The organism is Desulfosarcina cetonica JCM 12296 (assembly GCF_001311845.1).
Taxonomy (GTDB): domain Bacteria; phylum Desulfobacterota; class Desulfobacteria; order Desulfobacterales; family Desulfosarcinaceae; genus Desulfosarcina; species Desulfosarcina cetonica.
In genome coordinates this window covers 1-43,054 of the sequence record NZ_BBCC01000035.1, presented here as the reverse complement: position 1 = coordinate 43,054, position 43,054 = coordinate 1, and the positions used below count along the sequence as shown (strand labels likewise).

At 54.1% G+C, this 43,054-nt stretch carries 39 protein-coding genes, 3 pseudogenes and 1 riboswitch; of the genes and pseudogenes, 17 read left to right on the top strand and 25 right to left on the bottom strand.

The annotated features are described in order from the left end of the window. Nucleotides 1–98: 98 nt before the first annotated feature. Entirely contained in the window at nucleotides 99–1,043 is a 945-nt protein-coding gene (nrfD, locus tag JCM12296_RS10605; protein WP_246804140.1) for an NrfD/PsrC family molybdoenzyme membrane anchor subunit, read from the bottom strand. Between the two features lie 255 nt (nucleotides 1,044–1,298). Further along, entirely contained in the window at nucleotides 1,299–2,222 is a 924-nt protein-coding gene (gene hybA, locus JCM12296_RS10600; protein WP_054692440.1) for a hydrogenase 2 operon protein HybA, read from the bottom strand. 313 nt (nucleotides 2,223–2,535) lie between these two features. On the opposite strand from hybA, the gene JCM12296_RS10595 reads away from it, so the two are divergent. From JCM12296_RS10595 to JCM12296_RS10580, 5 genes are all read left to right on the top strand, one after another. After that, nucleotides 2,536–3,798: a sigma-54 interaction domain-containing protein gene (locus tag JCM12296_RS10595; protein WP_246804139.1), complete on the top strand. Its 1,263-nt coding sequence runs from the start codon at nucleotides 2,536–2,538 to the stop codon at nucleotides 3,796–3,798. Beyond that, on the top strand, nucleotides 3,795–3,926 hold the full coding sequence (locus tag JCM12296_RS47320; protein ID WP_281491971.1) for a helix-turn-helix domain-containing protein: 132 nt from the start codon (nucleotides 3,795–3,797) through the stop codon (nucleotides 3,924–3,926). Before JCM12296_RS10595 ends, JCM12296_RS47320 begins: the two co-directional genes overlap by 4 nt. A gap of 249 nt (nucleotides 3,927–4,175) precedes the next feature. Beyond that, nucleotides 4,176–5,339, top strand: a complete 1,164-nt coding sequence (locus JCM12296_RS10590; RefSeq protein WP_054692437.1) for an adenylate/guanylate cyclase domain-containing protein — start codon at nucleotides 4,176–4,178, stop codon at nucleotides 5,337–5,339. After that, nucleotides 5,336–6,631, top strand: coding sequence for an ATP-binding protein (locus JCM12296_RS10585; RefSeq protein ID WP_054692436.1), 1,296 nt, complete (start codon nucleotides 5,336–5,338; stop codon nucleotides 6,629–6,631). The genes JCM12296_RS10590 and JCM12296_RS10585 overlap by 4 nt, the downstream gene beginning before the upstream one ends. A 79-nt stretch (nucleotides 6,632–6,710) precedes the next feature. Beyond that, nucleotides 6,711–7,529: a hypothetical protein gene (locus JCM12296_RS10580; protein ID WP_054692433.1), complete on the top strand. Its 819-nt coding sequence runs from the start codon at nucleotides 6,711–6,713 to the stop codon at nucleotides 7,527–7,529. A gap of 67 nt (nucleotides 7,530–7,596) precedes the next feature. On the opposite strand, the gene JCM12296_RS10575 is transcribed toward JCM12296_RS10580, so the two are convergent. The 7 genes and pseudogenes from JCM12296_RS10575 to JCM12296_RS10540 form a co-directional block, all read right to left on the bottom strand. Beyond that, a complete protein-coding gene (locus JCM12296_RS10575) occupies nucleotides 7,597–8,454 on the bottom strand; it encodes a shikimate dehydrogenase family protein (protein WP_054692430.1) in 858 nt (285 codons plus the stop codon). 587 nt (nucleotides 8,455–9,041) lie between these two features. Further along, nucleotides 9,042–9,431, bottom strand: a complete 390-nt coding sequence (locus tag JCM12296_RS10565; protein WP_054692424.1) for a response regulator transcription factor — start codon at nucleotides 9,429–9,431, stop codon at nucleotides 9,042–9,044. A gap of 372 nt (nucleotides 9,432–9,803) precedes the next feature. Then, nucleotides 9,804–10,745, bottom strand: coding sequence for a methylenetetrahydrofolate reductase (locus JCM12296_RS10560; protein WP_054692421.1), 942 nt, complete (start codon nucleotides 10,743–10,745; stop codon nucleotides 9,804–9,806). Continuing rightward, nucleotides 10,742–11,368, bottom strand: a complete 627-nt coding sequence (locus tag JCM12296_RS10555) for a methylenetetrahydrofolate reductase C-terminal domain-containing protein (RefSeq protein ID WP_246804138.1) — start codon at nucleotides 11,366–11,368, stop codon at nucleotides 10,742–10,744. Before JCM12296_RS10555 ends, JCM12296_RS10560 begins: the two co-directional genes overlap by 4 nt. 252 nt (nucleotides 11,369–11,620) lie before the next feature. Further along, nucleotides 11,621–12,034, bottom strand: coding sequence for a hydrogenase iron-sulfur subunit (locus tag JCM12296_RS10550; RefSeq protein WP_246804137.1), 414 nt, complete (start codon nucleotides 12,032–12,034; stop codon nucleotides 11,621–11,623). A gap of 89 nt (nucleotides 12,035–12,123) precedes the next feature. After that, a pseudogene (locus tag JCM12296_RS49000) lies at nucleotides 12,124–16,595 on the bottom strand (FAD-dependent oxidoreductase). Nucleotides 16,596–16,640: 45 nt separating this feature from the next. After that, nucleotides 16,641–17,507 (bottom strand): methylenetetrahydrofolate reductase, encoded by an 867-nt coding sequence (locus JCM12296_RS10540; protein ID WP_054692416.1) that lies wholly within the window; start codon nucleotides 17,505–17,507, stop codon nucleotides 16,641–16,643. 422 nt (nucleotides 17,508–17,929) lie between these two features. Here JCM12296_RS10540 and JCM12296_RS10535 point away from each other — a divergent pair, with 422 nt between their 5' ends. After that, entirely contained in the window at nucleotides 17,930–19,303 is a 1,374-nt protein-coding gene (locus tag JCM12296_RS10535; RefSeq protein WP_054692414.1) for a sigma-54-dependent transcriptional regulator, read from the top strand. 28 nt (nucleotides 19,304–19,331) lie between these two features. Here JCM12296_RS10535 and JCM12296_RS10530 read toward each other — a convergent pair whose 3' ends face one another. Beyond that, nucleotides 19,332–19,547, bottom strand: coding sequence for a helix-turn-helix transcriptional regulator (locus JCM12296_RS10530; protein WP_054692411.1), 216 nt, complete (start codon nucleotides 19,545–19,547; stop codon nucleotides 19,332–19,334). A gap of 621 nt (nucleotides 19,548–20,168) precedes the next feature. Then, nucleotides 20,169–20,268: riboswitch (cyclic di-GMP riboswitch) on the top strand. Between the two features lie 258 nt (nucleotides 20,269–20,526). Between JCM12296_RS10530 and JCM12296_RS36235 the strand changes: the two genes are divergently transcribed. Genes JCM12296_RS36235 through JCM12296_RS10510 form a run of 4 tightly spaced genes read left to right on the top strand, consistent with a single transcriptional unit; the run spans nucleotide 20,527 to nucleotide 24,379 of the window. Beyond that, nucleotides 20,527–21,003, top strand: coding sequence for a PEP-CTERM sorting domain-containing protein (locus JCM12296_RS36235; protein ID WP_083456038.1), 477 nt, complete (start codon nucleotides 20,527–20,529; stop codon nucleotides 21,001–21,003). Between the two features lie 29 nt (nucleotides 21,004–21,032). After that, a complete protein-coding gene (locus JCM12296_RS38125) occupies nucleotides 21,033–21,671 on the top strand; it encodes a hypothetical protein (RefSeq protein ID WP_157067523.1) in 639 nt (212 codons plus the stop codon). After that, the gene (locus JCM12296_RS10515; RefSeq protein ID WP_172683842.1) at nucleotides 21,571–24,063 is read left to right on the top strand and encodes a S8 family serine peptidase; all 2,493 of its coding nucleotides are present in this window, start codon (nucleotides 21,571–21,573) and stop codon (nucleotides 24,061–24,063) included. Before JCM12296_RS38125 ends, JCM12296_RS10515 begins: the two co-directional genes overlap by 101 nt. A gap of 31 nt (nucleotides 24,064–24,094) precedes the next feature. Beyond that, on the top strand, nucleotides 24,095–24,379 hold the full coding sequence (locus JCM12296_RS10510) for a hypothetical protein (RefSeq protein WP_054692401.1): 285 nt from the start codon (nucleotides 24,095–24,097) through the stop codon (nucleotides 24,377–24,379). A gap of 87 nt (nucleotides 24,380–24,466) precedes the next feature. Here JCM12296_RS10510 and JCM12296_RS38120 read toward each other — a convergent pair whose 3' ends face one another. Next, complete coding sequence (locus JCM12296_RS38120) at nucleotides 24,467–24,748, bottom strand: hypothetical protein (protein ID WP_157067522.1); 282 nt, start codon at nucleotides 24,746–24,748, stop codon at nucleotides 24,467–24,469. Nucleotides 24,749–24,928: 180 nt separating this feature from the next. Between JCM12296_RS38120 and JCM12296_RS41660 the strand changes: the two genes are divergently transcribed. From JCM12296_RS41660 to JCM12296_RS44095, 5 genes are all read left to right on the top strand, one after another. Continuing rightward, nucleotides 24,929–25,627 carry a transposase gene (locus tag JCM12296_RS41660; protein WP_246804134.1) on the top strand — a complete coding sequence of 233 codons (699 nt, stop codon included), beginning with the start codon at nucleotides 24,929–24,931 and terminating at the stop codon, nucleotides 25,625–25,627. Next, nucleotides 25,624–25,896 (top strand): hypothetical protein, encoded by a 273-nt coding sequence (locus JCM12296_RS41655; protein WP_218188040.1) that lies wholly within the window; start codon nucleotides 25,624–25,626, stop codon nucleotides 25,894–25,896. The genes JCM12296_RS41660 and JCM12296_RS41655 overlap by 4 nt, the downstream gene beginning before the upstream one ends. Nucleotides 25,897–25,951: 55 nt before the next feature. Further along, nucleotides 25,952–26,206, top strand: a complete 255-nt coding sequence (locus JCM12296_RS10500; RefSeq protein WP_054692397.1) for a hypothetical protein — start codon at nucleotides 25,952–25,954, stop codon at nucleotides 26,204–26,206. Between the two features lie 26 nt (nucleotides 26,207–26,232). Beyond that, a complete protein-coding gene (locus JCM12296_RS10495) occupies nucleotides 26,233–26,547 on the top strand; it encodes a hypothetical protein (RefSeq protein WP_054692394.1) in 315 nt (104 codons plus the stop codon). 175 nt (nucleotides 26,548–26,722) lie between these two features. After that, a complete protein-coding gene (locus tag JCM12296_RS44095; RefSeq protein ID WP_054692392.1) occupies nucleotides 26,723–27,526 on the top strand; it encodes an HD domain-containing protein in 804 nt (267 codons plus the stop codon). A 181-nt stretch (nucleotides 27,527–27,707) separates the two neighbouring features. Here JCM12296_RS44095 and JCM12296_RS50380 read toward each other — a convergent pair. Further along, a pseudogene (locus JCM12296_RS50380) lies at nucleotides 27,708–28,349 on the bottom strand (C40 family peptidase); the annotation flags it as partial. Continuing rightward, the gene (locus JCM12296_RS38115; protein WP_054692386.1) at nucleotides 28,313–28,567 is read right to left on the bottom strand and encodes a hypothetical protein; all 255 of its coding nucleotides are present in this window, start codon (nucleotides 28,565–28,567) and stop codon (nucleotides 28,313–28,315) included. The pseudogene JCM12296_RS50380 and the gene JCM12296_RS38115, both read right to left, overlap by 37 nt. A gap of 371 nt (nucleotides 28,568–28,938) precedes the next feature. On the opposite strand from JCM12296_RS38115, the gene JCM12296_RS10475 reads away from it, so the two are divergent. Next, nucleotides 28,939–29,340 carry a pentapeptide repeat-containing protein gene (locus tag JCM12296_RS10475; RefSeq protein WP_054692383.1) on the top strand — a complete coding sequence of 134 codons (402 nt, stop codon included), beginning with the start codon at nucleotides 28,939–28,941 and terminating at the stop codon, nucleotides 29,338–29,340. Then, a complete protein-coding gene (locus JCM12296_RS50375) occupies nucleotides 29,337–29,585 on the top strand; it encodes a pentapeptide repeat-containing protein (protein WP_083456041.1) in 249 nt (82 codons plus the stop codon). Before JCM12296_RS10475 ends, JCM12296_RS50375 begins: the two co-directional genes overlap by 4 nt. Nucleotides 29,586–29,638: 53 nt before the next feature. Here the strand turns inward: JCM12296_RS50375 and JCM12296_RS10470 are convergent, their stop codons facing one another. The 12 genes and pseudogenes from JCM12296_RS10470 to JCM12296_RS10425 all read right to left on the bottom strand — a co-directional run. Next, nucleotides 29,639–29,926: a hypothetical protein gene (locus tag JCM12296_RS10470; protein WP_054692382.1), complete on the bottom strand. Its 288-nt coding sequence runs from the start codon at nucleotides 29,924–29,926 to the stop codon at nucleotides 29,639–29,641. Nucleotides 29,927–29,935: 9 nt separating this feature from the next. Beyond that, nucleotides 29,936–30,580: a LexA family transcriptional regulator gene (locus JCM12296_RS10465; protein WP_246804133.1), complete on the bottom strand. Its 645-nt coding sequence runs from the start codon at nucleotides 30,578–30,580 to the stop codon at nucleotides 29,936–29,938. A 282-nt stretch (nucleotides 30,581–30,862) separates the two neighbouring features. Further along, complete coding sequence (locus JCM12296_RS44085) at nucleotides 30,863–31,129, bottom strand: hypothetical protein (protein WP_246804132.1); 267 nt, start codon at nucleotides 31,127–31,129, stop codon at nucleotides 30,863–30,865. Next, nucleotides 31,126–31,788: an ABC transporter permease gene (locus tag JCM12296_RS10460; protein WP_246804131.1), complete on the bottom strand. Its 663-nt coding sequence runs from the start codon at nucleotides 31,786–31,788 to the stop codon at nucleotides 31,126–31,128. Before JCM12296_RS10460 ends, JCM12296_RS44085 begins: the two co-directional genes overlap by 4 nt. A 3-nt stretch (nucleotides 31,789–31,791) precedes the next feature. After that, nucleotides 31,792–32,877 (bottom strand): ABC transporter permease, encoded by a 1,086-nt coding sequence (locus JCM12296_RS10455; RefSeq protein ID WP_054692379.1) that lies wholly within the window; start codon nucleotides 32,875–32,877, stop codon nucleotides 31,792–31,794. Further along, on the bottom strand, nucleotides 32,870–33,256 hold the full coding sequence (locus JCM12296_RS44080; protein WP_246804141.1) for an ATP-binding cassette domain-containing protein: 387 nt from the start codon (nucleotides 33,254–33,256) through the stop codon (nucleotides 32,870–32,872). The genes JCM12296_RS10455 and JCM12296_RS44080 overlap by 8 nt, the downstream gene beginning before the upstream one ends. A 124-nt stretch (nucleotides 33,257–33,380) precedes the next feature. Then, nucleotides 33,381–34,382, bottom strand: a pseudogene (locus tag JCM12296_RS44075) (ABC transporter ATP-binding protein); the annotation flags it as partial. A 122-nt stretch (nucleotides 34,383–34,504) separates the two neighbouring features. Beyond that, nucleotides 34,505–35,800 carry a BMP family ABC transporter substrate-binding protein gene (locus JCM12296_RS10445; RefSeq protein ID WP_054692376.1) on the bottom strand — a complete coding sequence of 432 codons (1,296 nt, stop codon included), beginning with the start codon at nucleotides 35,798–35,800 and terminating at the stop codon, nucleotides 34,505–34,507. 179 nt (nucleotides 35,801–35,979) lie between these two features. After that, complete coding sequence (locus JCM12296_RS10440; RefSeq protein ID WP_054692373.1) at nucleotides 35,980–40,194, bottom strand: DEAD/DEAH box helicase; 4,215 nt, start codon at nucleotides 40,192–40,194, stop codon at nucleotides 35,980–35,982. Nucleotides 40,195–40,256: 62 nt separating this feature from the next. After that, nucleotides 40,257–40,760: a GNAT family N-acetyltransferase gene (locus JCM12296_RS10435; RefSeq protein ID WP_054692371.1), complete on the bottom strand. Its 504-nt coding sequence runs from the start codon at nucleotides 40,758–40,760 to the stop codon at nucleotides 40,257–40,259. Nucleotides 40,761–40,844: 84 nt separating this feature from the next. Next, nucleotides 40,845–42,008: an aspartate aminotransferase family protein gene (locus JCM12296_RS10430; RefSeq protein ID WP_213183468.1), complete on the bottom strand. Its 1,164-nt coding sequence runs from the start codon at nucleotides 42,006–42,008 to the stop codon at nucleotides 40,845–40,847. 171 nt (nucleotides 42,009–42,179) lie between these two features. Then, the coding region (locus JCM12296_RS10425) for a ketopantoate reductase family protein (RefSeq protein WP_054692365.1) at nucleotides 42,180–43,054 on the bottom strand (875 nt) is incomplete at its 5' end.

Genomic DNA, 43,054 nt, shown 5'->3' with positions numbered 1-43,054 from the left:
CGGATCCGTTGCCGGACCGGCGGCCCGGGCGGGTACGGCCAACAGGATGCCGGCCAAAACCGCCGCGGCGGCAATGAATGTTGACGGTCCTGTTCGGGTCATGCGGACACCTCCTGTTTCGGTTGATTGAGCACGGGTAAAACGGTGACGAGAAAACGGTAGATGAACATCAGGGTCGCAATCAACCCGACGGTGACGAGAATTTCACCGATGGCCGGAAAATAGTTGGCTTCGCTGATCGGCGGGCGGTATCCCACGACAAACACATTGATGCGGTTGACCAGCACCCCGCCGACGATCAGGCAGCAGGCGATGAACAGCGCCCGTCGGGATTGCCGGACGGTTGGGGAAAGCAACATCAGCCACGGAACGATAACCCCGAGCAAAACCTCGACGATGAAGGCGTTGGTCTGGGCCGTGCCATCCAGCAGATACACGTAGGTGCCACGCACCACCATGTCGCCGATTTTAAGGGCCAGATAGGTTCCCAGAAGAAAAATGGTGATCCGCGTGAGCGGCGTGAGCACTTCCATTTCCGAATCCAGCCCCAGGGAGGTCGTGGCCAGGGTGGCCTCGAAAACCACCATGGGATACCCCACGGCGATGGCCGAGGTGAGGAACAACAGCGGCAGGAGGGGCGTGTACCATAGGGGATGCAGTTTGGTGGGCGCGATGAGCATCAACGATCCGAGGCTGGACTGGTGCATGCAGGAAAGCACCACGCCGGCAATGATGAAAATCCACATGATTTTCGGCAAAACCGCGTCGGCCAGACGCAGCAGCCCGTCCACCGGCGCATTTAAAACCGCCAGGGGACCCGGCAAGGCCACCCGACCCTTGAACCGCGCAACGACAATGGGCAAAAATTCGAGATACAAAACGTTGAGGTAGAACATCACGCACATGGCCACCTCGAACAGCACCGAGGTGGGATTCCAGTAGAGCATGGGTTTCCAGATGGCCCAGGAGCGGCCGATGTCCACCAAGAGGCCGAGCACCACGAAGGTGTATCCCAGCATGGCGGTGAGCAGGGCCGGCCGCACCACGCTTCGTAATAATGACGCCCGATGATGTGGGCCAAGAACGCCGTGGTAAAGCCGCCGGCGGCCAGGGCCACCCCGGAGGCCACGTCGACCCCGATCCAGAGCCCCCAGGGCCTGGCGGTGGAGAGGTTGGACACATAACCGATGCCGCCGGTAAAGCGCGCCACGATGGCCAGCGCGCCGGCGGCCATGAGCACGGCCAGGACGACGACCCCGGGCGCCAGAATTTCGTATTAACAGGCGCTGCCGCGTGACTCATCGCTCACCTCCTGGTTTGCCGTTGCCGCCACGGTCCCCCTTGTCTTTGGATGCCCACATGACGCCGCCAAGCATGCCGAAAAGCACGATGGGCGACCACAGATAGCTGAACAGGGAGTGCTGGATGGTTTCCGCCAGCCGCGGCATGGGTGTTTCCGGCAAGGTGTTGAAACCGAGTTTTTCAAAGGGAACCCCGGAGATGTACATCCAGCTCGTGCCGCCGACCTCTTTTTCGCCATACACATGATCGATGTAGCGCCCCGGATTGCCTTGGATGCGCCGGTGGGCCTCCTTCAACAGGTCGTCGCGGCGCCCGAAGGTCAGCGCCTCCACCGGACAGATCTCGGCACATCCGGGGAGTTTTCCCTCGGACTGGACCCGTTCATAGCAGAAGGTGCACTTCATCACCCTGGGTGTGATCGGATCGTGATATTCATAGGCCGGAATTTCGAAGGGACAGGCCACCATGCAGTACCGGCAGCCGATGCATTTGCTCACATCGTAGAAGACGGCGCCGTTCTCTTTTTTGGAGAGCGCGCCGACAATGCAGGCCGAGGCGCAGGCCGGATCCTGGCAGTGCATGCACTGCAGCTTGACAAAAGTGGGCACCAGTTGATCGCGTTCATCGATAAGGCCCGAGGTGTAGCGATTAACCACCGTGTAGGCGCGTTCATCGGGCCGACGCTTGCGATCCAGCACCGTCAAATCCTCGAAGCGTTGATCCGGTGCCGGCAAATGGTTGACCCGGTTGCAGGCCTCTTCGCATTTGCGGCAGCCGATGCAGCGGGTCAGGTCCACCAGGCAGCCCAGTGGATCGGCCGGTGCCCGGGATTGCCAGGCATGGGCGCTGCGCCCGGATCCGGCCACGGCCGAACCGGCGACGGTCAGCCATTTGAAAAAATCGCGTCTGTTGAGCCCCATGAAACCTCCTTTACAAACAGCCTTTTGGAAATCAGATCGATCGTCGTATGGCGGTCCATGTTCACCCCCCGGTTCCCGGCGGGGTTCTGTTCTGGCGCCATTGAAAATGCCATCCAACCCCTTATCAAAAAGCGCACCAGTTCTGATTAAAAGACAACCCATTGATTTGGTACACAATGCTAATCTGGTGAGGTCATTCACGGCCCATTTTGACAAATTGTGCTTAAACAAGGTTTAAACATGTGTTAAACAGCCAACGTTTGTTTAAACACCTCCCCAAATCGTTGAACCGGGTTGTTGAAAAGGAGCGCCGATGCGGATTACGGATATCAACCTGCACTGGGAGCGGGTCATCAACACGATGAGCGAAGCCTTGCTGATCATCAGCCAAGAAGGACGAATCCTGTCGGTCAACCGCTCCTTCGAGGAGATGACCGGGTATCTCTCCAACGAGGTTTGCGGCCAGCCGTGTACCCTCTTGGAATGCCAGGCTTGCGAAATGGCCCTCAACAACACCGGCGACGGCTGGTGCAAGCTCTTCGCCCCCGACCAGCCGGAAATGCGTCGTTGCCGTTGTGCGATCCGCAAGAAGGACGGGACCTATCTGCCCGCCCTGAAAAACGCCTCGGTACTGAAGGACGAGGACGGGACGATGTTGGGGGCGGTTGAAACCCTGACGGACCTCAGTGAAATCGACCGCCTCGACCGCAAGGTCGCAACCCTGTCCCGCCAATTGGACGAAAACAGCGGGTATGGGGGCATCATCGGCGGAAGCGACGAGATGAAATCGGTTTTCGCCCTGATCGAAAAAGCGGCCCAAAGCGATGCGCCGATCATTATTTTCGGCGAAAGCGGAACGGGAAAGGAACTGGTCGCCCGGGCGATTCACGAGCAGGGCAACCGGCGGCGGGAGCCCTACGTGCAGCTCAACTGTGCGGCGCTGAACGAGGCGCTTTTGGAAAGCGAGTTGTTTGGCCATGTGAAAGGCTCGTTCACCGGCGCCTTCCGGGACCGGACCGGCCGTTTCGAAGCCGCCCACAAGGGAGATTTGTTCCTGGATGAAATCGGTGACATCCCCCTGTCCATCCAGATCAAACTGCTGCGGGTGCTGGAGACCCGGCAGTTCGAGCGGGTGGGTGAAAACCGACCCGTTGCGGTGGATGTGCGAATCATTACCGCCACCAACCGGAACCTCTTGGAGCTGATCGACCAGAAGCGGTTCCGCGAAGACCTTTACTTTCGGATCAACGTGATTCCCATCCATCTGCCGCCATTGCGCAAACGCCGGACGGACATCCCCGTTCTGGCCAACAACTTCATCCATCTCCTGAAGCTGCGCACGGACAAACCGATCCGCGGGCTGACCCGGGAGGCGCTCAACCGGTTCATGGACTATCGCTGGCCGGGAAACGTCCGCGAAATGAAAAGTGCGCTGGAGTATGCGTTTACGGTGAGCGACAAGGAGACCATCGACGTCGATCACCTGCCCCCCAGATGCTGGCCGAACCCCGCGTCACCGCCGGTGCGCCGGAAGGCATTCGCCGTTTCGATGCAACGGCCCAGCGCGACGCGTTGATCGACGCTCTGAAAGCCACGGGCGGCAACCAGACCCAGGCGGCACGGCTCTTGGGCGTCAATCGGGTTACGGTATGGAACCGCATGCGCAAGTATGGCATCGACCTGAAACGGGAAGTCCGGCCCTAAACCGGCTGGCTGCAGCTTTTAACGGATTCGTAAAAACCCGAGATCAAGGCTTGCGAATCCTTGAAGGAAGGAGGCGTACTTTTGCGTACGCCGCAGTGACGAAGGATTCGCGTAACGCCGATATCGGGTTTTTTACGAATCCGCCAATTTTAATTGACAAGATGGACACGATTTAGGCACCAATAAAAATGAACCCCGGATAAGCAGATCCCGATACACGCGCCACCCACGAACAAACGAGGTCTACCGATGCATTGCCCCCATTGCCAGGCAATCCTTCCGTCCAATGCCAAATTCTGCGGTCAATGCGGTCAGCGTGTGGGGAAAGACTGCCCCACCTGCGGTATGGCGAACCCGCCGGAAAGCAAATTCTGCGTTGAATGCGGCGCCGCCCTTTCCACCGTGTCAGCCGGCAGCACGAGCCCGGATCCGCTCTTGGAAGCCGACAAGGCCAATATCATCTCCCAGGGCGAACGGCGTCATCTGACGATCCTGTTTGCCGATCTCACCGGTTATACACGCATGATGGAAACCTTCGATCCGGAAGATGTCCAGGCCCTCATGGCGTCGATCATCCGCAGCAGCATTCAAATCATCGGAACCTACAACGGACACATCGAGCGCATCATCGGTGACGAAATGCTCGTCATCTTCGGCCTTCCGGTCGCCCATGAAGACGACGCCATCCGCGCCATCAAGGCCGCCCGTGAAATTCATGCCACCATCATGCGCCTTCAGCCGAAAAGCATTCCCCTTGCCCAACCGCTCACCATGCACACCGGCATCAATACCGGGCTGGTGGTAACGGCCCACTCGATCCCGGTCGATGGCACCTACGGTCTTTCCGGCGATGCGGTGAATATCGCCTCCCGCCTGTCGGACATGGCCCGGCCCGACGAAATCCTGGTGGGTCCGGAAACCTATCGACAAGCCTTCGGATTCTTCGATTTCGAATCCAAGGCGGCCATGGAAATCCAGGGAAAAGCAAAGCCCATTTCGGTTTATGCGGTGAAAGACGAGCGAACACGTCCCCTCACCGGCCAGCGCAACCTGAATCTGGCGGCGGCATTGATCGGACGCCAGACCGAGCTGGAAGTCCTGCGCAGCGCCATGCAGGCCTTGAAAAACGGCGAGGGATCCATCATTTCGATCATTGGCGAAGCAGGCACCGGGAAAAGCCGCCTGCTCTATGAATTCGAGAAGGAGCAGGCCGGCAAGCACATCAACTGGATCACCGGCTACGCCTTTGCCCACACCCAACCCGTCCCCTTCTTTCCCCTGGTCGGCATCGTGCGCCGCTGGCTGGATCTCGACGGCTCGGCCACGGCTGAGGAGATGAGCGCCGGGATTGCCAAGCGGGTGGGCGCCCTCTTGGATCCCAGGCCGAGGAAATTCCCATCATTCAGGGGTTGATCGGCCAGGAGGTCAAGGCAACCGCCGAGATGAGTCCCGAGGAGTGGCGCACGCGACTCAAGTCGGCCATGCTCAACCTGCTCTCGGCCATTGCCCGTCAGGCGCCCACGGTCTTCTGCATGGAAGATATTCACTGGGGTGACGCGGCATCGTTCAAACTGCTCAAGGACATTATCTTCAACTTCGAGCATCCGGCCATGGTCATCTGCACCACGCGCCCCCACGCCAGTCTGTTCACCAGCCACGAGCAGGATCTTCTCGCCCCCATGTACCGTGAAGTCCGCCTCAAGGAACTCTCGCCTTCGGAGGCCGAGGGCATGCTGGTCTCCATGCTGGAAACGGAATCCCTGCCGGAGGACCTGTGCCGGCTGATCCGCCATCGGGCCGAGGGAAATCCCTTCTACCTGGAAGAAATTCTCAACGCGTTGGTGGATTCCAAGGCCCTGATTTTCGAAAACGGCCACTGGCAAATGAGCCGTGCCTTCAAGGAAACCGACATCCCTTCCACGATCCACGGCATCATCGCCTCGCGCATGGACCAGCTGGAAACCAAGGACAAACGTATCCTGCAAGAGGCAGCCGTCATCGGCCGGGCTTTTCTTTACGATATCTTGAAGCGCGTTTCGGTATACAGCGATGCGGTGGACGCCGGCCTTTACAAACTCGAGCGCGCCGGCTTGATCAAACCGCGCGCCCTGCATCCCGAGATGGAATTCATTTTTAAACATGCGCTGATCCAGGAGGTCAGCTATGGCAGCCTGCTGCGTCGGGAGCGCCAGCGCGTGCACGAACGGGTCGGCCGAACCATCGAAGACATCTATCGGGATCGGCTGTCGGAATTCGAGGAGACCCTGGCCATCCATTTCCAGAAAAGCATCGCCACCGATAAAGCCACCGATTATCTGATCCGTTCGGGAACCAAGGCGCTGCGGCGCTACGCCCTCGACGAGTCGGATCAGTACTTCAAGACGGCCAAGGCCATGCTGGAGCAGCAGCACCTCGCCCGACCGCAGACCAAAAAGCGCCTGCTGGACGTGGTCAATCAATGGGCCTTTGTGTTTTATTACAAGGGCCTGAACCGTAAACTGCTTGAACTGGTCGAACACCAGCAATCGCTTTTGGGCGACCTGGATGACCCGGTGCGGGAAGGCTTTCATTGGGCCTGGCACGGGTGTGTGCTATGGCACCGCCACCGCTTTGGCGAGGCGTGTGAAAGCCTCGACAAGGCCAAGCGCCTGGGCCAGAAAACCCAGCATGCCGCGCTGAAAGCTACGCCAGCACATGGATGGTGATCCCCTTGACCGAGCTGGGCCGGTTCGACGACGCCATCGAAAACAGCGAGCAGGCCGAAGCCTGTATGTCGACGGGTTGGTGCAAGACGCCTACATCTATTTCAACGCCCTTTTGGGCAAGGGCTATGCCGCCTGGCATCGGGGAGACGCCTCGCAGGCCGAAAAAATGGGCGAGCGCTTGATTCAATTTGGCAAGCGGCATGCCAACGTGCGCAGCCTTGTGGCCGGTCACTGCTGCATGGGATGGAAAGACCTGGTGCAAGGCGATATCGAGAGCGCCATGGCGCGTTTCAAGAGAGCCATGGCGATTTCCGCCGACCCTTGGTATTCGCAATTTCCCAAACTGGCCCTATGCTACGGAAGCATCAGCAGCGGAAAAATCGAGGATGCCCTGCCCCTCTTGGATCAGTTGATTGCCTTTGACGAGGCCAATGGCGCCGAATTCGTCGGCCACCCGGCGCGTTTTTTCAAGGGCCTGACGACGATTATCAACGGCCAGGTCAGTGAGGGCCTCACGCGCATGGAGTCCCTTTTGGCCGACTGGCAGGCGTCCGGTTGCCGGCTGCGGTATCTGACCTGCGGTTATGTGATGGCCGGCGTTTATCTGCGCCTTCTCCAGGCGGCCCGGCAAACCGCCGACAGCGGGGATGGCTTACGGGCAACGACGGTCGCCGACCCATGTCTCGGCTGGTATCGGACCTGCGTTAACGAGGCGCGGGCGATGGGTGCGCCCACCATGGAAGGCTTGGCGCTGGTGGGCTGGGGAAAGGCCTTGATGGCATTGGACCGCAAAACGCAAGCCGAGGAGAGAATCCATGCCGGCATCGACTGCCTCGAACGCATCGGCGCCAAACGCCACGCGAGGGAAGCCCGCGCCGTTCTGGAGACGTTTATGTAAGGCTTTTCAACCTCTCTGAAAGGCGATTTGAAACGTCTGGATCAGACAGGCGTTTCAAACTAGCCTCTCAGAGGGATAGCGCCCTGATGAACTCCTCCTGGGGAACCTCCTGGCCCGTCCAGAGCAAAAACGTTCGTCGAGCCTGGAAGGCCAACGTGGACAGACCGTCCATGAAGGCGGTGGCGTTGATCGCCGCCATTTCCTGCCAGATGTTGTTCGGATGGCCATAATTGAGATCAAATACCAGCTCACAGCCCGTCAGCCGCATGCCCTTGACGATGGCGGCCAAGGGGTCGTCTTCATCATGACTGGACACGGGCGTTGCATTGACGACAATGTCGGTGGCCATGGGATCGTCCGCCAGATCGGGCAGCAAGCGTGATGTGCATTGGAAGTGGTCGGCCAGGCGGCGGGTCTTTTCGTTATCTCTTCCGGCAACGATAATCTTTTCCGCCCGCAACCAGTTGAGAATAAAAACCACGGCACGCGCCGCGCCGCCGGTACCGATGACCAGCGCCTTTTTACCGGCAATGTCAAACTGGGCCGTATTGAGGGCATCCATGATGCCGATGGCGTTGGTGTTGTACCCCTTGAGCTGCCCGCCCTTGCAAACGATGGTGTTCACGGCGCCGATGATGTTGGCACCTTCGGAAAGAATATCCAGGTGGGGCAGCACGGCCTCCTTGAAGGGTGCGGTAATGTTGGCGCCGGCGATATTGAGCACCCGCAGGCTCTCCAGGGCCTTGCCGATGCTGTCCCCTTGGATCATGAACGGTACATAGGCCCCCTTGATGCCCGTTCGATGGAAAACGGCACCGAACATTTCCGGGGATCTCGAGCGAAAGACCCGCTGATCACTGATGATGCAGAATACCTTGGTCTGGTATTCAACCGTGGAATCCAAAATGCCTGAAGCTGGGTTCATCGGATTGGCTCCCGCTTATCGACGGTCAAACACCCGTCGATATCGGTTGATGAGGCATGGGTCTGAATTTCCGAATCGTTGCCAATGAAGCATGGAACCGTTTCCGCGTTTCAGGCCGGAAAAGCGCTACGCGGGGGTATGCGGGTGGGGACGAGTGGTGGGTGAAGGTGTGATTGACGGATTCGTAAAAAGCCCGATATCGGCGTTACGCTTCATCCTTCGTCATTGCGGAGTACGCCAAGTACACCTCATTCCTCAGGATTCGCAAGCCTTGACCTCGGGCTTTTTACGAATCCGTCGGGAATGCGACTTTTTACGCGTCTATCGTGGTTGGTTGAGCTTCCGAATCCGAAATCCCTGCCCCTTTGACATTCAGTTCGGGCCTGTTGCGGAAGGCACCGATGAATCATTTTTTCCGGATGTCCGGATTCGGAAGCATCCGGCATGTGCGACAGATCCGGCCCCTTTCGGATCTGGATGGCAGTCATGCCGGCTGGCGCCCGCCGCCAAGGCGAAACGGCACCGAAGGTCATTCCGGTCCGCCTGCCTTGACGGCGGGCCCCGTTTACGAAAAACCGCTTAGCCGCTTAAAGATTCAGCAAGCCTTTCAGACTCTCCGTAATCTCCTCGGCCGAAGCCGGTTTTGGCAGGTAATCATCGGCTTCCATGCTCATGCCGTCGTAATGCGAGTAGCGCGTGGAGGAAACGTGCGAGGCCACCGCAGTCAGCATGACAATCGGAATGCCGGCATAGTTCTCGTCGCTCTTGAGCTCCTTGCAGACCGCGTAGCCATCCATCTCGGGCATCATGACGTCCAGCACGATGGCATCCGGCGGGTTGGCCTTGACCTTCTCCAGGCCCTGCGCGCCGTCATAGGCGACCTCCACTTCGAAGCCTTCCTTTTCCAGGTTCCCCTGCACGATGGAACAGAAATCAGGTTCGTCATCTACCACCAGGATTCGTTTTTTTTCACTCATGGTCATTCTCCTTTTTTCCAAGCTGATTGTTATTTCATCAGCAGCCTGAGCAGGTTGGGGGTTGCCGGACCGGACCGGAGGGATGTCCGTGGTGGGCATCCAAAAGCGTCGGCCCGCGGGCCAGGCAAAATCGGTTATTCGGTTCTCCAGAAAGCTCCAGTGATTTTTGATTAAGCAAATATCGCATAAACCAAATCGTCGGAGGGTTAGTGTTAAGTGTAAAGTCTAAAGTGTTAAGAAAAGGAATGCTGCCAATTTGTTAACCAAACGGATCCGATCCACCGCTTAACACTTAATACTTAATACTATCTTGAAATGTTTTTGGACGCGTTCACCCCCCATAACTTGAGCTTTGTAAATAACCGCAATCGGTTATTGGATCGTCGGCCGGGGAAGAACGCCCGCCCGTTCGGCGATCTCGGGGACCTTATGTTCCCATTCGATAGCCATCAAATGAACGCCGGCAACGCCTTCCATCTCCTTGAACTCTTCGATCTGCTCGATGGCGAATTTGATGCCTTCTTCGGATTGCTTGCCTTTTTCCGCCCCTTGCAGACGCTTGATCAGTTCCTCGGGAACATCCATGCCCGGCACCATCTTGGCCATGTACTGGGCCATGCGGGCACTCTTCATGGGGGTGACGCCGGCGAGGATATAGGCTCTTTCGGTCAGGCCCATGTCCACGGCCTGCTTCATGAAATCGCGGAAGCGCGGCATGTTGTAGATGCACTGGGTCTGGATGAAATCCGCGCCGGCATCGATCTTGTTGGCCAGGCGGTAGATCCGGTATTCATACGGATCGGCAAAGGGGTTGGCCGCCGCGCCGATGAACATTCGCGGCGGCTCGTCGATATCCTCGTCGTTGAGAAATTTGCCTTCATCGCGCATCTTCTTGACCATGGCGATCAGTTGCATGGAATCGATGTCGTAGACATTTTTGGACTGCGGATGGTTGCCGAACTTCTGGTGGTCGCCGGAAAGGCAGAGCATGTTGCGGATGCCCAGGGAATAGACCCCCAGAATATCCCCCATCATGGCCAGCCGGTTGCGGTCGCGGCACACCATCTGAAAATTGGGCTCGATGCCGTTGGCCACCATGATGGCCGAGGCGGCGGCGCTGGACATGCGCACCACGGCGGTCTGGTTGTCGGTGACGTTGACCGCGTCCACCTTGCCGCGCAGGTGCTCGAATTTCTCCTTGAGGTGTTCCACGTTGGCGCCCTTGGGCGGCCCGCACTCACCGGTAAAGGCAAAGTGACCGGCCTTGAGCACCTTCTCCAGATTGCTTCCCGATTTATATCCGTTATCGCTCATTGCACCAGCTCCTCCCTTATGCTTTTACGGGGCCCGCCGTCCCTTGCCGTCTGCCAATCCTTGGCCGCCCGGATATGGCGCAGATCCGCCAGTCGTCCTTGCTCCATCTTTTTCTTGACAATGGTGTCCCAGATGCACTCGACGTCCTTGGAGATTTCGCACTTGCCGTCGGCGCTGCCGCCGCAGGGCCCGTGCTGGAGGCTCTTGGAGCAGCGCGCTATCGGGCAGAGACCGTCATAGTGATGGATGATGCAGGTGCCGCAGCCGGCGCAGCGCTCCTCCCAGATGCCGTGTTGGACCGCGCCGCCGAAGAACTTGGTGTTGACCGCCGGATAGAAGGTCTGCCCCGGATAGGCCTCGGAGAGAAATTGGGGACCCACGCCGCAGGCCATGGAGAGCACCGCATCGTACTGGTCATGGATATCCCGGATCTGCTCCACATATTCGGGATCGCATTGGCGCTCCAGGGTCTTCTCATCAATTTCGATGGGGTTGCCGTCCTTTTTGCGGGCAATCTTCAGGCTTGCCGCCAGTATGCCCACTTCTTTGGCGCCACCCACGTTGCATACCGTCACACAGCCCTTGCATCCCACGAGAAGAATTTTATTGTGGGTTTTAAGCATGTCCAAAATCTCTTCAAGCGATTTTCGATCCGCAACTATCATAGCGTCACCTCTTGAGGGTCCCGATGCGGCGCGTCCAGCCGCCTGACCTTGGTTAAAGTTGATGAACTCGTAAAAAGTCGCTGTTCCGACGGATTCGTAAGAAGCCCGAGATCAAGGCTTGCGAATCCTGAGGAATGAGGCGTACTTTTGCGTACGCCGCAGTGACGAAGGATGAAGCGTAACGCCGATATCGGGCTTCTTACGAATCCGTCAGGATTTGACCGGAGAGGGTCCCAGCCCCTTGATCTTCTCCGTCATCTCATTGGCGATTTCAGCAAAACGCGGTCCCTGGGCCGAAGAGAGATTGAACATTTGCACCCGTTCCGGCTCGATGCCCAGTTCCTTGAGCGTCCGCTGCGTGTACTCGACTTTCCTTCTGGTTTTGAGATTTCCTTCCAGGAAATGACATTCGCCCTCCAGTCACCCCGCCACGTAGACGCCGTCGGCACCCCGCTCGAAGGCGGTCAGCAGGTGAATAATATCCACCCGGCCGCTGCACGGTACCTGAATCACCTTGACATTGCTGGGATAGCTCAACCGCATGGATCCGGCCAGGTCAGCAGCCGCATATGCACAGTACTTGCAGCAGTATGCCAGAATCTGAGGTTCAAAGGTTTCATTCATGGTTTTTCTCCAATGACGTTTAAGGTATTGATGGGGCTGGGCGCCCGGAGTTCTCAGGCTGCCAGGATGGCGCCCAGGTCCCTTTTCAATCACGCGGCTTCTTCTTTGGTCTTCTCAAAAAGCGCTGCGGTCTTGGCCACGAGTTGCTGATCGGTAAAGTGTTTGAGCTGAATCGCCTTTCCCGGACATTCGGCCACGCAGCATCCACACCCGTGGCATTCGGCGGCTTCGATCACCGCATGTCCTTCCTCGCCGATATAGGGAATGTGGTAGGGGCAGGTCCGGACGCAGGTCACGCAAACCGCACACTTGTCCGGATCGACCTCGGCCACCACGCCACCCACCATGATGGCGTCCTGGGAAAGAATCGTCATGGCCCGTGAAACCGACGCCCTGGCCTGAGCAATGCTCTCATCGAGGGGTTTGGGATAATGGGCCAGGCCCGCCATGAAGATGCCTTCGGAACCGAAATCCACCGGCCGCAGCTTGGCGTGGGCCTCCACCAGGAAGCCGTCGGCGTTGATGGGAACCTTGAACAGCTCGAACAGGTCCTTGTTCTCATTGGGCAGCACCGCGGTTGCCAGCACCAGAAGATCGGGGTTGAGTTCCACCGGCATCTGCAGGACGTGATCGCGGATCTTGACGCTAAGCGTTCCATCGTCGGCCGCGCTCACATCGGGAAGGTTGTCCTCGAGGTTATAGCGCATGAAGATCACGCCATTTTCGCGGGCCTCCTTGTACAGCTCTTCCCGGAACCCATAGGTGCGCATATCCCGGTAGAGCACATAGATGTCCATCTCCGGATTGCGCTTTTTCAAGCTCAGCGCGCTTTTCACCGTATGGGTACAGCACAGCCGGCTGCAGTAAGGTCTTTCCGGGGTTCGCGAGCCGACACATTGGATGAAGGCCACGCTATCGGCCGTGGCAAGGCGCGGGTCATCGGCTGCCAGGGCCGCATCCAGATCAAAGTGGGTCATGACATTCTGATGCTGACCATACAGGTATTCGCTGGGCGTGTACTCCTTGCCGCCGGTGGCGATAATGGTGGCGCCATGCTCGATCACCGTCTCGGTCAGGGTCTCCCCGGAAGTCATCAGGGTGGTGGTGAAGTTGCCCATGATACCGGTGGTCTCCACCGGCTCGGTCTGCATGTAGACGTGAATCTGGGGATGGTTGCGCACCTTGTCGATCAATTGATCCAGGTAGGGTTTCACCGGCTCGCCCTGCCAGGTGGCGAGCAGCTTGTGGGCCACGCCGCCCAGCTGGTTGCCACGCTCGACGAGAAACACCGGCAATCCCTGATCGGCCACGCCCAGCGCCGCTTCCATGCCGGCCACGCCGCCGCCGACCACGAGGACCTTCTGGATCACATCCAGGCGGACCTGGTGCAAGGGTTCGATATAGGCCGCCTTGGCCACGGCCATGCGCACCAGATCCTTGGCCTTGGCCGTGGCCCGGTCCGGGTTGTTCATGTGCACCCAGGTGTTCTGATCGCGGATGTTGGCCATTTCGAAGAGATACTTGTTCAGGCCGGCATCGCGGATGGTCTCCTGAAAGAGGGGTTCGTGGGTACGGGGCGAACAGGAGGCCACGATCACACGGTTGATGTTGTTCTCCTTGATCACCTCTTTCATCTTGTCCTGGGTGTCCTGGCTGCAGGTGAAGAGGTTGTCCTCCACATGAACCACATGGGGCAGGGTGCGGGCGTATTCTCTCACCGCCGGCACGTCGGCCACGCCGCCGATGTTGATGCCGCAGTTGCAGACAAAAACACCGATGCGCGGCTCCTGATCCGAAACGTCGATTTCCGGCGGAAGCGCCTTGGTCCGCATCAGGGTTCCCCTGGCCGTCGCCAGCGGACTGGTGGCGGTGGATGCGGCCGCCGAGGCCTCCATGACCGATTGGGGGATGTCCTTGGGTTCCTGGAAGGCGCCGCAAACAAAAATTCCCGGTCGGCTGGACGTCACCGGCTCGAGGGTGCGTGTGGCGGCATGCAGGTGTTTGTTGAGATCGATGCCGACCGTCTTGGCCAGGTCCACCGATTCTTTGTTGGGCGCCAGGCCGATGGCCAGCACCACCATGTCGAAAATCTCTTCCTTGATTTCTCCCGCTTCGGTCACATAGCGCAAACGCAGGTTCTCATCTTCCACCGGATCGATGGTGTGCACCTTGGAACGGATGAAGCGCACGCCTTTTTCGTCCTTGGTGCGCATGTAGTACTTCTCGAACTCTTTTCCATGCGTCCGCATATCCATGAAGAAGACCGCCGCATCCAGCGGTTTGGTGCTGTGCTCCTTGGCGATGACGGTCTGTTTGTTGGTGTACATACAGCACACGGACGAGCAGTAGCTATGATCCGAGCAGTTGATATCGCGGGAGCCCACGCACTGCAACCAGGCGATCTTGTCCGGCTCCTTGTGATCGGACGGCCGCACCAGATGACCCTCGAAGGGACCCGATGCACTGAGAATTCGCTCGAACTCGAGGCTGGTAACCACGTTGGGATGGCTGGCGTACGGATAGGTCTTGTGGGCCGTGGGATCGAACGGCGTAAAACCGGGCGCCAGGATGATCGCGCCGACGTTGATGGATTTGTACTCGGCGATCATATCATGATTGACCGCCTTGGCCAGGCAGGCATCCACACACTGGTAGCATTCCGAGCACAGTCCGCACTTCAGGCAGCGCTCGGCTTCTTGCTTGGCCTCTTGCTCGCTGAACCCGAAGGAGACTTCCAGAAAGTTGCACTCCCGCGCCGCCGGATCCAGACAGCGGACCGTGGTGCGCGACTTCTTGACCTCCTGGCTGACATCGGGTTTATAGAAATCCCATTCCTTTTTCCGGCCTTCGGCCAGATCCAGCCCATTGATGAAGCGATGAATGCTCTCGGCGGCCTCCTTGCCACAGCGACCGCATCGACCACCGATTTGGGACCGTAGAAGGCGTCGCCACCGGCAAACACCCAGTCGATGGGCGTTTGCAGGGTTACCGGATCGGCTTCCAGACCACCGGGGCGCGAGATGGCAATGCCCTGCTCCTTGATGCCGGTCAGGTTGGTGCTTTGGCCGATGGCAACGATCACCGTATCGCCAAAAAAAGGCTGGCATTCCTTCTCATCATAGGCAGGGTTGAAACGACCGTTGTCATCAAACACCGCCGTACAGGTCTTGAATTCGATTCCCGAAACCCGTTTGTTCTTGTCGATGAAAAATGATTTGGGACCGAAGCTGTTGACGATCTTGATGTCGCTTTCCAGGGCCTCCTCGATCTCGTGCTCCCAGGCCGGCATCTCCTCGCGCTTCTCCAGGCAGATCAGCGTGACGTTCTTGGCGCCCTTGCGTTTGGCGGTGAGGGCCACGTCAATGGCCACGTTGCCGCCGCCGACCACGATCACATCCTCGCCAAGGTCGAAATCCTTGCCCATGGCGGCTTCCCGCAGAAAATCAACTCCCTGGAGCACGCCGTCAACATCTTCGTTCTCCACGCCCAGGCGGCGACCGCCATGCAGACCGATGGCCATGAAACAGGCGCTGTATCCGTCGGCTTTGAGGCTCTCCAGGGTAACATCGGATCCGAAGGCGACATTGCAGCGGATCTCGGCGCCCATCTGGCGCACCACATCGATCTCCTCGGCCAGGATGTCCCGCGGCAGCCGGTACTCGGGGATTCCGTAACGCATCATCCCGCCCGGCTCGGGCATCTTCTCGAAAAGGGTAACCCCGTACCCCTGCTGGAGCAGGTAGTACGCGGCGGTGACACCGGCCGGACCGGAGCCGATGACGGCCACTTTCTCGCCGCGCTTCTCGGCCGTAATCTCCGGGATATGGCGTTCGCCGCTCTGGCGCTCATAGTCGGCGAGAAAACGATGCAATTCACGAATCGCCAGGGGCTGGTCCACGTCGTTGCGCGAGCACTGGCTTTCACAGGGATGATGGCACACCCGACCGCAAACCGCCGGAAACGGATGATCCTGCCGGAACAGCGTCAAGGCTTCCTTGTAACGGCCGTCGTTGATCAGGGCGATGTACCCCTGAATGCTCACATGCGCCGGGCAGGTGGCCTTGCATGGGGCCGTCCCGCGCTTTTCGATGGCATAGGCGCTGGGCATGCCCTGGGGGTAGAGCTTGTAGGCCGCCTTGCGTTCCCTCAAGCCCATGTCGAACAAATTGGGCGTTTCGATGGGACAGGCCTTGGCGCATTCGCCACAGGCCGTGCACTTGTCCATTTCGATATAGCGGGCGTTCTGGCGCAGCTTGACGGTGAAGTTGCCCACCTCGCCGGTCACCTCGGCGATCTCGGTGAGGGTCATCAGATCGATGTTGAGATGTCGCCCGCATTCGACCAGTTTGGGAGAAATGACGCACATGGAGCAGTCATTGGTGGGGAAGGTCTTGTCCAGTTGCGCCATGACGCCGCCAATGGCCGATTTTGTCTCGGTCATGTAGACGAAATAACCTGAATCGGCCAGATCCAGGGACGCCTGTATGCCTGCAATCCCGCCGCCGACCACCAGTACGGAGCCGACGACATCCTTTTCTTGGGGGTTTGCTTTCTCTGACATTCTGCGATCCTCATTGGGGGTTATGGGTTGAAAGGGTAGCGCCGCTCAAATCATGTCCATCAGTTTTTGCAGTTTGTCTTCCCATCCCATGGCAGAGATCAAAACACCGGCAAAACCCGCCTCCTTGATGGCCTTGGTGGTTTCCACGGCAATGGCGAGGCTCTCCGTGGTCTTGTCCGGGGCCCGCATCATGCGTTTGATCAGATCCTGGGAAACGGTGATATTGAGGTGGCGGTCCAGGTAGCGGGCCATGCCGACGGATTTGAGCAGCATGACGGTGGGTATGACGTGGGTTTTCGCAAGGTCGATCTTCTCCGCAAAGGCGGCGAAGGCGCTGACATCGAAAACCGGCGGCGCGATGAAGAATTCGACGCCCGTGGCCATCTTCTCATTCAAGCGTCCAATCGCCTGATCCAGTTCCTCGCCGGTGGCCCGGGCGTTGACGCTGCCGCCCACGGTGAACGCCGGGGCCCCGAAAAGTTCGTTGCCGGCCAGATCCTTGCCCGTCTGAAGGTCGGCGATGGCCTTGTAGAGGGTCATCAAATCGATGTCATGAACCGCCTTGGTCTGGTGATGATCCCCCAGGCTGGGATCCTCGCCGGCAACCCCCATGACATTGATGATTCCGCAACCGTAGGCGGCCAGAAGGTCCGCCTGCAATGCGATGCGATTGCGATCCCGGCAATTCACCTGCATGATGGTCTCCAGGCCCTTGCTTTGCAGGATCATCGCGCCGCCCAGCGAACTCATGCGCATTACCGCGTTGCCCATCTCCGGGACGAGAAATGCATCCACGGCGTTGCGTATCCGCGAGGCGCTGTTGACCATCGCGGAGACATTCACCCCTTTCGGCGGCAGCATCTCGGCCAGAATGGCGAACTTACCGGTATCGAATTTGTTTTTTAAGTGCATAAGCCAATCCCCTTATGGTTGTTGCGGTAAACGAGCGATTGCCGTTAATGAAAAAGACGTGTCGGTGTTGCATCTGGAGCGGGAGCGGGAAGGCGGCCGCCTTCCGTCTCTACCGGCCAGCAGGAGAACGGACTGGCCAAATTGTCACATTTCTTTGCCATTTTGGATCAGCAAGCCTTGTGCCAGAGACCTGCGGAACGATCGAACGCATATTTTTTAATATACAATTCAAGCTGTTATTATATTCAGCGCGTTGTTGACGGATCATCCACAGGCTTGATTATTTTCTGGACAGCTATCCCAAATTGGCATATACAGCAAAGAAACGCCTGCGAAAATAACGCCTTAGGCCGAATATGCCAAAACAGAGCAGGCCAAAATGGCATATTTGGTCGACCACAAACGTGCAGACAGGAATCGCCATGAACAGTTCCGTTGTGGTTGTCGATGATGATCGGGATTACCTGGAAATCCTCGGTCGGAAGCTGGCGGATATCGGGTTCAAACGCATCCGCCTGGAGGAGAGCGCCGTCAAGCTGGCCGGAGAAATCGAAACAGGACTGGTCGTCGACCTTGCCCTGATCGACATGACCATGCCCGAAATGGATGGGATCACGCTTTTGGAAACGATCAAGGCCAACTCGCCATCCACCGAATGCATCATGGTCACGGCGATCAACGAGGCGCGCATCGCCGTCGACTGTTTGAATAAAGGGGCCTACGATTACCTGGTCAAACCGGTCACCACGGAAGACCTGTCCCTGTCCATCAAACGCACCCTGGAGCGCAAACGGCTCCTGGATCTCATCGACATCGAGAAGCGCGGCGACCTGCCGACCCTGGAAAACGAAGCCCCGTTCAAGCCAATCATCACCCAGTCGAAGAAAGTCATGCGCATTCTCAAGGAGGCCGAACTGCATGCCTCCAGCCAGGTTCCCGTGCTGATTACCGGCGAGAGCGGAACGGGAAAGGAGCTGCTGGCCCGCGCCATCCATGGGGCCAGTCCGCGCGCCCAACAGCCGTTTACACCCATCAACATGTCGTCGTTGACCGGCTCGTTGTTCGAGGCCGAATTCTTCGGCCATACCAAGGGCGCCTTCACCGGCGCCGAGAACGGCCGTGTGGGCTACCTTGAATATACGAACCGGGGAACGCTCTTTCTGGATGAAATCGGCGATTTGCCGCTTTCCTTGCAGGGTAAGTTATTGCGGGTATTGCAAGATGGTGAATTCACCAAGCTGGGCTCCAGCACGCACCAACAGGTGGACCTGCGCTTCATTGCCGCGACCAACGAAAACCTGGAGCGCATGATAACCCAAAAACGTTTTCGCAAGGACCTTTACTACCGGATTCGCGGCGGCTGGCTACATCTCCCCCCGTTGCGGGAGCGCCGGGAAGATATTTTTCTGCTGGCCCAAAAATTCCTGGAAAAATATTATGATGTGAGCCATCCGGGCTTCATCGAAAAACCCGCCCTGGAAGTGTTGATGCAATACGCCTATCCCGGCAACATCCGCGAGCTGAAATCCATCCTCCAGTCAGCGGTCAATCTGGCGCACGGGGCACCCATCCAGGTGACGCATCTGCCGGCGCACATCAAAACGGCATCCAAAAACTGCACCGATGAAGAGATGGATGCCGGGGACCAAACCATCAAGCCGTTGGCGGAAATCGAGAAGGCGCATATCCTCAAGGCCTATGCCCAGACCGGCGAGAACAAATCCAAAACGGCCCGCCTTTTGGGCATCGGTCTGAATACCTTGCGGCGTAAGCTGGCGGGTTATGGGATCCATTGAGAGGTTGGTTGAAAAGACTGGCTTTCCCTTAAAATCGAATCAATTGATATTGCAGCCCGATGGCAACCGCTTGTGCTCGGCTAGAAGCGTTTAGTTTATCTTTGATGTTGGAAACATGAAAATCAACAACACGTTTGCTGCAATTGAGAATTTTGGAAATTTCCCATGAACTTTTACCCTCTTTAATCCAGTTCAAAACCACTGCCTCTTTTTCTGTCAGTTCGTACTCTCTGCAATTTTCCATCTTTAATTCAATTTTATTGGGCAATGTGAAAAACTATTTCAAGAATGAAAGCAGTTGTTTTCGATGAGTTCATTCAATAAAGGAAGATCAATGTTCTACTGGCACATTATATGCCAAATGATGTGTTTGCAAAGATGACTGTTATTATTTATATTTTACTATTTGTGGGAGATTGATGTGGGAGATAAAGTTACAATATCTGCCAAAAATGCGTTGAAGGAGTGTCACAATATTACACAGTTGAGTTTGATTAAGTAAAAGAGTGATCGTTTTGTGTAAGATAATTTATATTGTGAAATAAATACCATTCTATATGTGAAAAAAACTCCACAAACAATTCATATTTATTCAATTGTATGCGCCAATCACTTTGAAAAGCAGAAGTTAGTGTGTTAAATGATCAATAAAAATTAGATGGTTGTGCATCAACCTGTCATTAATAACAGGTTTGAAATGTACGATCCTTGCTTCCTTTCTTGCCATGAATGAATCACCACTATCATTCATGCTTCCTCGCGGTTATCTCAACCGCAAATACTAAATTGGTTAAATTGTATAATTTAATTTTGGATAGGCTATTGCTCTTCTGAGTTTGTTTAAACTCTACAAATTGTATGTTGCACTATGTAAAGCCAAACCTGTTGCGAGGCGGGGACGGAAAGCCACGGATCTCTCAGGGGTGTGAGCCACAGACCTTTTGTGAGAAAGCCGGGTTGCCATGGTTAATGGTAACTTGGCTTTTTTATTTGACGGTACTTTGCTAACCACATTTTGATGATATCATAAAACCACAATATTATAAATTTCTACGAGCAGAAATTAAGGAAGGGGGTAATTATTTCTGTTTTTTTGGAATGCAGTATTAATTCGTTCATTCGTTCGTTTCTTTTTCATCCTAAGCTAATGTGATTATTTTGAAAATGGAGATTTATTATGAAAAAAATGTTTATTTACCCTTCTTTGTTTAATAATTTTTCAAGTGTCTTCAGCAAAGGCTATAATCATAACTTATAATGCTACCGACTTAGGGTCAGGACTCTGGCAGTATGATTATTATGTCAGCGATTATGACTTCAATGCTGACTATGGATTCCAAATATTTTTCGAATATGGGCTTTATGAAAACATCACACCTGTATCATCACCAAGTGATTGGGATGTCATTGCCTATGATCCGGATGTAATATTTGGTTCTCCTGATGACGGTGCCTATGATGCACTGGCGTTGGTCGATGGTGCTTCGTTGGCCGAATCCTTTTCTGTTCAATTTAACTGGCTCGGTACAGGCAATCCAAACGGACAATATTTTGAAGTTTATGATTCTGACTATGCTTTCGTTGATTCTGGAGAATCAGTACCCGGTACTGCTCCTGTTCCTGAGCCGACTACAATGGTTTTGCTTGGAACTGGATTGATAGGCCTGGCGGGATACCGGAAGAAAATTAAAAAATCATAGTCATATAAAATACTGCTTATGAGGTGAAAATGATGATTAAAGATAAACGACTAATTACGTTTTTATTTTGTACAATTATATCTCTATTATTTTCTTTACCAGTTTCAGCAGATTTGTTGATAGATGACAATTATCAACTCGTTAGTAAAACCAGAGCAAGTCGAACTGAATACGATTATACCTTTAAGGCAACAGCTACAAATACTGGTGAAGATGTTGAAGTTAACGTGTCTGCGACGCTGACTAGCAGCTCTGATTTCACCACCGTTATAGACGGTGATATAAATTTTGGGAACGTAGCTGCAGAATCATCAGTTACCGGAGACGATACTTTTACAATCAGACAAAACCGTAGTTATCCTTTTGATCCATCAGCACTTAGTTGGGACGTTACTTCTGAAAATTTAAGAATTGTGCAGATTTCATCAGAAGGAGGAATGCCTGGAGACAAGATTAGTATAGGTTACAGCGGTGCAATCGACGAAGAACCTATTGAAGTTATCTTTTCAGGCATGATTGCTTCCTCATCTGTAATAAATTTAAATCTGTTACAATTTGATGTCCCATATGATTGTAAAAGCGGCCCTCTGTTTATTAGACAAGGGAATAGAGCAAGCAATCAATTTTTTTTTCACAATTACAAACTCTTCATTCAAATCTCCAACTGATGAAGACATGATAACAAACGAGGCTGGACAAAAAATTGCATCAAATATCTTATTAGTATACCTTAAAACAGACTTTTTTAACAATTCTGAAGCCCAAAGAATTGCTGATGATACAGGGGGAATAATTGTAGGATATGATCCATCTACACTGCTATTTCAAATTCAATTTTCTTCAATCAAGTTAGAGGCTTTGAAGAATATTAAGAAAGTAGTTGAAGATGATCCTGCAGTCGATTTTTGTATGATAGACTATACAATTTCAAGCCAAGAAGCTGATTGGTCAGATGATGATGATTTTTATGGGCAAAGGGCAACTAATAAGGTTGAAGAGGGAGCTAAATTTTATACCGATAATGTAAGCCCAACTGATGCAACCAAACTCCACCCAAATTTTACGTCGATTGGAGTAATTGAAAATGGGCTTGATTTTGATGCCAGCGATTTTGACGGTTACAGTGCAAATGGCTCTGATAGATCAAACAATATCGCTCTATATTCTACTGACACCAGTAGTAGCACTGATCACGGCAGCACAGTGACAGGTATAATCGCAGCTGAGATAGGCGATGGTAAAACTAAAACCGGAAAGAATGCTGGTCTTCTTCAAGGACTTGAAAGAAATCATGGTGGATTTAATATTGCGGTAAAGAAATCAGGTTCTACTTGGGGAGACGCATTTAATAGCACTATTGAGTTGGTAAAAAGCGGCGCTACTGTAATAAATTGGAGTTTCGGAACTGGACAAGAAGGAGCTCCAAATAAAGATGGTGACGATATTTGTTGCGATGCTTGCGATAATGCGTGCATCGATAAAGAAGGTTTTATTGATCTTAGAGATAATATTGAGAAATGGATTAAAAATAAAATAGAAAAAGACTATCCTAACGTTATCATCGTAGCAGCTGCTGGAAATACACATTCATGGGCAAAATTCTGGGTCCCATCCTCTATTCAAACTGACTCTCTCATAATTGTTGGTGCTCATGAAAATTTACCCTGGTATTGGCCATTTTCAAGTATACCTGAAATAGCAGACTTTTCAAATATAGGTCCGGAAGTTGACATTGTTGCATGTGGCAAATACGTTAAGGACTCTAAAGGAAATGAAGCCCAAGGAACATCTTTCGCTGCTCCGCTCGTCACTGCAACAATTGCCGCTATGCAATCGGTTAATCCTGATCTGACCCCGGATGAAATCCGCAAGCTTTTACGCAAGAGTTCCTTACCTGTCGATCCAGAAGTAGAGACAAATGGCGTCACCCCCAATGAGCCTACCAGAATTCTGTCTATAGCTAACGGAGAAGTTAGAGATGATGGAAAATGCTTCTATAACACTGGGTTGGACTGTGAGGGGAAAAGTGCTCGCTTGAATGTCCAAGGGGCTCTCGAGGCAGCGGTTGATAGTCTTGAGGACAAAACTATTCCAATAGGGGATAAGGTTGATGTTACACTTCCAAAAAACACATCTGTACTAGTGCCGGTACAGGTAACTGTGCCATCGGACGATGTTTTCGACAAGGTTGACATAATATTTATGGTTGATGTTTCAGGTAGTTATGGAGATGATATCGCACAATTTAAATCTAAAGCCATCGACTTGGTGAATGCATTTAATTCTGCTGGCCGGAATGTACAAATTGGTTTAACATCCTTTAGCGATTTTCCATGGTCTCCCTATGGAAGCAGTTCTTACGGTGATTATGCTTACAGGCTTGATCAGATGCTTACATCAGATTCTTCTGAAATTATTTCTTCTATAAATAACCTTAGTTTACATTATGGAATGGATGGTCCTGAAAGTCAATTAGAAGCACTTTATCAAGCTGCAACAGGTATCGGGCGAACGGTATCTAGTTACGGCTATACAATTGAGTCGTCAGATGTAGGTTGGCGAGAAGGTGCTCTTCCTGTAATCTTTTTGGCCACAGATTACAGTTTTCACAAAGAAAGTAGCTATCCCGGTGCTAGCTGGGATGAGACTGTTACTGCTCTTAATGATCTAAAAATACGTGTATATGGGCTTCAATCTGGGGGAAATATATCAGATGTTATCAATATGGCTGCTGCCACGGATGGTGATACATTCCTTTTATCCAGAAACAGCGCCGAAATTGTTGATGCCGTTATTGCCGCGTTAGAAGGGGCGGCTTCACAGATTGATGTAAAACTTGTACCAAATGGCGATTTTGCCGATCTGGTTCAATCAATAAGCCCAGAAAAGCATGAAGACGTTTCGCCTGGAGATACTATTACTTTTGATGTTCAATTTACCAGAAGTTTGGCATTAGATTCTGGTGTTGATCATGTTTTTGCTTTCAGGCTTGAAGTTATTGCTGAGGATGTAGCCACTATAATGGAAATCCCAGTGACAGTTTCTATTCCAGCAGAATAATAATATTAATAAGATATGGAAGGAGCAAAAAATGATAATTAAATTTAAATATATTATTAATATAATATTAATTTCTTTAATTTGCCTTGTAAATAGTGCATTAGCTTGCTCTGTTAGCGAAGAATTTGATTTTCAGGATAGCGCCGGATATCATTACAATGTGTACGGCGATAATGGAGATTATATTGGATATATAAGCCAAGTTGAAGAACCTGCAGGTAAATGGGTGGTTTGGGTTGATGGCCAAGGCGCATTAAATGAAATTTACGAAACAAAATCCGACGCGATGGATGCGCTTTGCAATTCAAACGACTAAATATAGTACTTGGACGTCGTTGCATACAAAATCACGCCCAAGTACCTATCATGTGGATCATATGAGGTTCCGAAAAACTTGTTTTTTCTAAAATTGCATTTCAATTCTAAAGACGATTGTTAAAATATAGACCAAGATCAGTTTTTCCCAACCATTAAATTCTGGTCTTGGTCTGTTATCGTCACCGCCAGTCAAAAACCGACTCAACTGCAAGCAAAAACCTGACCCAATAAACTGTCGTTTCTGAAGCAGCCCGATAGTAAATTTTCTGGCCATCACAGGAAATACAGGAAAATATTGGGGAAAATATTGGGACGTTGTTGACAAACTATACAAAATGCTGCCATAAACATTCTTGCGTTTTTCCACACCGACAATACTTCAAAAGGTGAACGCCATGCCACGCGGTGCGCGTTTAGATACACCGGGAACCCTTCATCGCGTGATTTTAGGAAATATAGGGACGTTGTTGACAAACAATACAAAATGCTGTCATAAATATTGTTGAGTTTCTCCTCCATACCGACAGTACTTCAAAAGGTGAACGCCATGCCACGCGGTGCACGCTTAGATTCTCCGGGAACTCTTCATCACGTGATTTTACGCGGCATCGAACGGCGTAATATCGTTGACGATGATCTGGATCGCGAGAATTTTATCACTCGTTTGGGGCAGAATGCCGAAAACAGCCGCACAGCGATTTATGCCTGGGCCTTACTTGATAACCATGCTCACATCCTCATGCGCAGCGGGACGGCGGGCATTTCCGTTTTCATGCGGCGGTTCCTGACCGGCTATGCCATTTCCTACAATCGCCGTCATCATCGCTACGGTCATCTTTTTCAAAACCGGTATAAATCAATCATCTGTGAAGAAGATACCTATTTTAGGGAACTGGTTCGCTACATCCATTTAAACCCGCTGCGTGCAGGGATCGTTGAAGACTTGGCGCAATTAGACCGCCATCCGTGGTGTGGTCATGGGGTAGTGATGGCCCGATGTGATGCCCCGTGGCAGGATAGAGATTATGTACTGAAATGGTTCGGTCGGACCGAGGGTGAAGCAAAGCGCGTGTATCGGGCATTCGTGAAAAAAGGCATCGCTGAGGGGCAACGGCCTGACTTGGTCGGCGGCGGTTTGATTCGCTCCATGGGTGGCTGGTCGGTGGTCAAATCCCTTCGCCGTAGCGGCACTCCCGAAAAGGGTGATGCACGCATCTTGGCTCCGGCGATTTTGTTACTCGAATGATTGATGAGGCCGAGCAACATATTCGACGGCAATTGGCCGACGATGCGGTTCTGGAAAGCGCCAGGAAGCTGATCAACCGTTGCTGCACGGCGTCTGATATTTCCATCGATGTACTTCGCAACGGCAGCCGGCGGCAAGCGGTTTCAACAGTAAGAAGGCAGCTGGTCCTCCAGTTGGTCAATAAGTTGGGATTGTCCATGGCGGAAACGGGCAGGCAGTTGGGATTGACGACCTCTGGCGTCGCCCAGATTTTGCGACGAAAAGGTTAGTATCGTTTATAAACAACGTCCCCATTGGACTTAAAAAGAGAAAGGAGATGAGCCGATGGATTCAACCTTATGGGAAGAGAATATCAACAAAGGTGGTTACTGCACGGGCATTGTGACAACCTGGATCGTCAAATCGCTGCAAGAAAACAGCTTATTTACGGACAAAAATTTTTTGCGGCGGGTGGGAATTGATCGCCATAAGTTTTACCGGAAATTCAGCAGCAATTCGGGCGTAAAGGATATTGTGACCGGTTATTTCACCCGTACGGATGGCGTCTATGCCACCAAAAAAGCTATCCGGATCACCTGAAAGTAATACAATCCGGCCCGCACCAGATGACCACCCAACCGGACGACTCCACAGCCGCTGCTATGGCAGACGATATCGTAACGACCTTATGCACAGAGAACTACCTCCACATCGGTTTTTTTGACGGCAATGCAGACATAGGCCATGCCATAGGATTCATCAAGCGCGGACGATGGATATACATCCTCGACCCAAACCAGTACTGTATCAGCACCACGAGTACAAAGGACCTCAAAACGCTTATCGGAGACTCTGAGTTTTGTGAACAGGGCTCGGGAGTTTACTATAAATGGGTTATCAAAAAACGGGAAGGCGGGTCGTTTGATAAATACTACCTGTAGATAGGTTTAGTCAGGTTTTGCTTCTCGAAGCCTGGCGCAAGGATATCTGTGAATGGCTTCCGGTCCGCGACAAATGGCATGAGGACTACCGGAAAGGATGTGCTTTTCAGATGGAGGAGGCCGGCCGCTACCATCCTGACAACATGCTGCCTGACGGCCGGATTCGGAGTGATTTATGATGAACCTGGATTCCTTGTTATCGAATTTGAAAAAATGGTTTGATGCTTACATTTGCGGGTTTGATGGCGATGATGCGGAGCTTCGGAAGAACATCGACCTGAAGGCAGACCATACCCGGCATGTTTGCGAGAACATCAAAGACATCGCCAATAGCCTGAGCTTTGCGCTGTCCCATCAGGATCTGATTGTTGCTGAGACCGCTGCGTTGCTGCACGATATCGGCCGCTTTGAACAGTATCAACGCTATCGGACCTTTGTAGACCGAAAGTCGGAAGATCATGCCGCCCTGGGGGTGCGAATTATCAGGGAGAACCGGCTTCTGGAAGGTTTTGATCCAGAATCGGCCGATATCATTTTGCAGGCCGTGGCCTGTCACAATCGTTTGGCCCTTCCCCGCCAGGCCGGTGCACGTTCCCTTTTGCTCCTCAAACTGCTCAGGGATGCGGACAAGGTCGATATCTGGCGGGTGGTAACCGACTACTACCGCAATATATCAGACAACCGCAACAAGGCCGTTGAACTGGATCTGCCGGACAGTGATGGATATTCCGACGCCGTCTGCCAATCGATAGTACACGGTGAACTCGTACGTATGGCGGACCTTCGGACCCTGAATGATTTTAAATTGCTACAGATCGGGTGGATTTACGATATCAATTTCCGCCGGACATTTGAACTGGTGCAGGAAAACAAATACCTGGAAGCCATCCGTGACCAGCTGCCGCAGCATGTCCCTGAAATTGACACCGCTTTTGCACGGGCCAGGGCCTACCTGGAACAGGGGATAAATGGCGTATAAAAGAAGTGTTCTCTGTCATTCCACCATCAAAAATAGCGACGGGCGCCGGCAAAGTGATTCCTGTAATAAGCCTTGGACAGTGACGTCGTCTGAATGCGCTTGCCGCTGCTGGGGGCATGAATGAAGGTGTTGTTGCCGCAATAAATACCCACATGGTTGATTTTGCCCCAGCGGCTGGTATCGAAAAAACCAAGTCGCCCTTGGCCAGATCGTTACGCGAGACCGGATCACCGGCGGCATACTGCTCACGGGCGGTGCGGGGCAGATCGATGCCGTTCAGGCGGTAGACCGTCTGGGTCAACCCGCTGCAATCCATCCCGGTTTCCACGGTGGTGCCGCCCCAGTGGTATTCGACGCCAATGAAGCGCCGTGCCGTCTGAATCAAATCATGCTGCAATTGCGGTGTCGCACCGGCAATATCTTCGTACAACAAGGCGCGCACGATGTAGTAAACTTCGATAGTACCGTCGGTCTTCAGCCTTTGGGCGCGGTTCAGGGCAACTGCCTTGGTGGGGAAACGATCGAAACGGACTTTATACAGACCGTCCGTATCGATGAAATGGTAGGCGTCCAGCCCCTTGGATTGCAACAGCCGGGCATAGGCCGAAGCGTTGCGCTCGCTGGCGAAAGCGCCCACCTGGATGGTGAAGCCGATGGTCTGGATACGCGGACGCGGCAAATACGCCCTTTTGCCGACCGTTCCGGACGGTTCCGTCGATGGCGTGGTGCTGGTAAAAGTGGAACAGCCCCAAACCCATGTCAGGAGGGCGACCAGCAATAGGCGCCTCAAATGTGCATGTCGAAGCGTGGATGACCCTTGCATGTATTTAGTTTACCCTGCCAGCGCCGATTGTTCAATTGACAATCTCGGCTGAATCCTTGCCGCTGCTCATCTTGAGGTTGGATGTCTTGATCGCCGCCGGGTTTTTCTCCACCTTCACCGTCTTCGCGCCGAGGATAGACGCTCTTCATCTGAAGGCATATCAACATCAGCGAGAAGGAGAGCGGGCCGTCCGGTGAAAAGCCGTCTATGTTGGCCATCAACCGTTCCTGATCGTTATATCTTTCTCCCGACATTTTCTTGCACCGCCATCCTTCCGTCAAAGAATCTTGGGCGGACTTGCAGGGCAATCGCATGCAAGCGTGACAACAAGATACATTTTTGTATTGCTTTTTTGTAGATGTCGTTTTTAAATTACACATTCTACCGTCTATATGGAGACCCAACAGCATTTAAAATATATAGATTTTTAGTAAAAAAACTGATTTTTTGTAAAAACGGCTTGCTGGCACAAATATTGTTATAAACGTCATAGACGATCAACTATGAAAAGAGGGAAGACGGCGCAGAGGGCGGACACATTGCGCCAAAAATCAAGAATGACCATTAACCAAGCTGGGAGGTTCTAAAAATGCTCACAACAGAAGTTAAACGGCAAAACGCGGGCGTGGCGTTCAGCTGGGAGCAGTTCGATCTGCTGATGAAGTGTTCGGCAAAGCACGACATGACGGAGTGGAACGCGTGGAGAAAACATAACCCGGAGCAACCCGTGCGGCTCCAAAATGTGAACATCGAGAAGGCCTATCTCCGGGGTGCCGATCTTCGTAAGGCTGATTTCCGCGGCGCCAACCTGCGTGGAGTTGACCTGAGCGGCGCCAAGCTTCGTGACTTCCATCGACGTTGGGCCGATCTGAGCGGCGCCGACTTCAGAGAGGCCGATCTTTGTGGGACTGATTTCCGGGGAGCCAATCTAAGCGGCGCCAATTTTGATCGAGCGTATCTTTTTACACCAATCTCAGTTGGACCAATCTGAGCGGCGCCAACTTCAACGGTGCCGATCTCTGGGCTTTTCTCTTTAGGGCCAATCTTACTTCGGTCGACCTTGGCCAGGCCAATCGAAGGTTCTCAGATTTCACTAAAATTGGGTGTCAATATACAACGCACCCAAGGATGGCGGAAAGAAATAATTCACCCCGATCGCGCCGGATTTGGGGTCGTCTACAAGGCGCCCCCACCGGTGCATATCGAGAATATGTGTCTGTGGCGGCAACGCGGTAGACGGACACAAAGACAAGCAGGATGGTGGAATTATTTCTTTCCAACCATATTGTCTAAAGCCCCAACAGCAGCGTCGCCAATGCGGCGAACAAGATAATTCCGGCCATTGCCAAACACTCCACGGCGGCCCGGCAAACAATTTTTAGGAAGCGACGCACATCCCCGCGCCGAAGCTGAAACCCGCGGGTTCGGTCAAGGCGCGGAAAGGAGAGCGTTCTCGGCAGTTGGGATTCGCCTATCGCAGGCAGGCATGGCGTGCAGCGGTGCACACAGGGAGGCGTAGGGTTCAATTCTGCCGTGGCGGATTGAAAGCCCATGGTCATCTGCTCGGTTCTGTTCATGTCTTCACCTCAACTCTCTGCATATCCATAGGACCTTTCCGATAATACGCACGCGATCCATTTCCGCATCGGATAAAAAATCGGAGCATATTCCTTGTTGTCACTCAACATAACGAGTTTCCGTGGATGTTTTTCGATCCGTTTGACCATGATCGTATCCTCAACCCCCACGGCATAGACGGTGCCGGCGATGATGGCCGTCTGGGACTGGTCGATGAGCACGGTATCCCCGTCTTTAATCTCCGGCGCCATGCTGTTGCCGAATACATCCATCAGCACCATACGATCTTTGGCCCCCTTGCTTTGCAGCCACGCCGTTTTAAAGGAATAATGGTCTTCGATGCGACTTTCCACTTCAAAAGATCCCGCACCGGCACAGAGCCGTGCCTGAACCTTCGGCACCGAGAAAAATTCGCCGTCATCGGTATCGCCGGGTTTCAGCCATTTCGGGCCGTTACCGCCTTCCAGCCAGTCGGGATTCAGCCCATGGTTGCGCATAAGGGCCAACAACCAATTGGCGGGAACGGAATTGTTTTTACGCGCCTGGGTAATCGAAGACCGGTTGACCCCCAAAAGGGTTGCCAACTCGGAAAGGTTCTTGATGCCCAGGGCATTGGAGACACGGGCGAAAAAAACCTGAAAATGGGTATCCATTTTTCTTTCCTTTAACTGTTCAATTCGTATTTGTTACATACAACAAAGTGTTAAGTATATGCAACAAAAAAATTGTAGGATACGAATTTATTGGGGCTTATGGTTTTGAGAATTTAACATCAGAAAATCGGGTGTGATGGGGACGCGGGTGTGATGGGGACGGGGATGCAATTATGCGTTTCTATTGCCTGCCGACCCCGAAACAGGAAGATTGGGTCGAGATCGAGGCGCCAGGCGCGTTGCACCATTGAAAGTCAAACAGCAACACGATGGGCGAATCGATCAGCGCTCGCCGCGGCGGTAGGGCTCCCCGAGCATGGCCGGCGCATTCAAACGCCGACGGTCCCGCAGCCCGCCCACCAGCAGTACCAGCAGGGTCGCCAGATAGGGCAGCATGGCCAGAAAATTCGGTGAGATCCCCAAGGGCTGGAGCAAGTACTGCAAGACAAAGATACCGCCGAAAAGGAACGCACCGACAATGGCGCGCATGGGATTCCACAGGGCAAAGATGGTCAGGGCAATGACGATCCACCCCCGCCCGGCGGTCATGCCTTCGATCCAGGAGTTGCTGTAGGAAATCGACAGATGCGCGCCGCCATGGCCGAGAAACCGCCCCCCACGATCACCGCCAGATACCGAACCAACGAGACGTTGACGCCCTGGGTTTCGGTGGCCTGGGGGTTCTCGCCGGTCGAGCGGATGCGAATGCCAAGCAGCGTGTATTCAAGCACGAACCAGGCCGCAATGGCCAAAAGAATCGCCAGGTAGAAAAACGGGCTCTGCTTGAAAAAAATCGGCCCGACAACCGGGATGTCCGAGAGGTAGGGAATCGTCAGGTCATCGATCTTGACGGCCAGGGGCTTGCCCACATAGGGTTTGCCCAGCAGGCCGGCCATTCCCAGCCCGAGCATGGTCAGCGCCAAGCCGGAAACCACCTGATTGGATTGCAGGCTGATCGAGGCAAAGGCATGAATGATGGAAACCAGCATGCCGGCGGCGATGGCCACGCCCAGCCCCAGCCAGGGGTTTCCCGTGTGAAGGGTAACGATAAAGGCCGATACCGCACCGACCGCCATGACGCCCTCGACACCCAGGTTCAAGATGCCGGACCGCTCGCAGATAATCTCCCCAATCGTCCCGAGCAAAAGCGGCGTGCCGGCAACCAGCGTCCGCTGAGCGACGGAAATCATCATGTTCATGTCGTCCATCGGCTAATCTCCTTCCTTTGGCGAAACCCAGCGGACCTTGTTTTTGGTGAAAAAGTCGCCCATGATCAGAAAAATCAACATGGTTCCGTTGAAAACGCCAACGGTCGCCGCCGGCAGCCCCAGGGAGATCTGGATGGCGTCGCCGCCCACCAGAATGCCGGCAAAAAAGAAGGCGGAGAAGATGACATAGATGGGGTTCAACTTGGCCAGCCAGGCAACGATGATGGCTGTAAACCCATATCCGGAAGAAATGGCGTCGGGATAACTCAGGTAGTGGTGAATCCCGGCCACCTCACCCACCCCGGCCATTCCGGCCAACCCGCCGCTGATGGCCATGACCAGCAGGGTCGTTCGCCCGAAGTCGATGCCCGCGTACTTGGCGGCATCGGGATTCTCGCCGATGACCCGCACCTCGTAGCCGAAGCGTGTCTTGTAGATGACGATGGTCAAAAGCGTCACGGCAAGCACGGCCAGAACCAGCGTCACCGTGTGAATTCGCGAGCCCGGCAGAAGCGAGAGGATCGCCGATGCCGGCAGATCATCGGTGTAGGGAAAGCCGAATTTCTTGCTGCTTTTCCAGGGGCCCACAATCAGAAGGGTCAGAAACTCGGCGCAAATGTAGTTGAGCATCAAGGTGGAGATCACCTCGTTGATGCCAAAGCGGAGTTTAAGGACCGCCGGTATCAGCCCCCATAGGGCTCCACCAACGAAACCGGCGATAAAGATCAGGGGCACAATGACCACCGGCGGCAGGCCGGCCCCCCAGTTGAGTCCGACCCAGGTGCCGAAAATGGCCCCCATGAGAAGTTGACTTTCCGCGCCGATATTCCAGAACTTGGCCTTGAAGGCCAGGGCGAGCCCGCCACCGATGAGCACCAGCGGAATCGCCTTGGTGATCGACTCCTTGATCCCGTAAAGGCTCCCGAAGGAACCGGCAAAGATCTTTTTGAACGCAAACAGGGGATTGACACCGCTAAGGAAGAAGAGCAGGCCGATAACCAGGAAACCGGCCGTCAGGGAAAACAAAAGAATCATTAGCGTGCCGACAGGCGAAAGATTCTCCCGGTCGCTGATGTGTAGCTTATACATTCGCCGCCTCTCCCATCCCCACATGCCCGGTACCGGCCATCAGCAGGCCGATGTCGGCAAGCCGTGGATCCTCGGCCTCGAGAATATCCATGAATCGACCCTGGAAAATGGCCGCGATACGGTCGCAAAGTTCGAAGACTTCGTCCAAATCCTCGGATACAAGGAGAATGGCCCCGCCTTCGGCCCGACGTTTGAGCAGTTGGTTGCGCAGGTATTCCGTTGCGCCGATATCCAGGCCATAGGTCGGATGGGAGGCCACCAAAAGGTCGGGTTTGTCGGAAATCTCCCGGCCCAGAATCAGCTTCTGGATATTTCCGCCGGAAAGGTTTTTGGTCGGCACGTGAATGGACGGTGTGGCCACCTGGAAATCGTTGATCAATTGGCGCGTATGGGCTTGATGCGGCCATAGGCCAAAACGCCCGCCGGGAAAACTTCTCTTGGTGATGCTGTTTCAAAATGGCGTTCTCATATAAAAACAGGTTGGGCGCGATGCCGAACCGCAGTCGCTCCTCGGGGACATGGGAAACGCCTTTGTTGTGGATCTTGCGGGGCGATTGGTTGGTAATGTCGATCCCGTTCACCCGTATCCGGCCCCGGGTCACGCTCCGCAAGCCGGTAATCGCCTCGACGAGTTCTTTTTGGCCGTTGCCGGCCACACCGGCGATGCCGAAAATTTCGTTTTTATACACATCAAAGGAAATCCCCCGGACCACGGGATTCCCCTTGTCGCCGTCAACAAAAAGATCGCTGACGTCCAGGACTTTTTCCTTTCGCGGAAGGGCGGTCCGGGTGAAGGAGAAAATGACGTCGCGACCGATCATCATGCGGGCCATGGCGCGTTTGTCCAACGAATGGGTATCGGCATCGCCCACAATCGTTCCCTTGCGCAGCACCGTTACCCGATCGCAAAGCTTTTTGATCTCATCGAGCTTATGGCTGATGAGAATGATCATTTTCCCGTCATTTCTCATCTTCTCCAGGATTTGAAAAAAATCGCGGGTTTCCTGCGGCGTGAGGACCGATGTGGGCTCGTCCAGGATGAGAAGCCCGGCGCCATTGACCAGGGCCTTGATAATTTCGACCCGTTGCTGTTCACCGGCCGAAAGCTGCCATACTTTTTTGTCCGGATCGATATTGAAGTTGAACTTTTTCGAAAATTCAACGATTCGCTGGCGAAGTTTTTTTTGGGGAAACAACGCCGGTGATTGAAGGTACCCCAAGGCGATGTTCTCGATGACGCTGTGGTTTTGGATCAGCATGAAGTGCTGGTGCACCATGCCGATTCCGTGGGCGATGGAATCCCTGGGCGAATCAATGGCAACCCGCCTTCCATTGATACGAATTTCGCCACTGTCCGGCTGATAAATACCGTAGAGAATGTTCATCAGCGTCGTTTTTCCGGCGCCATTCTCACCCAGCAACCCGAGAATTTCGCCGGATTCGATTTTCAAGGAAATCCGATGATTGGCTTTCACGCCGTGAAATGATTTGGAAATATCCACCATTTCAAGGGATTCGATTATTGGGGACATCATCCTGATCCTTAAAAACGCTGGTCCTTAAAAACAAGGGGGGCCGGAACGGTCTTTTCCAGCCCCCCGCGATTCAGTCGGACGCGAGCCATCCGTTATTTGGGAATGCTGCCCACGACATTGTCCACATAGTACATCATGCTCAAGAGATCGTCTTTCGTGGCCGTCTGGCCATCCTTGATTTGCAGTTTGCCGGTATTGTCCGTGATGGGGCCCATGTAGGGATCAAACACCTGGGTACCGGTCTTCATCTGATCGTAGCGTTTAAACACCAGATCGTAGACCGAAAGCGTGCCGAAATCCTGGGTATCGACATTGACCGCTTTCAAGGCATCCACAAATTTCGGATTGATCGGCGCATCCAGCGCACCGCCCAAAATAGCGGCCTTTTGGGCAACGAGCCACCAGAGATCATAATTCTTCCAGGTCCCGTCATGAATGTCCTTCAGGATTTTGACATACATGCCGCCCCAATCGACGATCTGCCCGGAAACCACCGAATCCTTTCCATAGGCCTGCATCGGGCTGTAATGGCTGAAGGTGTAGATCTGTTTTCCCTTCTCCGTATGTGCCTGCCCCACCTCGACAACCGTTGGCGTGTCCTCGGTAAAGGCGAGGGCATCGCAACCTTCGGCGATGAGCGCCTCGGCGGCCTCGCGGGCCTTGTCAGGGCCGTACCAGGCATAGGTCCAGCGGACATGGACCTGGGCCTTGGGGTTGACCGCCTTGATGCCCAGGGCGAAGGCGTCGATATGACGCACCAGCTCGGGAATCGGAAAGGCCGCGACATATCCGATTTTATTGCTTTTGGTCAGGGCGCCGGCCATCAATCCGTTCAAATAGTAGGTCTGGTAAAGATCGATGAAATAGGTGCCGACGTTTGGAAGCCGTTTAAACCCGGAACAATGCATGAATTTTTGATCCGGATATTTCTGGCCGGCTTTTATCGTGTCGTCCATGTAGCCGAAGCTGGTCGTGAAAACCACATCACATTTCTCTTCCTGAATGAAGCGATCGATGATTCTCGCCGAATCGGCCTCCGCCACCGATTCCACATAAACGGTATCCAGCCAGGGAAGCTGCTGCTGGGCATATTTTCGGCCCAAATCATGCGCATGGGACCATCCATAATCCCCGACCGGACCCACGTACACAAAACCGGCCTTCAACTTTTTTTCCGGAACCGCCGGCTGCGCTTTCACCGATGTCTTTTCGATCTGCCGGGATAAAAGGGTAACCTGTTCGGATAACGCTTCAATCTGATCTTCCAGTTTGCCAACCCGCTCTTCAAGGGCATTGTTGGAGCCTTGATCCCCGCACGACAACAAAACGAGCGGAAGAATAGCAATAAGGAACAAAGACAAAAGGGTTCTACACATTCGGGTTTTCATCGTCAGGACTCCTTTGAATTGAGGGATAATGGCCTCGAACAGACGCTTATATAACTCAAAATGTTGAAAAAAAGGTAGTATGACATTTTTTTTCTTCAAGTCAATAGTGCTGTTGCCGCTGGCGCCGCCGTTGGGTGATGTCCCAGAATCAAAGCGGCTTAACCCGGACCCGGGAATCGTCACCCTTCCCGAATCAATGCCAGCAGCGCATCGGCACTCATCTTGCCGCTCATGTCGGTCCCGTCGAGCAGGCTGTCGGCCAGGTCCCGCTTGGAGCGATGCAGGGCCACGATCTTCTCCTCGATGGTATGCCGGGCGATCAGGCGGTAGACGGTCACCGGCCGGGTTTGGCCGATACGGTGGGCCCGGTCGGCGGCCTGGTCCTCGACGGCCGGATTCCACCAGGGATCCATATGGATGACGTAATCGGCAGCGGTCAGGTTCAGGCCCACGCCACCGGCCTTGAGGCTGATCAGAAACAGATCCCCGTCGCCATTTTGAAATGCCGCCACCCGCCGCTGACGCTCTTTCTGCGGAGTACTTCCATCCAGATACTGATAGCGGACCGATTTCTCTTCCACAACCTTGCGGATGAGATCCAGATGCCCGGTAAACTGACTGAAAACCAGGGCTTTGTGTCCGCCGGCCAGGAGTTCATCGACAATTTCAGAAAATGCGTTCAGCTTGGCGCTGGGCAGATCGGCGTCGGGCAAAACCAGTTTGGGATTGCAGCAAGCCCGGCGAAGTTTCATGATTTCGGCCAGGATTTTAAGGTGCATGTTTTCGGAAGGCGCATCCTCCCCGCTGAGGGATTCCAGGGCCTGGCGGCGCAGGGCTTCGTAAAACGCCAGCTCCCCGGTACTGAGTTCCACCGGCATGAGGATATCGGTGCGCTGGGGCAACTCCTCCAGCACCTGGCTTTTGGTTCGCCTGAGAATAAACGGCTGAACGAGTCTTTTCAGGCGCTGGCGCACCGAAGCAGCCCCTTCTTTTTCAATGGGGATGGCAAATTTTTCGTTGAAATTCTTCAGCGATCCCAGCAGGCCGGGGTTGATGAACCGGAAAAGGTTCCACAATTCTCCCAGGTGGTTCTCGATGGGGGTCCCGGTGGTGATCAGCCGGAAATGGCCATCCAGGGTCATGGCCGCCTGGGAGCGTTTGGTGGTCAGGTTCTTGATCGCCTGGGCCTCGTCCAGCACGATGGTTTCAAATGGGATGCCGGCCAGCATCCCGGCCACCTTCTCCTGTTGCAGCAGGCCGTAACTGATCAGCAGCAGGTCAAAGGGGCCCAGATCGGCCACGATCTTCTCCCGCTCGCCATTGCCCAGGCTGACGACGTTCAGCGATGGCGCGAAATGATGGGCTTCGGTTTCCCAGTTCATGCACACCGACGTGGGGGCGACAACCAGGCTCGGGCCGCTGGCCGCACGCGTGAGCATCACGGCCAACGCCTGAATGGTTTTCCCCAGTCCCATATCATCGGCCAGGCACGCGCCCACGCCCCAATGGGACAGCCGCGCCAGCCAGACAAAGCCTTCCACCTGATAGCCTCGCAAATCACGTTTGAGGGTCGACGGCATTTCAGGCGTCAACGCACGCGCATCCTTGAATTTCCGCAGATGGGCCGCCCAGTGTTTATCCCCGCGAAAGCCGCCCACCTCCCCGGCCAGGGTTTCCAGGGAGAGGGCCGCCAAGGGATGAAAATAGCGGTTTTTGCCCGATTTTTTCGAGTAGGCGGATAACTCTTCCAGGCGCTTTCGGAACACCCGGGTCAGGGCCAGAAACTGGCCGTCATCCAGTTGGATGAAACGCCCCTTGGCCGTCTCCAGCAGTTCGAGGAGCCGTTCCATGGAGATCACCAGGCCATCGTCCAGCTTGAGTTCTCCGGACAGGGCGAACCAGTCTTTCTCCTTTTTGACGTTGACGAAAAACCGTTTCATCTCTGCCGGCGGGCGAACGGTGAAGGGTTCACCGTCCGGCCATTTCAGGACCGCCGGCGGATCCAGGGCATTCAATTCCATGAGGGTTTCGAGACAGGTTTCCGGATCAGGCAGGTCCCACTGCCACCGGTCGGCATCGGAGTCCCCCATGGCAGCCAAGGTCGGACAGGCGGCCACGGCCGTGCCGGCAAGCTGCCGTTCCCCTTCAAGATCGCGTTGGGTGCGCAACGATTTGCCGCCGACGTCGCAAATGACGGTTTCGCCGCCTTCCCCGGGCCGGAAACAGGGACCCTCGGGGGCAAAGGGTTGGACCCAGACATCGAGTTTAAGTCCCTGTCCGAAATGGCGCAGGTGGATATTGGGCGTGGGGTCGGCCGTGGCTGCTTCGGCCGTTTGCCCGACGCCCGCGATCTGCGAATGCACGGTTACCATGGAGGACACCCGCGCAACGGCATCGAGAAGCTGCTTTTTGCCCGCAGCCGGCACATTGAGCCCATTGCCGATAATTTTGGCGATCAGCCGCACATCCAGGTTGGTTTCGATCACCCTGACCCGCGTGGGCGAGTCCCAAACCAGCTGGACATCGCTGTCGCGGTCCACGACATCGTCGGCAAATTCAAGGCTGTATTTTCCGCCTTTCTCTTTGTTGACCACCAACGCCGGTGATTCGCTGACGACTTCCAGCTGAACGGAAGGATCCTCTTCTGAGAAGACCAATGGATGTCCGGCCAGGGCGATCAGGGCCCTTTCCGAAAAATCGTAGCTCACCTCCGGATAGCCCCGGTAATATGACCGTTCCTCTTGGATACAGGCACACACCGCGTTATCCTGGGCCGTCAGGAAATCGAAGGTGTCTCTCTCGTAGTAAAGCCGCTTGAGGGCGATTTTGCGGCCCTTGCTCCATTTGCCAGCGGCGGTTTTGACCTGTTCGCGCGGGGCGAGCGTCCAATATTCATACCCCTCGTTCCAATCGAAAAACCAAACCAGCCGCGACGGACGGTCGCTGCCAACGGCCGGGGAGGCCTGCCGGTCCAGGCTGATCAATGCGGTCAGGGCCTGCTGCCAACGGCTTTTGGGTTGGACTAGGTCGATAATGCTCTGGATGCCGCTCTGCTCAAAAAATGCCCTTGCCTGGGCGTCATCGTATCCGTCAACCTTCAGCCGGGCCAGCAGTGTCGAGACTTCGGCCAGCAGCCAGGCGGAACCCGGGGTGTTGGTGGCGACGCCATGCAGGAATTTCAACGCATCGACCATTTCACGGCCTTTGCGTTTATGCATCCAATACACCGCCAGGCATTGGATAAACACGGCAATCGGATTTTCCCGATTGAAAAAGACCACCCATTCCCGGAGGGACGCGAGCGCATCCGGATCGCCTTGCCGGGCACCGATCAGCATGCCCAAGGCCATATAGGTCCGCTGCCAGGAACTACGCCCGTCCTTGGCGCCAATAGCGCTAAACGTCTTGGCCGTCTGCATCTGTTGGGGATCGTCGCTTTTCACAAGCGCCAGGATATAAAACAGCCCGGACACGCTGTTGAAATAGACTTTCCGCTTGCGGGTGCCTTTCTTTAATTGCTCCAGGGCCGCCGCAAAATGGGTGATGGCCTCGGAATTGGCGCCCCTTAGAAATGAGGTGACGCCACCGATCAGGGGGGGTGACATGCCCGGGTCATCGGCCACCATTTCCTGCGCCTCGTCAAGCTGGCCGTTGAAAACAAGCTGTTCGGCCAGAAAGCAGCGAATGTTTCGCCCCATCGTCGTCTCAGGTGCCAAGATGGAATAATGCCTCAGGAAGACGAGCATGTTCGGAGACACCGACGCATGGGTGCGTTGGAAGTAATCCACCAGCACGGCGGCGATATCCGCCTGCAACGCCTCGGGTAAATTCCTGCGAACCCAATCGGCATCAAAGGCATATCTGAACATGCCAACAAAGGGATGATCCGCCAAGCGGTTATGGGAAGCATAATGCCGGTCATAATAGTCGATCAGCTGGTCAATATCATCGATATCCCCCAGATAAATTGAAATTCGGATCTCTCTGAACACCAGCTCATAGCTGGGAAACGATGACAGGGACATCGGTATCGCACGCTGGACGGCATCGGCAATTTCAGCAAACCGGCCGTTGTCCACCAGGAATCGGCAAATCGGGTCCCTCAGGAAATTCAAGCATTGAAACTGCATCTCATCCTGTTTGACGATGCCCTCTTGGACCAGGTGGTCCAGGATCGGATCGATGTCGCTCACCTTGAAGCGCTTTATTTTTGCATCGTCAGGATACAATTTTTTCAGGCTGTTGAGGATATGGGTCCTGGCCGTTGGGCTGTAGATAATGGCAAGGATATGAACGATGGCCTGATGCAGGCCGGAAATCCGGTTATAGGCATCGACACGTTTTTGGATTTCCGGGTAGTTTTCGGTTCTGGGTAGTTGCAACGTCGTCGGCATGGATCTTCCTATGAATAAAATTCACATTTATATCAATTATAGGGCGTCCGCTGGAACAAACGTTATGCCAGGGATGCTAAAACACTCTCGAAGCGTTGTTCTTTGACCTCAGTTCCCCACTGGGTCCCGCTATATTCCTCAACAAGCCTGAAGCCGGCTTTTTCATAAAGATGCCTCGCCGCGAAGAGCCCTTCGAATGTCCATAAGTATATCTTCTTGTAATTTTTGCTTCGACAAAAGTTGATGGCGGTATCGATGAGCTGGTTGCCGGCGCCTTTGCCACGCAAGGCATCCGACACGAAGAACCATCGCAGATGCGCGCCCTCATCTTCGGCATGAATGCCATCAATGGCAATTGAGCCTTCCACGCGGCCGTTTACCGACATCGTCCAAAAACCGTCTCGGCGCCCATCATACCTTTGGAGAAACTCCGCAAGTCCGGTCGCGACCTTGGCTTCGAAGAAGACTCCGAATCCCCAGTGTCTATGGTAGAAAGCACCATGAAGTTCAGCAACGCGTCCAAGCGCGCCAGGGACGTAGCCTTTGGTTATCTTGATATCTGACATAAAATTTCCTGCGTCTCACCTATTGGGTATCAGACCAGAGCGGCTTAATGGGTTTCACAAATCGGGCCTTCGATAATGAACACCCTATTTTTGGGCCACAACCTCGATTGCCTGTCGAAACGTTGCAAGCCCATCATGCAGTTGGTCTCGTTCGATGGTCAATGCCGGAAACAAACGAATCCCATTCCCATTCGTTTGGCGAACGAAAAGCTTCCGGGATAAGCATTCATCCGTGACGCTGGCGGCGGTGACCTCGTCGATGAACGTCACCAAAAGCAAAAGCCCCTTGCCCCGGACGTTGGTAACAACTTTGGGATACTTTTCCTGCCAGCGCGACATCTCATCGAGCGCATATCGCCCCAGCTCGGTGACATGCGCGCTGATATGGTTATCGACCAGATACCGGATAACCGCGTAGGCCACGGCACAGGCAAGCGGGTTGCCACAGTAGGTGCCGCCATGATCACCGATCTCCAATCGGTCGGACACCTCCTCGGACATCGCCAAAGCGCCAAGGGGGAAACCGCCGGCGATGCCCTTGGCCATGGTCAAAAAACTGGCCTGGGTCGTTGTTTCGCCGATAGCGAACATCGGGCCGGTACGACAGAAACCGGTCTGGATCTCATCCACGATCAACAGCGTGCCGTTTTCTCGGCAAAGGCGGGAGACATTCTCCAAGTATCCCGCCGACGGGATCCGAACCCCGCCTTCACCTTGAACCGGTTCCAGGATGACAGCCGCAACGTCATCGTGAAGGGCGCTTCGCATCGCTTCCGGATCGTTGTAGGGAACAAACAAATAACCGGGCATAAGCGGATTGTACTTTTCACGGTGTTTCGCTTGGCCCGTTGCCGATGCCGTGCTGATGGTACGACCATGAAAACTGCCTTCGGCCGCGATAACATGCCGGCGGCCGGTAACCTTTCGCGCAAGTTTTATGGCGGCGTCATTCGCCTCCGCCCCGCTGTTCGAGAAGAAAACCCGTGTGAGGTTTTTGGGCAGGACGCCTGATAAAAGCGACAGCAGCCGCGAGCGGGCCGGTGAGTAGGTCAGGCCGGCGTTTGGATTTTGTAGAATACGTGCGGACTGCTCCATCAAGGCGGCTTGAATGGCAGGATGCGCATGCCCGATGGAAGTCACCCCCCAGCCGGCTGTTAAGTCAAGGTACCGGTTTCCCTCCTCGTCCCAAACATAAACCCCCTCCCCCCGATCAATGGAAACCGGAATTTTTGTGAAAAAGGGGGGCATGTGTGCATTCTCGATTGCGATTGTTTCGGTCGTTCCCATCTCTTCCTCTCGATGCATTTGCGCTAACGGGCGCGGTTTACAGGCCGCATGGTACGAGCGGGCCCTTGTTACACCTCATGTTGTTGATTTCCATCGGGCGTCCACTGTTTGCTTTTCCCTGCAAAAATTTTGTTATGCCCTTTGAGACCGTCCACGAGATGCGGCACGCTTGATCTTGGATTTCGCCAACACCAATTCGCCAAGAATCCTCGTGGCTTTCGGATCGATTGGCGGATCAAGTGCCGCCCCGACGCGGCTGATCGCAAGATTAAGGTAGTCGATCTCCGTCTCTTTGCCGCTGTTGAGATCCTGTAGGGTCGAAATAAGCTGCCCATCGGAACGACGGCTGATCAGCATGAGTTGATCCATCAATTCTTCAGTCGGAAGATCGATACCGATCCGTCGCGCGACGTCACTCGCTTCCGTCAGTACGGTTTTTGCAATCCGAGCGACCTCTTCTTCTCGATTAAAGACGCCGTTATCAATGTTCATTAGCGGACAGATGGAATTGAACGCCGCATTGAGGATGGCTTTCTTCCAGACGTCTCGTTCGATCTGCCTTGCGGTTTGAAAGCGGAAATTCGGTGTTGAGAGAGCATCCGCAATCGTGACCGCGTCCGTTCCGTCGCCATGGATCGCGCCAATTGGCGATGGCGCCACTTCACGGAAACGATAGGTGGACGTATCGACGCGTTGGCCCGTTGCATAGACGACGCATCGATACACGTTTTGGAATCCCGCTTCAATGAATGGTACTTCTACGTCGATTCCGTTCTGCAGCACCACAAGCGGCAAATCGCCAATCCGGCGAAATAGCAAGGAGGCAATATTTCGGTTCGCTGTGGCTTTCGCTGTAACCGCGATAATCCCGGCATGGGAACCGTTGATCTTCGCCAATGAGACTGTGTGTACGCGAACAGGCTGGGGTTTTCTCTCGGCCAGATCAACGACGACCTCGGTCATTTGCGGGTCGATACTTTCGGTGCTCGTATGGACAGCGGTCACGG

What these genes read in the sequence shown, in the direction of transcription:
- JCM12296_RS10575 (WP_054692430.1), bottom strand. Translation starts at nt 8,454, where the DNA reads ATGAACCCAGCTTCAGGCATTTTGGATTCCACGGTTGAATACCAGACC.
- JCM12296_RS44095 (WP_054692392.1), top strand. Translation starts at nt 26,723, where the DNA reads ATGATGAACCTGGATTCCTTGTTATCGAATTTGAAAAAATGGTTTGAT.
- JCM12296_RS10590 (WP_054692437.1), top strand. Translation starts at nt 4,176, where the DNA reads ATGCATTGCCCCCATTGCCAGGCAATCCTTCCGTCCAATGCCAAATTC.
- JCM12296_RS10440 (WP_054692373.1), bottom strand. Translation starts at nt 40,194, where the DNA reads ATGCCGACGACGTTGCAACTACCCAGAACCGAAAACTACCCGGAAATC.
- JCM12296_RS10435 (WP_054692371.1), bottom strand. Translation starts at nt 40,760, where the DNA reads ATGTCAGATATCAAGATAACCAAAGGCTACGTCCCTGGCGCGCTTGGA.
- JCM12296_RS41655 (WP_218188040.1), top strand. Translation starts at nt 25,624, where the DNA reads ATGATTGATGAGGCCGAGCAACATATTCGACGGCAATTGGCCGACGAT.
- JCM12296_RS10565 (WP_054692424.1), bottom strand. Translation starts at nt 9,431, where the DNA reads ATGAGTGAAAAAAAACGAATCCTGGTGGTAGATGACGAACCTGATTTC.
- JCM12296_RS10465 (WP_246804133.1), bottom strand. Translation starts at nt 30,580, where the DNA reads ATGGATACCCATTTTCAGGTTTTTTTCGCCCGTGTCTCCAATGCCCTG.
- JCM12296_RS10510 (WP_054692401.1), top strand. Translation starts at nt 24,095, where the DNA reads ATGATAATTAAATTTAAATATATTATTAATATAATATTAATTTCTTTA.
- JCM12296_RS10495 (WP_054692394.1), top strand. Translation starts at nt 26,233, where the DNA reads ATGACCACCCAACCGGACGACTCCACAGCCGCTGCTATGGCAGACGAT.
- JCM12296_RS10535 (WP_054692414.1), top strand. Translation starts at nt 17,930, where the DNA reads ATGAACAGTTCCGTTGTGGTTGTCGATGATGATCGGGATTACCTGGAA.
- JCM12296_RS38125 (WP_157067523.1), top strand. Translation starts at nt 21,033, where the DNA reads ATGATGATTAAAGATAAACGACTAATTACGTTTTTATTTTGTACAATT.
- JCM12296_RS10470 (WP_054692382.1), bottom strand. Translation starts at nt 29,926, where the DNA reads ATGAACAGAACCGAGCAGATGACCATGGGCTTTCAATCCGCCACGGCA.
- JCM12296_RS10475 (WP_054692383.1), top strand. Translation starts at nt 28,939, where the DNA reads ATGCTCACAACAGAAGTTAAACGGCAAAACGCGGGCGTGGCGTTCAGC.
- JCM12296_RS41660 (WP_246804134.1), top strand. Translation starts at nt 24,929, where the DNA reads ATGCCACGCGGTGCACGCTTAGATTCTCCGGGAACTCTTCATCACGTG.
- JCM12296_RS10455 (WP_054692379.1), bottom strand. Translation starts at nt 32,877, where the DNA reads ATGTATAAGCTACACATCAGCGACCGGGAGAATCTTTCGCCTGTCGGC.
- JCM12296_RS10540 (WP_054692416.1), bottom strand. Translation starts at nt 17,507, where the DNA reads ATGCACTTAAAAAACAAATTCGATACCGGTAAGTTCGCCATTCTGGCC.
- JCM12296_RS10530 (WP_054692411.1), bottom strand. Translation starts at nt 19,547, where the DNA reads ATGGAAAATTGCAGAGAGTACGAACTGACAGAAAAAGAGGCAGTGGTT.
- JCM12296_RS10445 (WP_054692376.1), bottom strand. Translation starts at nt 35,800, where the DNA reads ATGAAAACCCGAATGTGTAGAACCCTTTTGTCTTTGTTCCTTATTGCT.
- JCM12296_RS10430 (WP_213183468.1), bottom strand. Translation starts at nt 42,008, where the DNA reads ATGCCCCCCTTTTTCACAAAAATTCCGGTTTCCATTGATCGGGGGGAG.
- JCM12296_RS10560 (WP_054692421.1), bottom strand. Translation starts at nt 10,745, where the DNA reads ATGAGCGATAACGGATATAAATCGGGAAGCAATCTGGAGAAGGTGCTC.
- JCM12296_RS10555 (WP_246804138.1), bottom strand. Translation starts at nt 11,368, where the DNA reads ATGCTTAAAACCCACAATAAAATTCTTCTCGTGGGATGCAAGGGCTGT.
- JCM12296_RS10500 (WP_054692397.1), top strand. Translation starts at nt 25,952, where the DNA reads ATGGATTCAACCTTATGGGAAGAGAATATCAACAAAGGTGGTTACTGC.
- JCM12296_RS38115 (WP_054692386.1), bottom strand. Translation starts at nt 28,567, where the DNA reads ATGGCCAACATAGACGGCTTTTCACCGGACGGCCCGCTCTCCTTCTCG.
- JCM12296_RS10595 (WP_246804139.1), top strand. Translation starts at nt 2,536, where the DNA reads ATGCGGATTACGGATATCAACCTGCACTGGGAGCGGGTCATCAACACG.
- JCM12296_RS10515 (WP_172683842.1), top strand. Translation starts at nt 21,571, where the DNA reads ATGATTGTAAAAGCGGCCCTCTGTTTATTAGACAAGGGAATAGAGCAA.
- JCM12296_RS44085 (WP_246804132.1), bottom strand. Translation starts at nt 31,129, where the DNA reads ATGACCGCCGGGCGGGGGTGGATCGTCATTGCCCTGACCATCTTTGCC.
- JCM12296_RS10460 (WP_246804131.1), bottom strand. Translation starts at nt 31,788, where the DNA reads ATGGACGACATGAACATGATGATTTCCGTCGCTCAGCGGACGCTGGTT.
- hybA (WP_054692440.1), bottom strand. Translation starts at nt 2,222, where the DNA reads ATGGGGCTCAACAGACGCGATTTTTTCAAATGGCTGACCGTCGCCGGT.